Origin of the sequence: Sinobacterium norvegicum (genome assembly GCF_923077115.1) — a bacterium.
GTDB lineage: Bacteria > Pseudomonadota > Gammaproteobacteria > Pseudomonadales > Sinobacteriaceae > Sinobacterium > Sinobacterium norvegicum.
Genome location: NZ_CAKLPX010000001.1, coordinates 1,095,139 through 1,152,809 on the forward strand (window position 1 = coordinate 1,095,139; position 57,671 = coordinate 1,152,809).

General features: G+C 50.1%; 56 protein-coding genes (2 of these 56 only partly in view). 24 read left to right on the forward strand and 32 right to left on the reverse strand.

Features of this window, described 5'->3' with window-relative positions; all coding sequences use genetic code 11:
- Positions 1–696, reverse strand: partial view of a hybrid sensor histidine kinase/response regulator gene (locus tag L9P87_RS04810; protein WP_237443535.1) — the 5' portion only. Its footprint begins 1,665 nt before the window's first position; 696 of the gene's 2,361 nt are visible here — the first part of the coding sequence; it begins with the start codon at positions 694–696; its stop codon lies beyond the left edge, outside the window.
- Positions 697–850: 154 nt separating this feature from the next.
- On the opposite strand from L9P87_RS04810, the gene L9P87_RS04815 reads away from it, so the two are divergent.
- The 3 genes from L9P87_RS04815 (at position 851) to L9P87_RS04825 (ending at position 3,763) form a co-directional block, all read left to right on the forward strand.
- A complete protein-coding gene (locus tag L9P87_RS04815) occupies positions 851–2,146 on the forward strand; it encodes an aminotransferase class V-fold PLP-dependent enzyme (protein WP_237443536.1) in 1,296 nt (431 codons plus the stop codon).
- A complete protein-coding gene (locus L9P87_RS04820; protein WP_237443537.1) occupies positions 2,143–2,613 on the forward strand; it encodes a SufE family protein in 471 nt (156 codons plus the stop codon). Before L9P87_RS04815 ends, L9P87_RS04820 begins: the two co-directional genes overlap by 4 nt.
- Before the next feature lie 214 nt (positions 2,614–2,827).
- Positions 2,828–3,763, forward strand: coding sequence for a putative ATP-dependent zinc protease (locus tag L9P87_RS04825; RefSeq protein ID WP_237443538.1), 936 nt, complete (start codon positions 2,828–2,830; stop codon positions 3,761–3,763).
- 56 nt (positions 3,764–3,819) lie between these two features.
- Here L9P87_RS04825 and tcdA read toward each other — a convergent pair whose 3' ends face one another.
- Both tcdA and L9P87_RS04835 read right to left on the reverse strand, forming a co-directional pair.
- Positions 3,820–4,626 (reverse strand): tRNA cyclic N6-threonylcarbamoyladenosine(37) synthase TcdA, encoded by an 807-nt coding sequence (tcdA, locus tag L9P87_RS04830; RefSeq protein WP_237443539.1) that lies wholly within the window; start codon positions 4,624–4,626, stop codon positions 3,820–3,822.
- Positions 4,627–4,715: 89 nt separating this feature from the next.
- Complete coding sequence (locus L9P87_RS04835) at positions 4,716–5,342, reverse strand: TetR/AcrR family transcriptional regulator (RefSeq protein ID WP_237443540.1); 627 nt, start codon at positions 5,340–5,342, stop codon at positions 4,716–4,718.
- A 111-nt stretch (positions 5,343–5,453) separates the two neighbouring features.
- Here L9P87_RS04835 and L9P87_RS04840 point away from each other — a divergent pair, with 111 nt between their 5' ends.
- Positions 5,454–7,490, forward strand: a complete 2,037-nt coding sequence (locus L9P87_RS04840) for an NADPH-dependent 2,4-dienoyl-CoA reductase (RefSeq protein WP_237443541.1) — start codon at positions 5,454–5,456, stop codon at positions 7,488–7,490.
- 72 nt (positions 7,491–7,562) lie between these two features.
- Here the strand turns inward: L9P87_RS04840 and pyrI are convergent, their stop codons facing one another.
- Positions 7,563–8,024 (reverse strand): aspartate carbamoyltransferase regulatory subunit, encoded by a 462-nt coding sequence (pyrI, locus tag L9P87_RS04845; RefSeq protein ID WP_237443542.1) that lies wholly within the window; start codon positions 8,022–8,024, stop codon positions 7,563–7,565.
- On the reverse strand, positions 8,014–8,949 hold the full coding sequence (gene pyrB / locus L9P87_RS04850) for an aspartate carbamoyltransferase (protein ID WP_237443543.1): 936 nt from the start codon (positions 8,947–8,949) through the stop codon (positions 8,014–8,016). The genes pyrI and pyrB overlap by 11 nt, the downstream gene beginning before the upstream one ends.
- Positions 8,950–9,280: 331 nt before the next feature.
- On the opposite strand from pyrB, the gene argF reads away from it, so the two are divergent.
- On the forward strand, positions 9,281–10,285 hold the full coding sequence (argF, locus tag L9P87_RS04855; protein WP_237443544.1) for an ornithine carbamoyltransferase: 1,005 nt from the start codon (positions 9,281–9,283) through the stop codon (positions 10,283–10,285).
- 82 nt (positions 10,286–10,367) lie between these two features.
- On the opposite strand, the gene msrA is transcribed toward argF, so the two are convergent.
- On the reverse strand, positions 10,368–10,904 hold the full coding sequence (msrA, locus tag L9P87_RS04860; protein WP_237443545.1) for a peptide-methionine (S)-S-oxide reductase MsrA: 537 nt from the start codon (positions 10,902–10,904) through the stop codon (positions 10,368–10,370).
- A 119-nt stretch (positions 10,905–11,023) separates the two neighbouring features.
- Between msrA and L9P87_RS04865 the strand changes: the two genes are divergently transcribed.
- On the forward strand, positions 11,024–11,938 hold the full coding sequence (locus tag L9P87_RS04865; protein WP_237443546.1) for a LysR family transcriptional regulator: 915 nt from the start codon (positions 11,024–11,026) through the stop codon (positions 11,936–11,938).
- 303 nt (positions 11,939–12,241) lie between these two features.
- Here the strand turns inward: L9P87_RS04865 and L9P87_RS04870 are convergent, their stop codons facing one another.
- Positions 12,242–12,964 carry a hypothetical protein gene (locus tag L9P87_RS04870; protein ID WP_237443547.1) on the reverse strand — a complete coding sequence of 241 codons (723 nt, stop codon included), beginning with the start codon at positions 12,962–12,964 and terminating at the stop codon, positions 12,242–12,244.
- A 192-nt stretch (positions 12,965–13,156) separates the two neighbouring features.
- Here L9P87_RS04870 and arsB point away from each other — a divergent pair, with 192 nt between their 5' ends.
- Positions 13,157–14,185: an ACR3 family arsenite efflux transporter gene (arsB, locus tag L9P87_RS04875; protein WP_237443548.1), complete on the forward strand. Its 1,029-nt coding sequence runs from the start codon at positions 13,157–13,159 to the stop codon at positions 14,183–14,185.
- On the opposite strand, the gene L9P87_RS17930 is transcribed toward arsB, so the two are convergent.
- Together L9P87_RS17930 and L9P87_RS04885 are read right to left on the reverse strand one after the other, a co-directional pair.
- Positions 14,182–14,478, reverse strand: coding sequence for a CPXCG motif-containing cysteine-rich protein (locus tag L9P87_RS17930; protein ID WP_435531786.1), 297 nt, complete (start codon positions 14,476–14,478; stop codon positions 14,182–14,184). The genes arsB and L9P87_RS17930 overlap by 4 nt on opposite strands.
- A gap of 52 nt (positions 14,479–14,530) precedes the next feature.
- Positions 14,531–15,817 carry a dicarboxylate/amino acid:cation symporter gene (locus L9P87_RS04885; protein WP_237443549.1) on the reverse strand — a complete coding sequence of 429 codons (1,287 nt, stop codon included), beginning with the start codon at positions 15,815–15,817 and terminating at the stop codon, positions 14,531–14,533.
- 411 nt (positions 15,818–16,228) lie between these two features.
- Here L9P87_RS04885 and L9P87_RS04890 point away from each other — a divergent pair, with 411 nt between their 5' ends.
- Complete coding sequence (locus L9P87_RS04890; protein ID WP_237443550.1) at positions 16,229–17,425, forward strand: glycine C-acetyltransferase; 1,197 nt, start codon at positions 16,229–16,231, stop codon at positions 17,423–17,425.
- A gap of 21 nt (positions 17,426–17,446) precedes the next feature.
- Positions 17,447–18,472, forward strand: a complete 1,026-nt coding sequence (gene tdh / locus L9P87_RS04895) for an L-threonine 3-dehydrogenase (protein WP_237444376.1) — start codon at positions 17,447–17,449, stop codon at positions 18,470–18,472.
- Between the two features lie 65 nt (positions 18,473–18,537).
- Here the strand turns inward: tdh and L9P87_RS04900 are convergent, their stop codons facing one another.
- Complete coding sequence (locus tag L9P87_RS04900) at positions 18,538–18,699, reverse strand: hypothetical protein (RefSeq protein ID WP_237443551.1); 162 nt, start codon at positions 18,697–18,699, stop codon at positions 18,538–18,540.
- Positions 18,700–18,857: 158 nt separating this feature from the next.
- Between L9P87_RS04900 and L9P87_RS04905 the strand changes: the two genes are divergently transcribed.
- Positions 18,858–19,451, forward strand: coding sequence for a hypothetical protein (locus L9P87_RS04905; protein ID WP_237443552.1), 594 nt, complete (start codon positions 18,858–18,860; stop codon positions 19,449–19,451).
- A 51-nt stretch (positions 19,452–19,502) separates the two neighbouring features.
- Here the strand turns inward: L9P87_RS04905 and L9P87_RS04910 are convergent, their stop codons facing one another.
- Entirely contained in the window at positions 19,503–20,630 is a 1,128-nt protein-coding gene (locus tag L9P87_RS04910; RefSeq protein WP_237443553.1) for an acyl-CoA dehydrogenase family protein, read from the reverse strand.
- Positions 20,631–20,639: 9 nt separating this feature from the next.
- Positions 20,640–21,827, reverse strand: a complete 1,188-nt coding sequence (locus L9P87_RS04915; RefSeq protein WP_237443554.1) for an acyl-CoA dehydrogenase family protein — start codon at positions 21,825–21,827, stop codon at positions 20,640–20,642.
- Positions 21,828–22,197: 370 nt separating this feature from the next.
- Between L9P87_RS04915 and L9P87_RS04920 the strand changes: the two genes are divergently transcribed.
- Complete coding sequence (locus L9P87_RS04920) at positions 22,198–22,641, forward strand: Zn-ribbon domain-containing OB-fold protein (protein WP_237443555.1); 444 nt, start codon at positions 22,198–22,200, stop codon at positions 22,639–22,641.
- Positions 22,642–22,663: 22 nt separating this feature from the next.
- On the forward strand, positions 22,664–23,851 hold the full coding sequence (locus tag L9P87_RS04925) for a lipid-transfer protein (RefSeq protein WP_237443556.1): 1,188 nt from the start codon (positions 22,664–22,666) through the stop codon (positions 23,849–23,851).
- Positions 23,852–23,927: 76 nt separating this feature from the next.
- On the opposite strand, the gene L9P87_RS04930 is transcribed toward L9P87_RS04925, so the two are convergent.
- Together L9P87_RS04930 and L9P87_RS04935 are read right to left on the reverse strand one after the other, a co-directional pair.
- Positions 23,928–24,506: a VPLPA-CTERM sorting domain-containing protein gene (locus L9P87_RS04930; RefSeq protein WP_237443557.1), complete on the reverse strand. Its 579-nt coding sequence runs from the start codon at positions 24,504–24,506 to the stop codon at positions 23,928–23,930.
- Between the two features lie 332 nt (positions 24,507–24,838).
- The gene (locus L9P87_RS04935) at positions 24,839–25,411 is read right to left on the reverse strand and encodes a VPLPA-CTERM sorting domain-containing protein (protein ID WP_237443558.1); all 573 of its coding nucleotides are present in this window, start codon (positions 25,409–25,411) and stop codon (positions 24,839–24,841) included.
- A gap of 408 nt (positions 25,412–25,819) precedes the next feature.
- On the opposite strand from L9P87_RS04935, the gene L9P87_RS04940 reads away from it, so the two are divergent.
- Positions 25,820–26,332, forward strand: a complete 513-nt coding sequence (locus L9P87_RS04940) for a DUF2489 domain-containing protein (RefSeq protein WP_237443559.1) — start codon at positions 25,820–25,822, stop codon at positions 26,330–26,332.
- Positions 26,333–26,407: 75 nt separating this feature from the next.
- Here the strand turns inward: L9P87_RS04940 and L9P87_RS04945 are convergent, their stop codons facing one another.
- The 5 genes from L9P87_RS04945 to L9P87_RS04960 all read right to left on the reverse strand — a co-directional run bounded on the left by L9P87_RS04945 (position 26,408) and on the right by L9P87_RS04960 (position 32,220).
- Positions 26,408–27,034, reverse strand: coding sequence for a phosphoadenosine phosphosulfate reductase domain-containing protein (locus tag L9P87_RS04945; protein WP_237443560.1), 627 nt, complete (start codon positions 27,032–27,034; stop codon positions 26,408–26,410).
- A gap of 140 nt (positions 27,035–27,174) precedes the next feature.
- Entirely contained in the window at positions 27,175–27,384 is a 210-nt protein-coding gene (locus tag L9P87_RS17890; protein ID WP_354001882.1) for a GDCCVxC domain-containing (seleno)protein, read from the reverse strand.
- A 22-nt stretch (positions 27,385–27,406) separates the two neighbouring features.
- Positions 27,407–30,532 carry an efflux RND transporter permease subunit gene (locus L9P87_RS04950; protein WP_237443561.1) on the reverse strand — a complete coding sequence of 1,042 codons (3,126 nt, stop codon included), beginning with the start codon at positions 30,530–30,532 and terminating at the stop codon, positions 27,407–27,409.
- Positions 30,525–31,814: an efflux RND transporter periplasmic adaptor subunit gene (locus L9P87_RS04955; RefSeq protein ID WP_237443562.1), complete on the reverse strand. Its 1,290-nt coding sequence runs from the start codon at positions 31,812–31,814 to the stop codon at positions 30,525–30,527. Before L9P87_RS04955 ends, L9P87_RS04950 begins: the two co-directional genes overlap by 8 nt.
- 166 nt (positions 31,815–31,980) lie before the next feature.
- Positions 31,981–32,220 (reverse strand): VF530 family protein, encoded by a 240-nt coding sequence (locus L9P87_RS04960; RefSeq protein WP_237443563.1) that lies wholly within the window; start codon positions 32,218–32,220, stop codon positions 31,981–31,983.
- Positions 32,221–32,345: 125 nt separating this feature from the next.
- On the opposite strand from L9P87_RS04960, the gene L9P87_RS04965 reads away from it, so the two are divergent.
- Complete coding sequence (locus tag L9P87_RS04965) at positions 32,346–32,975, forward strand: 2OG-Fe(II) oxygenase (RefSeq protein WP_237443564.1); 630 nt, start codon at positions 32,346–32,348, stop codon at positions 32,973–32,975.
- A 57-nt stretch (positions 32,976–33,032) separates the two neighbouring features.
- Here L9P87_RS04965 and L9P87_RS04970 read toward each other — a convergent pair whose 3' ends face one another.
- The 5 genes from L9P87_RS04970 to hexR form a co-directional block, all read right to left on the reverse strand.
- Positions 33,033–33,503 (reverse strand): FKBP-type peptidyl-prolyl cis-trans isomerase, encoded by a 471-nt coding sequence (locus L9P87_RS04970; protein ID WP_237443565.1) that lies wholly within the window; start codon positions 33,501–33,503, stop codon positions 33,033–33,035.
- A 78-nt stretch (positions 33,504–33,581) separates the two neighbouring features.
- Positions 33,582–34,274 (reverse strand): pseudouridine synthase, encoded by a 693-nt coding sequence (locus L9P87_RS04975; protein WP_237444377.1) that lies wholly within the window; start codon positions 34,272–34,274, stop codon positions 33,582–33,584.
- Between the two features lie 62 nt (positions 34,275–34,336).
- Positions 34,337–35,587 carry a dicarboxylate/amino acid:cation symporter gene (locus L9P87_RS04980; RefSeq protein ID WP_237443566.1) on the reverse strand — a complete coding sequence of 417 codons (1,251 nt, stop codon included), beginning with the start codon at positions 35,585–35,587 and terminating at the stop codon, positions 34,337–34,339.
- A gap of 270 nt (positions 35,588–35,857) precedes the next feature.
- Positions 35,858–36,064 (reverse strand): cold-shock protein, encoded by a 207-nt coding sequence (locus L9P87_RS04985; protein ID WP_237443567.1) that lies wholly within the window; start codon positions 36,062–36,064, stop codon positions 35,858–35,860.
- Between the two features lie 310 nt (positions 36,065–36,374).
- Positions 36,375–37,214, reverse strand: a complete 840-nt coding sequence (gene hexR, locus L9P87_RS04990) for a transcriptional regulator HexR (protein WP_237443568.1) — start codon at positions 37,212–37,214, stop codon at positions 36,375–36,377.
- Between the two features lie 242 nt (positions 37,215–37,456).
- On the opposite strand from hexR, the gene gap reads away from it, so the two are divergent.
- The 6 genes from gap (at position 37,457) to L9P87_RS05020 (ending at position 44,369) form a co-directional block, all read left to right on the forward strand.
- A complete protein-coding gene (gene gap / locus L9P87_RS04995) occupies positions 37,457–38,488 on the forward strand; it encodes a type I glyceraldehyde-3-phosphate dehydrogenase (protein WP_237443569.1) in 1,032 nt (343 codons plus the stop codon).
- Between the two features lie 68 nt (positions 38,489–38,556).
- Positions 38,557–40,002 (forward strand): pyruvate kinase, encoded by a 1,446-nt coding sequence (pyk, locus tag L9P87_RS05000; protein ID WP_237443570.1) that lies wholly within the window; start codon positions 38,557–38,559, stop codon positions 40,000–40,002.
- Between the two features lie 142 nt (positions 40,003–40,144).
- Positions 40,145–40,393 carry a DUF3297 family protein gene (locus L9P87_RS05005; RefSeq protein WP_237443571.1) on the forward strand — a complete coding sequence of 83 codons (249 nt, stop codon included), beginning with the start codon at positions 40,145–40,147 and terminating at the stop codon, positions 40,391–40,393.
- A 247-nt stretch (positions 40,394–40,640) separates the two neighbouring features.
- Entirely contained in the window at positions 40,641–41,960 is a 1,320-nt protein-coding gene (locus tag L9P87_RS05010) for an anaerobic C4-dicarboxylate transporter (protein WP_237443572.1), read from the forward strand.
- 304 nt (positions 41,961–42,264) lie between these two features.
- Positions 42,265–43,512: a sulfotransferase family protein gene (locus L9P87_RS05015; protein ID WP_237443573.1), complete on the forward strand. Its 1,248-nt coding sequence runs from the start codon at positions 42,265–42,267 to the stop codon at positions 43,510–43,512.
- A gap of 17 nt (positions 43,513–43,529) precedes the next feature.
- Positions 43,530–44,369: a hypothetical protein gene (locus L9P87_RS05020; RefSeq protein ID WP_237443574.1), complete on the forward strand. Its 840-nt coding sequence runs from the start codon at positions 43,530–43,532 to the stop codon at positions 44,367–44,369.
- A gap of 79 nt (positions 44,370–44,448) precedes the next feature.
- Here L9P87_RS05020 and L9P87_RS05025 read toward each other — a convergent pair whose 3' ends face one another.
- The 8 genes from L9P87_RS05025 to pgi form a co-directional block, all read right to left on the reverse strand.
- Positions 44,449–45,216 (reverse strand): 2OG-Fe(II) oxygenase, encoded by a 768-nt coding sequence (locus L9P87_RS05025; protein WP_237443575.1) that lies wholly within the window; start codon positions 45,214–45,216, stop codon positions 44,449–44,451.
- Between the two features lie 18 nt (positions 45,217–45,234).
- Positions 45,235–46,572, reverse strand: a complete 1,338-nt coding sequence (locus tag L9P87_RS05030; protein WP_237443576.1) for an aldehyde dehydrogenase family protein — start codon at positions 46,570–46,572, stop codon at positions 45,235–45,237.
- Positions 46,573–46,642: 70 nt separating this feature from the next.
- Positions 46,643–46,951, reverse strand: a complete 309-nt coding sequence (locus L9P87_RS05035) for an ArsR/SmtB family transcription factor (RefSeq protein WP_237443577.1) — start codon at positions 46,949–46,951, stop codon at positions 46,643–46,645.
- 144 nt (positions 46,952–47,095) lie between these two features.
- Positions 47,096–47,725, reverse strand: coding sequence for a bifunctional 4-hydroxy-2-oxoglutarate aldolase/2-dehydro-3-deoxy-phosphogluconate aldolase (eda, locus tag L9P87_RS05040; RefSeq protein WP_237443578.1), 630 nt, complete (start codon positions 47,723–47,725; stop codon positions 47,096–47,098).
- Positions 47,726–47,838: 113 nt separating this feature from the next.
- Complete coding sequence (locus L9P87_RS05045) at positions 47,839–48,543, reverse strand: 6-phosphogluconolactonase (protein WP_237443579.1); 705 nt, start codon at positions 48,541–48,543, stop codon at positions 47,839–47,841.
- Positions 48,540–50,015, reverse strand: a complete 1,476-nt coding sequence (zwf, locus tag L9P87_RS05050) for a glucose-6-phosphate dehydrogenase (protein WP_237443580.1) — start codon at positions 50,013–50,015, stop codon at positions 48,540–48,542. The genes L9P87_RS05045 and zwf overlap by 4 nt, the downstream gene beginning before the upstream one ends.
- Positions 50,016–50,111: 96 nt before the next feature.
- Entirely contained in the window at positions 50,112–51,920 is a 1,809-nt protein-coding gene (edd, locus tag L9P87_RS05055) for a phosphogluconate dehydratase (RefSeq protein WP_237443581.1), read from the reverse strand.
- Between the two features lie 127 nt (positions 51,921–52,047).
- Positions 52,048–53,706 carry a glucose-6-phosphate isomerase gene (gene pgi, locus L9P87_RS05060; protein ID WP_237443582.1) on the reverse strand — a complete coding sequence of 553 codons (1,659 nt, stop codon included), beginning with the start codon at positions 53,704–53,706 and terminating at the stop codon, positions 52,048–52,050.
- A 318-nt stretch (positions 53,707–54,024) separates the two neighbouring features.
- Here pgi and L9P87_RS05065 point away from each other — a divergent pair, with 318 nt between their 5' ends.
- The 4 genes from L9P87_RS05065 to L9P87_RS05080 form a co-directional block, all read left to right on the forward strand.
- Positions 54,025–55,059 (forward strand): LacI family DNA-binding transcriptional regulator, encoded by a 1,035-nt coding sequence (locus L9P87_RS05065; RefSeq protein WP_237443583.1) that lies wholly within the window; start codon positions 54,025–54,027, stop codon positions 55,057–55,059.
- Positions 55,060–55,304: 245 nt separating this feature from the next.
- Positions 55,305–56,375, forward strand: coding sequence for an SIS domain-containing protein (locus L9P87_RS05070; protein WP_237443584.1), 1,071 nt, complete (start codon positions 55,305–55,307; stop codon positions 56,373–56,375).
- Positions 56,375–57,517: an N-acetylglucosamine-6-phosphate deacetylase gene (gene nagA, locus L9P87_RS05075; protein ID WP_237443585.1), complete on the forward strand. Its 1,143-nt coding sequence runs from the start codon at positions 56,375–56,377 to the stop codon at positions 57,515–57,517. Before L9P87_RS05070 ends, nagA begins: the two co-directional genes overlap by 1 nt.
- Before the next feature lie 139 nt (positions 57,518–57,656).
- Positions 57,657–57,671: the beginning of a hypothetical protein gene (locus L9P87_RS05080; RefSeq protein ID WP_237443586.1), read on the forward strand. The gene runs 267 nt beyond the window's last position; only the first 15 of its 282 coding nucleotides appear in the window; it begins with the start codon at positions 57,657–57,659; the stop codon falls past the right edge of the window.

Consider the following 57,671-nt stretch of genomic DNA (forward strand, 5'->3'; position numbering starts at 1 on the left):
TATAGAAGCGGTAAACAAGATGTAAAACAAATAGGCGGTCTGACGGGTCGACAACCACAAACAGAAATTAAATATCACAATCATCAATACTGCACCGTAATAGATGCCACGCTCAAATCGTTTTTTGCTGACGTGATTGAGCATCTCATCCCGACTAATCAAGACCACTGGGCTGTCGACAAAGCCACTGTGCTCGACCCGCAGGTAAATCTGATATTGCTGATTGGCCGCTAATTGAACCGGCATATAGAGCTCGGGGTTTTTAATCGCCCTGTCAGCAAAGGGCTTGCTGGCATCGATGCCGGCCTCCGCTTCAACGCGGTCACCTGTGACTAAGTAGGCGGTGACTTTATCGATGCTGCCGTTGTTTACGCCGACAAACCATTCACGGGTAGACAACGCTGTGGTTTGTATATCCATTCTCACCCAGTAAACCGAATCGCCATTTCCCAGGGTGGCACTTTCATCCCGTACCTGCTGCTGCGGTATCGACGGCCACAGCCGGCGTACCTGCTCGATGCTGTAAACCTGATCGTGTTCGATGAAAAAACGGGCATTAGCGCTGACCATAACACCCGATACCCCCTGTTCTGTCACTGTTATTTCATCAGGCAGCCCTGTATCACCTGAAGCCATCAAAGGCTTAAAGCATAAAAAGACTAATGAAATAAGAGCAATATACTTTGCAGCAGTCACTGATTGGGTACTCCTCACCCGCTGTTACATCCACAACTAACGTATTATTTTATATCTGCCTCACGATTCTAACACCAACTCTTATGCAAACCTATGCACATTGATAACTATCTCTGTTAGCCAGTTCACACACAAAGGGATAAATGGCTATTGTATGATTCGACTAACAGTTGTTAGCGGCCGTGTTAATGTTTGTTATAATCAGGACTTAATATTTCTCAAGTTGTTTTCGTTCATGGCCGCCACCCCTATTTCGTCACTATTTCCGCTGATCGAGCACTGCCAGCAACAGCGTCACGTCTATCTCGACAGCGCTGCCACCAGCCAAAAGCCGCAACAGGTGATCGAGGCGGTCGGCAATTTTTACCGCCGCGATAACGCCAATGTTCATCGCGCCGCCTATACATTGGCCGTTAAGGCCACCGGCGAGTACGAGCACAGCAGAGCCCTGTGCGCAGCCTTCCTCTCCGCACCTCGAACTGAAGAAGTTATTTTCACCAGCGGTACCACCGAGGCCTTCAATCTGCTGGCCAATACCCTGCCCTATGCCGGCGATGGCTGGCAGGCAGGCGATGAGGTTATCCTGTCGCAACTCGAGCATCACGCCAATATCGTGCCCTGGCAAATAGTCGCCGATAAACTTGGCCTGGTCATTCGCGTTATCGATGTTGACCCACACGGTGATCTCGACCTCGATCACTTCCAGCAATTACTCAATGCCAACACACGACTGGTCAGTGTCAGCCATGTATCCAACACCCTCGGGACTGTTAACCCGATCGAGACTATTTGTCGCCTGGCCCACGCCAATGGCAGTTTGGTGGCGGTCGATGGGGCGCAGGCGGTGGCGCACTGCGCTGTTGACGTGACCAAACTGGACTGTGATTTCTACTGTTTTTCGGGCCATAAAATGTATGGTCCCACCGGTGTGGGCGTGCTGTGGGGGCGCTATCAGCTACTCGACCAACTCCCCCCTTGGCAGGGTGGCGGTGAAATGATTGAGCGGGTCAGTTTTGATCACACCAGCTACAATCAACTCCCTTTTCGTCTTGAGGCGGGCACCCCCAACATCAGCGGTGTCATCGGCCTGGCCAGCGCCATCGCCTTTATCAACCAGCAAGACCGTGGCCAGATAGCCGAACACGAACAACGGCTGATGCAATCCGCCAAATCACAAGCCGCGGCAATACCCGGCGTCCGTATTATCGGTCAACCACAGCAACAGAGTTCACTGTTTTCATTTGTCGTTGACGATTGTCACCCCAGTGATATTGCCACTCTGCTCGATGAACAGGGCGTGTTTGTCAGAAGTGGCCATCACTGCTGTCAGCCACTGATGCAACACCTCGGTCTTGAAGGCACGGTCAGAGTATCCTTTGCCACCTACAATAACGACGACGATGTCGAGCGCTTCATCGTCGCACTGACCAAGGCCTGTGATTTATTATGACCTATCTACAACAAAGTCTGCCGGCAGAGCGGCGACAAACCATCGAACAAAATGCTCTGGGGCACAGTATTACAGAGAGCAGTCTCATAGATCAGTGCCAACAGTGTGGCGACTGGGAATCTCGCTATCGCGTGATCATGCAATTGGCCAAACAGCTTCCGCCTATGCCCTCAGAGCTCTGTTGTGAGAGTAACCAGATCCATGGTTGTGAGAGCCAAGTCTGGCTGACCATTTACTCACAGGATCAGCGCTATTATTTTATTGCTACCAGTAATGCCCGCATCGTCAAGGGGCTTTTGGCCGCGCTGATTGCCGCCTGGCAGGGCCAGAATGGCGACTTTATTCAGCAATTCGATGCCAATCATTATTTTCATCAGCTTGGGCTGTCTAAACATTTGTCCCCATCACGCAGCAATGGCTTGGCCGCCATCGTTGCCACAGCCAAGCAACACTGCCTAAAATCCTAGCCGCAGCAGTCTTCAACCCTCGCCACCACGCCTTAATTATTTGAATTTTATTATTTTTCTTGATTTCAACCAGAATATAACAGACCAATAGACTACCCGCGAGCAATGGGACAGGCGGCAATAGATGGCGAGCTATTAGTTTATATACGCGTTAAATAGCTAAAATTACCTATAGCATTCATTGACATAAAACATAAACTTAGCTTCCATAAGTATGATCAATGCCAATCAACGCATCCCCATCAATGGAGTGAATATGTCCTTTCGCGTACTACCCCTTTTACTTGCCGCTTTTTTCAGTCTCAACACCCAGGCAGGTGACCCGACCGAAGACAAAAGCAAGCCGGTCATCGGCGAGGCAGCCAACTTCTTAGTCAACGGCTCCTCAGAGTTCCGCGCCCGAATCGATAGCGGCGCCACTGGTACCTCGATTAATGCCGCCAATATCGCCATTGTCGATGAAGCCAAATCAATGCATGACAATAAGGGCAAACAAATCGAGTTTGATATTGTTGATAGCAACGGCAACCCTACCCGCGTCCAATCGAAGATAGAAGGTATTAACAAGGTCACCACGCCACAGGGCGTAGAATACCGCTATGTCGTACCTATGACGCTGACATGGAATGGTAAAACCTCGATTGTTAAGATCAACCTCCGCGACCGCTCCCGCATGGAATACAAGCTGCTGATTGGCCGTGATTGGCTCGACAACAACGCGGTTATCGATGTCGCCCCCAAGCAGACCATCGGTGAGATCTCCGATTATATCGTCGACGGCGACATGAAGTTCAGCGCCCGGGTCGATACCGGCGCCGCCTCAACCTCGATCAACACCAGCAATATCGTGGTCAAAGACGCCGCCGAGGACATGTCCGACAACGTTGGCAAAACAATCAGTTTCGATATCACCAATAACAATGGCGACAGTAAGCGTATCACCTCAACGATTAACAAGGTCATCAAGGTCAGCAACTCGATAAGCTCTGAGTACCGCTATGAGGTAAAGATGAAAATCGAATGGCAGGGCGAGACCCAACTGCTGGCCTTTAACCTGAAAGATCGCAGCAAGCTAAGCTTTAAGTTGCTGATTGGCCGCGATTGGATTGGCGAGAATGCCATTGTCGATACGGCTGAAGGCGAAAAGTAAGAGCACTCGGGGAGCAATGTCCTGCTCCCTTTTTTATCCCTCTGTTCAGCCAGAGTTTACTCTCCCCGCTCTGCCGCTTTCTTTAATTCCGCCTTGAGCACCAGCTTCTCCAGCACCTTTGCCACCGCGGCAAAGGCAAAACTGGCGGTTACCACCGTGGCCGAGCCAAAGCCACCGGAGCAATCCAAACGAACGCCATCTGTCATCACCGACTTGGTTTCACAACTGCTGCCATCGGGCTGGGGATAACGTAGCTTCTCTGTCGAGTAGACACAGGGCACGGAAAAATTACGCGTCTTACTGAAATTATAATGACGACGTAATAACTGTTTAACTTTTTTTGCCAGCGGATCATTTACCGTCTTGGTCAGATCGGTGACGGTAATCTGAGTGGGGTCTATCTGACCGCCGGCGGCACCGGTGGTAACAATACCAATCTTATTGCGCTTACAATGATGAATTAAGCGGGCCTTGTTATTGGCGCTATCAATGGCGTCGATGACATAATCGAAACGCTTATCGATCAGCTCAAACAGCGTCTCCTCGGTGATGAAATCTTCTATTTCCGACACCACACACTCGGGGTTAATCAGCCGTATACGCGCCGCCATCACCTCGACCTTGGATTGACCGACGGTATCCGCCATGGCATGGATTTGACGGTTGCTATTGGTTACACAGATATCATCCATGTCGATCAGCGTGATTTGACCGATACCACTTCTGGCCAACGCCTCAGCCGCCCACGAGCCGACGCCGCCGATACCGACAACGCAGACATGGGAACGGCTAAAGAGCTGGCTGTTATCACGACCATAGAGGCGGCTGATGCCACCAAAACGCTGATCATACGAAGAAGACATAGAGACACCTGGAAAGAAATTAGCGCGCCATTATAGCCCCATCAATCGCAATCGACTACCACCGCCACAGACAGCGCAGACCATGACCTTTATTCGGGGCGAGCCAAACACTGGCTAATCATCAAGGCCATGGTCTCAATCATCGAAGCCCTTGCCGCCTGTTCAATATAAATGCCGTCAATTAACAGTCGGCTCAGGCCGTGCAGGCTGGCCCAGGCGACTTGGGCATAGCGAAGTGCATCGACATCATCGACCAATAGACCATCCTGCTGCCAGTCGACCACGGTATCGACAAAGGTCTTGAAAGAGGCGTAGGCCACCTCTTTCAACGACTCTGTTGCCTGCGCCGTTTTCCATATTTCACGGCCAAACATCAGGTCATAATAGGCGGCGTTCTCCACCGCAAAATCGACATAACAGGCGACATAGTTATGCAGCGCACTGACAGAGCTGTCGCCCTTCTCCCGGCGGGCCAGCCTGGCATTGTCTTGCAGCTCAGCGGTAAAACGCACAAAGCCATCCTCCGCTAACGCTGAGAGCAGCGCTGGTTTACCATCAAAATGATGGTACAAAGCCGTTCGCGACACCCCGACCTTATCGGCCAATTTACGCATGCTGATGGCATCGAAGCCTGTTTCGTCGATCATTACCACAGCCTCATCGAGCAAGCTGCGGCGTAAATCTCCATGGTGATAGGTTTTCTTCACATTAGTCATGGGGGCAATTTAGCAGGGGATCTTGACAGTGTCAAAATAGCAGTCTAAAGTAGCCACATCTTGACACTGTCTAGTTACAGTTTTTTTATTGAGCCAACCAGCGGGAAACCTATGACAACCACTACAACAGCCTACCCCAACCTGTTAAAACCGCTTGATTTAGGTTTTACCACGTTAAAAAACCGCGCCTTAATGGGCTCTATGCACACCGGCCTGGAAGAGGCCCCTAACGGCCATATTCGAATGGCTGCCTATTTCGCCGAACGCGCACGCGGCGGTGTTGGCCTGATTGTCACCGGTGGCTTTGGCCCCAATGTCGAAGGCTCAACCCATGAGCACACCAAGCTGATCGACAACGACGACGAAGTTGCCAACCACAAAGTTATCACCGACGCCGTACACCAAGAGGGCGGTAAGATTTGTATGCAAATTCTGCATACCGGTCGCTACGCCATGGGAGAACGTTTAGTCGCCCCCTCCGCCATTCAAGCGCCAATTAACTTCTTCAAGCCGCACGCAGTCACCGCCGACGAGATCGAAAAACAAATCAACGATTTCATCTTCACCGCCAAGCAAGCCCAGAGAGCCGGCTACGACGGTGTCGAAATCATGGGGTCCGAGGGCTATTTCCTCAACCAGTTTATCGCCCAGTGCACCAACCACCGTGATGACGAATGGGGGGGCAGCTATGAAAACCGAATCAAACTACCGATCGATGTTGTACGTCGTGTCCGCCAAGCCGTCGGCGAAAACTTCATTATCATCTACCGCTTATCAATGCTCGACCTGGTAGAAGGCGGCAGTAACTTCGAGGAAGTCGTACAGCTGGGTAAAGAGATCGAAAAGGCCGGCGCTACTATTATCAACACCGGTATCGGCTGGCACGAAGCCCGTATCCCAACGATAGCCACCAAGGTACCACGCGCTGCCTTTACCTGGGTGACCGCCCGCTTCAAGCAAGAGCTGTCAATTCCACTGATTACCTCAAACCGCATCAACACCCCTGAGGTTGCCGAGGATGTATTAGCGCGCGGCGATGCCGACATGATCTCAATGGCCCGTCCGTTCCTGGCCGACCCGGAGTTCATCAACAAGGCCGCCGCCAACAAAAGCCAGATGATCAATACCTGTATTGGTTGTAACCAAGCCTGTCTCGATCATGTCTTCAGCTTGAAAATGACCAGTTGCTTGGTCAACCCTCGCGCCTGTCACGAGACTGAACTCAATCTTATCGCTACCACTGCAGTTAAAAACATCGCCGTTGTAGGCGCTGGGCCAGCGGGCTTGGCCTTTGCCACCTCGGCCGCCGAGCGTGGCCATCGGGTTACCCTGTTCGACGCAGCTGAAGAGATCGGTGGACAATTCAACATTGCCAAACAGGTGCCGGGCAAGGAAGAGTTTTACGAAACTATTCGATACTTCAACAACCGCATCCAGGCAACCGGTGTCACCCTCGAACTCAATGCCCACGTCGATGTTGAACAGCTCAACAATAGCCAGTTTGACGAAGTCGTTATCGCCACCGGTATCAGTCCACGCCTGCCGGCTATCGAGGGTATCGACCACACCAAGGTTCTCAATTACATCGATGTGCTCCGTGATAAAAAGTCTGTCGGTAAGAAAGTTGCTGTTATTGGTGCCGGTGGTATTGGCTTCGACGTCTCCGAATATTTGGTGCACGACGACACGCATGAGGCCAGCAGCCAAAACATTGAAACCTTTATGGCCCAGTGGGGCGTCGATATGACGTTACAAGCCCGCGGCGGTGTTGAGCAAATGATCAAGCAGCAGCCAACGTCTGCCCGCGAGGTTTTCCTGCTACAGCGTAAGGCATCCAAGGTCGGTGCCAACCTCGGTAAGACCACCGGCTGGATTCACCGTACCGGTCTGAAAATGGCTGGCGTGAATATGATTAACGGCTGTGAATACAGCAAAATTGATGACCAGGGTCTACATATCAACATCGGTGATCAAAGCCAGATACTCGACGTTGATAACGTCATTATCTGCGCCGGCCAAGACCCGCTGCGAGCATTGACCGAGGGCTTGACCAAACCCTTCCACCTGATTGGCGGTGCCGATGTTGCGTCTGAACTCGATGCCAAGCGCGCCATCGATCAGGGCACCCGTTTGGCCGCCGAGATCTGACGGCAACAGGCATAAAAAAACCGGCCTTGGCCGGTTTTTTTATGCCTGAATATAACAACTAAAAAATAAACGCTAACTCAATTCTTTAAAAATACGCGGTTGAAAGGCCTTTTCACAGTAATGACAGCTTAGCTTGATACTGTCCTGTCGCGTTTTAACATAGAAACGGCTATCAACAGGTTCATCATGGCTGATGCAGTTACTGTTAGGGCAGCTTAAAACCGCCGCCACCGCATCGGGCAAATTGACCGTGTACTTTTCGACCACCTGAAAATTGTTAATAATATTAATCGTCGCAGACTCGGCAAACAGCGATAACTGATTGGCCTGTTCGCGGCTAAAAATTGTATTTTCAATTTTAATAATATCTTTTTGATAACCATCGGCTGTTGGCAAATTCAAACCGACGGTTATGCAATCTGGCTTATCGGTTAAATCGAAAAACTTAAGAATGCGAATCCCCATGCCGGGAGCGATATGATCGATGACCGTGCCCTTTTCGATGGCCTGAACCTGCATTTTATTATTCGACATCAAAGGTCTCCTGTTTCAATACCAAACTTAATAATGCTTGGCGGGCATAAACACCGTTTTCAGCCTGCTGAAAATAATACGCATAGGGTGTTTCATCCACATCCGTGGCAATCTCATCCACTCTTGGCAGCGGATGCAGTACTTTTAAGTTATCTTTCACATCCTCAAGCATGCCTGCATTCAAGACGTATTTAGATTTCATATGCTGATATTCGGTCGGGTCAAAACGCTCTTTTTGTACCCGGGTGACATAGAGGATATCGAGCTCGGGCAACATTTTATCGAACTCCTCCAGCTTGCTGTACTTGACGCCTGCATCATCTAACTGTTCGCAGATATAATCAGGCATCTGCAACACATCTGGGGCAACAAAAAAGAACTCACAATCAAACCGTGACAACGCTTGCGCTAACGAATGTACCGTGCGGCCATATTTTAAATCCCCGACGAAGGCGACTTTCAGACCATCTAAACGGCCCTGAGTCTCGTAAATACTGAAGAGGTCGAGCAGGGTTTGGGTCGGGTGCTGGTTGGCACCATCGCCGCCGTTGATTACCGGGATAGCTGAGAACTCTGACGCTAATCTCGCCGAACCCTCCTTGGGGTGGCGCATAAAAAAGGCATCGGCATAGGTTGAAATCACCTGCACAGAATCGGCCAGTGTCTCGCCTTTTTTAGCCAGCGATGTGTTGCCACCGGAGTCGAAACCAATACAACTGGCGCCAAGACGCTGTACTGCAGTCTCGAAAGATAGACGTGTTCGAGTCGAGGCCTCAAAGAAACAACTCGCAATCACCTTGCCTTTGAGCAAATCAGGTTGCGGGTTTTGCTTAATATATTTTGCCGTCGATACAATTAATTCGAGATCCTCACGACTGAGCTCTGCAATAGATAAGATGTCTTTTTTATACAGAGTATTGTCCATTCAATGCCTCACAGTGGTTGTCACGACAGAGGGCTGCACCGAGAAATACGTATCATATTTTCCCTACCAGCACCTCACAATGTTTATTGGTTGACGACTACCACCGCCTCACCGCCAGCTATTATAGCGATGTCGACAAGCATTAGTCAGTAGCCGAGGATCAACAAATCTTTATTATTTAGCGTAAATGACTATTATTATGCGCCTAATGATTGAATCGACTACTCCGCATCGCCTAAATATGATAAAGATAGCTGGCTTGATCCAATAATCGAATTAAAAACTGGGCATTTATCTGCCTAACAATAAGCTTTTGCTGTTGGAGTAACTCGTGTCCCTTAATCTGCGCAACCGTAACTTTCTGAAACTACTAGACTTTACCTCGGAAGAACTGCAATTCTTGCTCGATCTATCCCTACAGCTGAAACAGGCAAAACAGGGTGGCTACGAGCAGCAGCAACTCAAAGGTAAAAACATTGCGCTTATTTTTGAAAAATCGTCGACCCGCACCCGCTGCGCGTTTGAAGTCGCCGCCTTCGATCAAGGCGCTCTGGTGACCTATCTCGGCCCCTCGGGCTCCCAGATTGGCCATAAAGAATCGATGAAAGACACCGCCAGAGTACTCGGCCGGATGTATGACGGCATCGAGTATCGCGGCTTTGGACAAGATATTGTCGAAGAGTTAGGAGAATATGCCGGCGTACCGGTATGGAACGGCCTCACCGACGAGTTCCACCCAACTCAAATTCTCGCCGACTTTCTTACCATGCATGAACACGGCGAAGGTCGCCCACTAAACGAGCTGAGCTTTGCCTACCTTGGTGATGCCCGCAATAACATGGGTAACTCGCTGATGGTCGGTGCCGCCAAAATGGGCATGGATATCCGCTTAGTCGCACCTAAGGCCTATTGGCCAGAGCAAGACTTGGTGGATCAGTGTCTGGTAATTGCGAACGCCACCGGTGCCAAAATCACCCTGACAGAGAACGTCGATGAGGGCGTTAAAGACTGTGACTTCCTCTACACCGATGTTTGGGTGTCGATGGGCGAACCCGCAGAGGCATGGGACGAACGCATTGCATTAATGAAGCCCTACCAAATTAATTCTGAGACAATGGCCAAGACCGGCAAGGCAACCACCAAGTTTATGCACTGCCTGCCCGCCTTCCATAATGATCAAACCACACTGGGTGCCGAGATTGCAGCTAAATACGGCATGAATGGCTTGGAGGTGACTGATGAAGTTTTTGAGTCGACCCAATCCATTGTTTTCGATGAGGCCGAAAACCGTATGCATACTATCAAGGCGGTGATGGTGGCCACCCTCGGGCAATAAACACTGCCATAACAATCTGGTAGGCAATAAAAAAGCCGCGACGGATGCATCATCAGTCGCGGCTTTTTTGTCTCAATGATGACTAGCCTTTCAGTAAGTCACGACGCTGCTTAAAAAACTTGGCTATTTTAGGTGCCACCACCAACTGGCAATATCGATTGCCGGGGTTCTGTTCGAAGTAGTCCTGATGGTAGTCCTCGGCACTGTAAAAATCCTTATCCTGCTGTAACTCCGTCACGATGGAGTCGGGCCAACGCCCTTGCTGCTCTAAGTCAGCCATCATCTGTTCTGCCAACTGCTGTTGCTGGGGTGTTTGATAAAAAATAATAGAGCGATATTGACTGCCTACATCGGCCCCCTGTCGATTCAGCGTCGTCGGATCATGGACGGTAAAGAAGACCTCGAGTATCGTTGTCAGCGAAATGACCGCATCATCAAATTCAACGCGTACGACCTCGGCATGCCCTGTCGCACCACTACAAATCTGTTCATAGCTCGGATTGCTACGCTCGCCACCTTGATAGCCGCTGGTGACAGAACTCACCCCGTTCAATTGGCGGAATATACTGTCTAAACACCAAAAACAGCCTCCCCCTAATGTAATCCTTTGGTTCGACATATCCCGCCCTCTCACGTTGTTTTATCGTCATAATCATACACCATGACGTCTGGATAAGAACTAATGCAATATGCGCTAATATCAGGCTAGAATAACAATACATGTATTTAGGGAATATCATGATTAATCTCAACCGCCTAACCCGAGCCGACCTTAACCTACTGATTTCACTTCAGCTATTAATGGAGGAACGCAGTGTCAGCCGGGCCGCTGAACGCAGCTTTATTACCCAATCGGCAATGAGTCGAACCCTACAGCGCCTTCGCGACATGTTCGAAGACCCATTGTTTGCACGCAGTTCACACGGTTTAGAGCCTACGCCTCGAGCCGTTGAACTGTATCAACAAATGCAGCCAGTACTATCCGACCTGTCCTCATTATTACAGCCCGCTGAATTCGACCCCGCTGAGCTCGACAGCCGCATTATTATCTCCTGCCCCTCACTGCTGAGTTATCACTGGATACCACAACTGATCCAAAAGCTGACACCGCTGGCTCCCAAGCTTCGCCTGAGAATCATCGATGCGATAGAAAACCCCGATGATGCCCTGGCCAACGGCGAGGCGGATCTTGTGCTTCACGCCAAAGAGGCGGCCAATAAAGAGTTGATATCCGTGCCCTTTAAAAATGCTGCCGGTGTTTGCCTGGTGCGCCAAGACCACCCAATGGTTAACACTGGCCTGAGCTTCGAAGATTTTTTATCCACCCCCCATGTACGTTATTTTATCCCCGGTATTACCAGGGACAATAAAGGCTTGATCGACAAAGTACTGAGTGACCTCGGCAAACAACGGCACATTGCTTTTGAGGGCAATGATATTGAAACGTTATTAGATATCACTCGCAGCACAGACTATCTGTTTGTGATCCCCACGTTTCAGGGTAATGTAAAGAGTAAATGGTCCGGCATCACTTCGCTTGCCCTGCCAGAAGAACTGGGCAGTAATCAAATTCCTCTGTCCATCTTTTACCATCGCAGTCGAGTATCCGACCCCGCTATTCAGTGGCTATTGCAACAAATGAGCGATATCTAAAAACACGCTGCTATCGGCCACCAACTCCTCCTTATCAACGCTATTACACGGCGGCCTGCGCTACTTCGAATGAGGCGCGACATTGAAACGCCATCGCTTTTATCTTTTGAAAAGCTGATACGTGATCAACTCCGCCGATCCATGGAACCATCAGGAACGCAGTTATCTGCTTTGCGTTTATCAGCAATATTTTCAACAACTACTGCAATCCGACAAGATTGCCGATGATAAAAGGACAACCGCACCGGCCTTGGCCGAGAAAATCAGCGACACTGTAAACAGTAACTCTGAAGCCCGCCGCCATTATATGCCGACGGGTAAAAAGGCCTTGGCAACCCCGTGGACGACGGTATTAATACCCCGATCAGTTTTTGATGCCACAATATCGGCCATCATGTCCTGTACCATGGCCATGCGGGCGAACAGGCGGTCGAAGCTGTGATCGCTGTAATCCTCGCCATGATAGTCAGTGAGCAATAGTTGCCGTCCCTGCAGATCAAAGCGGTGCGTTATTTTCCAACTTAACACCTCAACATTGCGGGCACTATTGTACAGTGATTGCTGGTCCAGGCTGTCCAATATATAGAACTCCGCCTTGTTGTGATAAGACTCCTTTAGCATACCTGTTAAGCCGACGACCACAGCAAACACCCTGTCGCCCTGCCAGTGCTTATCGAGCCCCAGATTCATTGCATCCACCCCCTGTTTATAACGCAGTTCTTTAAAACGTAACACGGGTAATCCAGTGCCATCACGGGGGCCGGTAATCATGCGTATTCGCTGCTCAACAGTCATTGCCTGTGGCGCCTTGTTGAGCTCCTTTGGGTTGCGGGTGTATAGTTTACGCGTAAGTTGCTCAATCATATTGAGCTGTTCCTGAGCGTGAACATCAATCACAAAATCGATATCGCTCTTAGCCAGGTTACGCACCTGTTTTGGAAGCGAGCTACAGCCTGACACCGTCATTATCACAAACGCTATCAAGCCAATTTTAATCACAGCCAGGGTTATTTTTCTTATGGCCATCGATACAATCAAGACGCCGCCTTATTCATTAGTCCTCGGTAAAATAATTTACTGCAGAGCAGACAAAATTACCAATGCTGAACCAAAATAACTGCCAAGGTGGCAAGTGATGACAGCCGCCCGCAAAGACCCCTTGAATATACGATTAGTCATATATATGATTATCCGTATGTTTAATGATTAGGTGGCCTCATGGGAATTTTCGAACGACTTTTATCGCTCTGGGTGGCGCTCTCGATTGCCCTGGGCATCATACTGGGCCTGCTTTTTCCTGGTGCCTTCCAATCCATTGCCAGCTTAGAGTACGCCCACGTCAATCTTGTTATCGCCGTCTTAATCTGGCTGATGATTTACCCCATGATGATCCAGGTTGATTTCTCAGCATTGAAGGATGTCACTAGAAACCCCCGCGGTATTATCCTCACTGTCGTCATTAACTGGTTGCTAAAACCCTTTACCATGGCACTGCTGGGCTGGTTGTTCTTCAAACTCATCTTCGCGCCCTGGCTCGATCCGCAAACCGCCAGTGAATACATCGCAGGTATGATATTACTCGGTGTCGCGCCCTGCACGGCCATGGTCTTTGTGTGGAGCCAATTAACCAAGGGCGACGCCAACTACACACTGGTACAGGTGTCGGTAAACGATATTATTATGATTTTTGCCTTCGCCCCGATTGCAGGCCTGCTATTAGGCGTCAGTAATATTACCGTACCCTGGCAAACCCTGCTGTTATCAGTGTTACTGTATGTCTTGCTGCCGCTGATAGCCGGCCTGCTGACCCGGGTCTTACTGAAGGGGCATATCGAGGCGCTGGTACACCGTTTAAAACCCTTATCGATGGTTGGCCTGCTGGCAACGGTATGCCTGTTGTTTGGCTTTCAGGCCGAGACTATTTTAGCCCAGCCATTAAATATTGTGCTGATTGCTATTCCCCTACTGATTCAATCTTATTTGATTTTCTTCATCACCTATTACGCGGCGAAGCGTCTTAAACTCAAACATAATATCGCCACACCGGCAGCCTTGATCGGCACCAGTAATTTTTTTGAATTAGCGGTGGCGGTGGCTATCTCGCTGTTCGGATTGCATTCCGGTGCGGCGCTGGCCACCGTTGTTGGCGTGCTGGTCGAGGTGCCGGTTATGTTATCATTGGTCGCCTTTGCCAATCGGCATCGCCAGCAATATACGCTGGCCATTGGCCAACAAGACAACGCCTAATTACCCTCATCACTGAGCTCAACCTTGAGCTCTTGCTGCAGGTCAAACTGCACGCTTATCACAATCGGCTTACAGCACACCTGGCAGTCTTCGATATAACTCTGCGGCACCTGTGAACAGTCGATCAGTAACGATATTTTCTCACCGCAATAGGGGCAAGAACCGTGGTGGTTTTCTAGCGGCTGCATGGTAATACCTCGGCGTATAAAATCCCTCTCATCTACTGACAGTTTAGCAGCCCAACGTCCCTGACGCGTTACCAGTGGAGTAGTGAATAACAAATAATCGGGCATAAAAAAGCCGCTCATAAGAGCGGCTTTTTAGTCGAGATCAATAACAGCAAGATTACGCCGTTTCTTGTACCGGCTTAGACGTCGCATTGATGTCTTTGGCGTGGTCGTGATCTAGCTCACCCTCACTGCCGGCGACAATCGTTACAACAGCGGCATCACCAACCACGTTGGCTGAGGTACAGACCATGTCGTTGATACGGTCAACAGCGGCAACAATGGCCAATGCTTCGATGGGCAGACCAAATTGCTGAATCAATACAGCAATCATCACCACAGCACCGCCGGGTACACCACCAACACCGACAGACATGAAGCAGACCGTCGCACCGATGGTAATCAGTTCAGCCGGAGACAGCGTCACACCGTAGGCATTGGTGGCAAAGACCGCGGCAACCGCGATGTAGATGGCTGCACCCGACATATTGATGGTGGCACCCAGTGGCACGCCAAAACCGGCCAAGGCTTTAGAAACCCCAAATTTTTCAACCAGCGTACGTGTGGTCACAGGGATGGTGGCGTTGGAAGAGGCGGTCGACAATGAAAACAATACCTGTTCCCGAGTCTTGGCACGGAACACCGATGGCTTAATACCAGTAAACATCCAGACGGCCAGTGGGTACACGATCAAAATCCAGGCAAACAGGATGGAGACAACAATGGCAACATAACCGGCCACCGAGATAATAGAGTCCATCTCAAGAGTGGCACCAAGATTAATCATCAAGGCAAACACACCGTATGGCGCAAGATTCATTACCATGGTAATCAGACGCATCATAATGTCGTTGGCCATGGCAAAACCGCTCTGTGCAGGCTTGGCGTAATCACCCAATGACTTAATGGCAATCGCAACAACAATGGCCATAAAGATAATCTGCAGCATATCACCGCTGGCAAAGGCAGCAATCGGATTGTCAGGAATAATATTCACAATCATCTGCCCCACATTGGGCAAACCCTGCTCGGTTAATGCAGAGGCACCGGCACCGGCTTCACCGAGGTTGGCGCCAGAGCCTGGTTGCAAGATGTAGGCAATAACCATGGCCACAACAACCGCTAACACGGTGTTAGCAAAATAGAGACCCGATATCTTACCGCCGAGGCGGCCTAGCTGCGAGGTGCTATCCAATTCACAAATACCGGCAACAATAGAGACAAAGACTAACGGCACAACCATTAATTTAATCAAAGAAACAAACATGGTTCCGACGGCTGAGGCTGTTCCAACAAGGTACTCATCAAAGATGGGAATACCGGCGAGCATATATTGGATGATAGAACCTAGGATAAGGCCGCTGACCAAACCAATAAAAATCTTATGCGAGAGTGATTTTTTCATATATGTATCCTGACACGCTGTTATCGTTTAGAGACAATTTAAAACACAGACGGCATTCATGTTTGGAATGTCGTCTGTATTTTTGCAGCCGGTGTTATAGCAGCCTCAAAACTACAGCGAATGATTCACATCAATTTTTTACGAGTCAATCCCCATATGTTGCTAAAATTTTAGGTAGTAACACTTATTCGTTACTCAACGAAACTAGTGTTTCTCAAATAAAGTTTTTATTCGGTAACACTCTTGTTTTTGTATACATTCACCCTTTATTTTCTCTTTACGCTAAAAAAATGATTTAGCGCAACACTGCTAGCAAGTAATCATATTGGCCTTTCTGCTAAGCTTAATTACACTACTTCTCGGCATGCCCAACTGCTCCCAGTACTTTCTAAAAATTTATGAGAGGCCGCTATGGCTAAGCAATTATTGCAACAATTATCCGACCAACTTGTTGAACTAAAAGAGCTCGGCCTCTATAAAAGTGAGCGTGTTATCACCACCCAGCAGCAGGCCGAAATTAAGACTATTGAAGGAAAGTCGGTATTAAATTTCTGCGCTAACAACTATTTAGGTTTGGCCAATTCAGCAGAGCTGATTGCTGCTGGCAAGGCTGGACTGGAAAAAGACGGCTACGGTTTAGCCTCTGTCCGTTTTATCTGCGGCACGCAAGAAGTTCACAAACAACTCGAGAACAGAATCAGTGACTTCCTGCAGATGGACGACACTATTCTTTACTCCAGCTGTTTTGATGCCAATGCCGGTTTATTCGAAACCATTCTCGGCGCCGAAGATGCCATCATCTCAGACTCACTCAATCACGCCTCAATCATCGACGGTGTTCGTCTTTGTAAAGCAAAACGCTTCCGCTATGCCAACAACAACATGGCGGAACTCGAACAACAACTTATTGCCGCCGATGAGGCCGGTGCCCGTCACAAGCTGATCGCCACCGATGGCGTTTTTTCTATGGACGGCATCATCGCCGACCTCTCGGCTATTTGTGATCTCGCCGATCAATACAACGCCCTGGTCATGGTCGATGATTCCCACGCCGTCGGTTTTGTCGGTACCAATGGTAAGGGGTCGCCCGAGCACTGTGGCGTGCTCGATCGGGTCGACATCATCACCGGCACCCTCGGTAAGGCGCTCGGCGGTGCCTCCGGTGGCTACACCTCTGCCCGCGGCCCTATTGTCGAATGGCTACGCCAGCGCTCGCGACCCTATTTATTTTCTAATACGTTGGCGCCAGTGATTGCTAATGCCTCTCTTACCGTGCTCGACATCATCGATAACGGTAACGCGCTAAGAGACAAACTCAATAACAATGCCGAGTACTTCCGCAGCGAAATGACCAAGGTCGGCTTCACCCTTGCTGGCTGTGGCCACCCCATTGTGCCGGTCATGCTCGGCGAGGCCACCGTCGCCTCTGAGTTTGCCGAGCGCATGCTGGCCGAGGGTATCTATGTCATCGCCTTCAGTTTCCCGGTAGTCCCCCAAGGTCAGGCTCGTATCCGTACCCAGATGTCTGCTGCGCATTCACTGGCCGATATCGACAAGGCCGTCGCCGCCTTTATCAAGGTTGGTCGTGCGATGAACATTATTCAATAGGAGGCTGTAATGACGGCAACAATGAAAACCCTGGCCAAGAGCCGAGGTGAAAAAGGCATTTGGCTTGAACAGCGCCCCATCCCCGACTGTGGTCACAATGATATTAAGATCAAAATTACTAAGACAGCTATCTGCGGTACAGATATGCATATCTATCACTGGGACGAATGGTCACAAAAAACCATTCCACTGGGCATGCATGTCGGCCACGAGTTCGTTGGCACCATTGTCGAAATAGGCCAAGAAGTAAAAGGATTAAGTATAGGTCAGCGAGTATCCGGCGAGGGCCACATTACCTGCGGTCACTGCCGCAACTGTCGCGCCGGTCGTCGTCATTTGTGCAATAACACCGTCGGCGTCGGTGTTAACCGCGAGGGGGCCTTTGCCGAATATCTAGTCATTCCAGCCGCTAACGCCTTCCCCATACCCGATGATATCAGCGACGACTTGGCTGCTATTTTCGACCCCTATGGCAACGCCGTGCACACTGCTCTTTCCTTCGACATGACCGGCGAGGATGTATTGATTACCGGTGCCGGACCAATTGGCATCATGGCTGTCGCCATCTGTAAGCACATCGGTGCCCGCCATGTAATCATCACCGACGTCAACGAATATCGCCTTGATTTGGCCCGTCAAATGGGTGCCACCCGTGCGATCAATGTGGCTGAGGAAAACCTCAGCGACGCGATGCAAGACATTGGTATGGTCGAGGGCTTCGACGTGGGTTTAGAAATGTCCGGCAACGACCAAGCCTTCGAGCAGATGCTGGCGACCATGAATTACGGCGGCAAGATTTCGCTGCTGGGTATCCCGTCGGCAAACACGGTCATCGACTGGAATATGGTAATATTCAAGGGTTTGATTATTAAGGGGATTTATGGGAGAGAGATGTACGAAACCTGGTACAAAATGGCTGCAATGATTCAATCTGGGCTGGACCTTACCCCCATCATCACCCACCATTTTAAGGTTGATGACTTTCAGCAGGGCTTCGATATCATGGCATCGGGGCAGAGCGGCAAGGTAATCTTAGACTGGCGCTAGGGCTGGCCACAACGCGCTCATTAACAACAGCGCCTGAGCGCTGTTGTTATCATTTTTCAACCGTATTACACCATGCCCGAAACAAGACAAAAAGTACCCAGCATCATACAGCCGGCGACAAGAATCGGATCTGAATTTAAACGCTTATGCATACAGGTATAAATAACCGCACTGCCTATTAACGCCAGGCCGGCAACAACAACAAAAATATGCGCCAACAACATCATAGCTACTTCCATTTATTTGTTATTATGTCAGGGATTAATTGCCACCGTAGGTGAGTTGTTAGGCAATAGCAAGCCTGTCATTCATTCGCTACATTATCGTGGTTTAATACGTTACACTAGGCTCATTGTTTTCACTTTTCGCTACCAACTGTAACATTATGTCGACTGTCTTTATTCTCGAAAATCAATACGGCCAATACCTGAACAAACAGGGTGAGTGGCTGTTGCCTGTGGCAATTAAAACTCTTTATTCTACGGTACACAAAGATGAAGCGCTCAATACCCTGGTAGAAAACAACAGTCAGAATGTCACTTTGCGCGTTAAAATTATCGCCGTCGAGTGCGACGAAAAAGGCCGCCCTATACTGCCCGAGCGCAGAGATGATTTCGAGTTATTACCGGGCAGTCAAGCGGCTGAAGAGAACACTGAAGCCGAGGCTGGCGAGCAAGCCGTCAACGACAGCCAGGCTGTTATTTTTGCCAACGAAGAGGCAACGAACAAGCCCTATAGTATCGATAGCGGCCTGCCGACAGCCGCCGAAATACTGCAGCGACAGCAGGCAGAGCAAGCTAGCAACATCAATACCCTTGCTGATATTAACCACCGTTTCAACCAGCGTGACGAAAGCCCGCCGCTGCCAACAGATAACCTATCCGAGCCGGCATTGAGTGACGAGCAACAGGCTATGTTAGATAGAATGCTGGCGCAGCAAAATCAATTGCTGGCCGACAAAGACACTGATCAAGATTAATCATCGAGGGGATGTGAACCACCCCCTGCAAAGGCTTGAAACCGGCGTAACCTAGCCAACCATCGCCTCACCGGCGGCAATTCTTTTGCCTAATCGAGCCAGTGTCGAGGCACTGGAACCCAGTGTTAACTCGATATGTCGAGCCCACAGACAGTAGCGCCACAGCGGGTAATCTTTATCAATACCAATACCGCCGTGCAGGTGCTGCGATGCATAGCTAACACGGTGACCTACATCGCCAGCCCAAACCTTAGCAATATCGACCTCAACACCGGCATCGTCTTCGGTTTCCAGCAACGATGCCGCCTGATAAGTCGTCAGCTTCAAGCATTCAACATCGATAAAGCTGTTAGCGGCACGGTGTCCCACCGCCTGAAAAGTGGCGACAGGAACCCCGAACTGTTTACGCTCTGCGGTGTATGAGGCGGTCATCCGCATCGATTTATCGCTGATACCAACCTGCATCGCCGCATAGGCAGTTATTGTTCGCTGAGACAGCCAGTCCATCACCACCGCACCGCCACTGCGCGCCAGTACATCCGCGCCATCGACCACAACATTTTCCAGCGTCATTTCGAACTGCGGCTCGCCACTGGTTACCTTCAGACGTTCGAGGCTGACACCTTCAGCTTTCGGGTTGACCAACAACACAGCAACCTCATCGCCGACGGCGACAGAAACCAAGATACGATCAGCCTTATCGGCAAAGGGTACGGCTGTTTTAATGCCATTAATGACAAAACCACCGCCGCTTTTCTCCGCCCTAGTGACAGGTGCGGCTGGGTCTTCTCCGCCAATCTCCATCAAGGCCGCCGACAGCAGACTGCTGCCATTGATTAAATTCGGCAACAATCTATTTTTTTGCTCGTCACTCCCAAAGTGCTGAATCGGTAAACCGGCACTGACCAGGGCGGGAATCACCGGCACCGGCGCGACGGTACGCCCTACTTCTTCGATAAAGAAACACAGCTCAGTAAAGTCGAAGCCCATGCCGCCATTATTCTCTGCGATAGCGACACCGAGCAAACCCGCCTCGGCCAACTTGGCCCACAACGGCTCATCGAAACGATATTGCTGCTGATCTACCTCGGCTAAACGCTCAGTACTAACCTCCTCAGTGAGGATTTGGCGTGCTAGGTTTTGCACATCTTTTTGTTGTTCTGAAAATGAAAAATCCATAATAACCTCCTAGCGTGCCGCACGCGGCATCCATAGACCCGCAGCAGAAATGATATCTCGTTGAATCTCGTTAGTGCCACCACCGAAGGTGATGATCGAGGCGGTCCGGTACATCATTTCTAAGCGCCCACGTATTTGTACCGTCTTTGAATCCAGATGTTCATTGGCCACCTGGCCGAGCACTTCGGCCAACAAACGGTAGGCCTCGATAAAGAACTCTGTGCCATAGACTTTTGCGGCAGAGGCATCCGCCATATCGAGGGTGCCGTTGGTCATCGCCCAAGCCTGCTTGTAGCACATCAACTTTAACGCCTCGATGCCTGTTCTCACCTTGGCCAAATTCATTTGCACCCAAGGCTCATCAATAATGCGCTTGCCGCTGTTATAGCAATTGTCGTTAGCCCAGGTAATTATTTCATTAAGCAACTGCGAAACTGGACCACAGTTGACCAGGCTGAGACGCTCCCGGTTAAGCTGGCTGGTAATCAACTTCCAGCCACCATCAACCTCGCCCACCAAGTGGTCGGCTGGCACTCGAACATTATCGTAATAGGTGGTATTGGTCGTCACATCACCCAGCGTGTGAATCGGCGTACGGCTGTAGCCTTCTGCATCTGTCGGCAGCAAAAAGATTGAAATGCCCTTATGCTTTTTCTGCTCTGGGTCGCTATTGGTCCGCGCCGCAATCCACACATAATCGGCGTGCTGAGCCAGTGAGGTGAAAATCTTTTGCCCCTTGATCACCCACTCATCACCGTCTCGGGTTGCCGTGGTAGTCAACGCCGCCAAGTCAGTACCGGCACCGGGCTCAGAGTAAGCAATCGTCATAATCGACTTGCCACTGAGAATTCGCGGCACCATTAAATCGCGCATTCTCGGTGTCGCATTGGCTGCTAAGATCGGACCAACAGACTCGGTGGTGAGAAAGGGAAAGGGGAAACCCGTGCGCATCACCTCCTCAATAAAAATCATCTGTTCGAGCTCGGTCATACCCCGGCCGCCCATCTCCTTCGACCAGCCGACACCAATCCAACCGTCTTTGCCCAGCTTGTCCATGGCCTGCCAAAACAACGGACCCCCACCCTCTCCTGGGGTGGCATCCACCTCTGCACGCAGCTCAGGTGTCATCAACTCTGCAAAATAGGCACGCAGCTCTGCTCTCAGCGCCGCCTGCTCGGGAGTAAACTCGACTTTCATAACAACTCCATTATTATATGAAATAAAATTCTTTTATTTCATCTGGTTATACCATTTTTTATTGTTTCATCGGGCTATAGAAGCCCTGTCGTAATCGATGATTTTCTGATCCTATGATTGAAAATAAGTGCCGTTAGAACAATAGCAAAATAGGTCAACTTGACTGTCAAAATTGCACAGCGGTCAATCGAGTGTCAGGCTCTGCAAAAGCAGTAGCCCATTTGTATTAAAAAGCCGACATAATAGCGGGACTAATGACACTGCTGATTGAAGTCTTTAAGACACTAGGTGTACTCTAGCAGGCAATATAAATAGACCCATTATTCAACCTGCTCTGCTTTCAGGCTAGGCACTCTCAACGGAGATATTCATGAGCACAAAACCGCAAGTTGCCGCCATCGAAGGCTGGTATACGATGGATGCCGACAATCCACATCTGATCGGCACCTGCTGTAAAGAGTGCGGCACCTACTATTTCCCAAAGCTGGCCACCTATTGCAAAAACCCAGCCTGCGAAAGTGAGAGCTTTGATGAGGTTGAACTCAGCCGCACCGGTAAGGTTTGGTCCTATACAAACGCCTGCTACAAGCCACCGGAGCCCTTTGTGGCCGCCGAGCCTTTCGCACCCTATGCCATCGCCGCTGTCGAGCTCGACAAAGAGAAGATGATTATTCTCGGCCAAGCCATCGAAGGGGTCGAAGTCGCCGACTTGAAAGTCGGCATGGAGGTCGAGCTGGTACTCGAAACCTTATACCAAGACGAAGAAGCTGACAGGCTAACCTGGAAGTGGAAACCCGTAGCAAACCCCGCTTAATTGACGTTGATAGGAATTTATAATGAGTGATGAAATTGCCATTCTCGGCGTAGGCATGCACCAATGGGGCAAATGGGGCCGCAACTTTACCGAATACGGTGTTAAGGCTGCTCGCGATGCGATCAAAGATGCCGGTATCGACTGGAAAGAGGTTCAATTTGTTTCTGGTGCCGCCACCATGCGTTGCGGCTATCCTGGCTATGTTGCCGGCGCCACCTTTGCTCAGGCGTTAGGCTGGCAAGGCGCCGAAGTTAACACCTCCTATGCTGCTTGCGCCTCTGGTTCACAGGCCCTCGCCGCAGCCCGTGCCAAGATTCTCTCCGGCCAGGCCGATGTCTGTCTGGTTGTCGGTGCCGACACCACACCCAAGGGGTTCTTGGCTCCCGCCAAGGGCTTCCGACCGGAAGACCCAGATTGGGTGCGCTTCTACCTCGGTATCACCAACCCATCCTATTTCGCGCTGTATGCCCGTCGACGAATGGATTTATACGGCGATACGGAAGAAGACTTCAGTATGATTAAGGTGAAGAATGCTGAGCACGGTTTCACCAACCCCTACGCACGCTACAAAAAGAAGTTCAGTCTCGATGATATTAGAGAGTCACCGATGGTGGCCGACCCGCTGCGCCTGATGAACATCTGCGCCACCAGTGATGGCGGTGCCGCCATGATTGTCTCCAGCGTCGAGTACGCCAAGAAGATTGGCAAGGGTGATGCCCCCCGCGTTGCTGCAATTTCAACCGTCACGCCGACCTTTGCCAACTCTGTCGTTGAGATGCCCGATATCGCCACAGACTCGGCTGCCGCAGCAATGGTTGAAGGCCAGAGCTTCCGCGCCTCGCTGCCGGTGAAAGCCTACGAAGAAGCTGGAATAAGCCCCAGCGACGTCGACCTGGCAGAAGTCTACGATTTATCATCAGCACTGGAGCTGGACTGGATCGAAGATTTACAGCTGTGTGAGCGCGGCACTGCCGCCCAACTCATTCGCAATGGCGACACTAAAATAGGTGGCCGCATCCCGGTCAACACCTCTGGTGGCCTAGCCTGCTTTGGCGAGGCGGTACCGGCCCAAGCACTGGCGCAAATATGCGAACTAACTTGGCAGCTCCGAGGCCAAGCCGGCGACAGACAGGTTGAGGGTGCCAAGGTAGGGATTACGGCCAACCAAGGTCTGTTCGGTCACGGCTCCTCGGTTATTATTAAGAAGTAAGTCAACGAACTGACATACTGAGCAAGCACAAAAAAAGCCGCGACATCGCGGCTTTTTTTATGGTTTTCTATCCTTGCTATTGTCGTCTTTTCGCTCGACCCAAACCGCCCAAACCAATCAACGCCGAACCCAGCAACCAAGCCGAAGCCGGCACTGGAACAGCGTATTGACCATATTCAATCGATGACACAAACGTGCTCGTCCAGTAACCCGCACTGGCAATAGTAAACCATTCTATGCCGTTAGCACCGATATTGAACAAACCATCTGTCGCATCTCCCGACAACAGCAATGATAAGCCATTGCTGTCGGTATAAGAGACTTTATCGGGCCCGGTCCAGTCGTGCCAAGTACGTTTATCGAATGCAATGTTTTTTAAACTCACTGCATCTGTAAAGCTAAACGTCATGGTTTCACGACCAATACTTTGGAAATGCCTAACCCCGCCATTCACTCCTAAACCGCGCCGGTTTTTAGTGATGGAAGCAGAGCGACCATAACGAGTCGCGGTAATATCAACACCAACACCATCAGAGCTGGTACTGTAGGTCGATGTTTTACCATAACCACCGGTTAAATCTAACGAGCCGGCAGAGGCCCCCACACTAACAACAGCGGCGACCAAGGGCATAGCCAACTTGGCTGTTAACTTCATTAGAAACTCCTTGTAAATCATTATTGTTATCTTTGCGTCCGCTTACCATATAACGGCCATTGACGCATGATGGTCATGGCCGTAACACCCCTGCTCATAGCAAACTGCTTTGCACAGGCTCGTCCATTCACAAAACGACCAACACGCTAAACATAAAGATAGACAGAAAAATCAGAAAACAATAATATTTTTTAGAAGCTAACAGCACGAAATTTATAATTCAAAAAAACAATTTAGTCACTTTGCGACGACAAATACAGTGAATTTTTAACAAAAACCAAATATTACAAACAAAAAAGCCAGGGGCAAACCCTGGCTCTAAAAAATATAAATTATTTTTTCTTACGACGTAATCCTACCAAACCTACCAACGCAGAACCAAAAAGCCATGCGGATGCAGGCACAGGGACAGCATACTCACCGTAATTAATGCTATCAACAAATGTGCTAGTCCAATTACCTGCCGCAGAAATAGTAAACCAATCTACATTATTCTGACCGATATCAAATGAACCATCGGTAGAATTACCCGATAAAGTTAGGCTCAGTCCGGTGCTGTCAACGTAGCTAACCTTATCTCTACCCGTCCAATCGTACCAAGTCTTACTGTCAAAAGAGATATTCTTAAGACTGACCGCATCGGTGAAATTAAACGTCATGGTCTCACGACCAATACTCTGGAAGTGATTCACCCCACCCTTCACACCCAAGCCACCTCGGTTCATCGTCACTGACGCCGAACGGCCATATCGAGTGGCAGTAACATCGACACCGATACCATCAGAGCTGGCCGAGTAGGTACTGGTTTTGCCATAACCGCCGGTGAGATCCAACGACCCTGCCGACGCCATGCCACTGGCAGCTACTGCCACTACAGCAACCGCTATTTTTGATTTTATTGTCATGCGTAAATCCTCGCTAATATTTATTGTTATGCTGACGAGTAAATAAACAGCGGCCGTTGCCGCCACGTGATCAAACAATCCGCTGAAATTTGGTCCGGCTAAACCTCTAACAAGACCACAACAATTTCAGCTGCCTCTCCCATGGTTCTTATAAAGCAATTCCTAGGCCAACAAAGAAATACTTTTTTAACCATTAAAAACAACAGCTTAATAAAATTAAATTTATTGAAAAATGTCGCCATGTTAAATACTTCGACATACGGCTGTCGAAAACGTGAACGATTCGACGTTTTTCATTTACAGCAGAATCAAGCCTTTATGTCGCCACCGTTCAATCACTGATATATCGAGCGCCGGCTATGGTATTATCTGCACTTTGCCACTTATCACGCTCGGGTATACACCGTTATGGAATCATCAACCGCCATACTGTTATTGATTGCAGCCTTGGTTATCGTCTCTGCGCTGGCCTTCATTGCCCTGCGCAGCACTACTGCTGTGAAGCAGAAACAACTGAAGAACGATAAAAATCTTGAACTACTAATGCAGGACCAGCAGCAACGGCGTGACTATGCCCAGCAAAGTATCCGTCTGCTAACCCTGGGGGCAATGGATGAACAAGTACCGTTGGTCGAAGCCTGCATCCGCATCAACGGCCTATTCGATTTCATGGGCCACGATGAAAACCTTCGCCTGCCCTATACAATTTTTGCTGACATAGCGACTCAGACCAGCCACATACCCACCAAGGAGGACTGGAAAGACCTCAAGCGTAAAGAGCGCCGCGGTTATGAGCAGTTGATGTTAAGGCTGGAGCAGCAGCACAAGAAAGCCATTCTGACAGCGCTGAGCGAGCTTAAAAACAACGGTTTTCTCGACCCCAAGGCGGCCTCATCGGAGCCACAGTTTTACCAGGCCTAGACGATGGATGTCACTGCATAGTACTCAGACACAAAAAAGCCGCTTAATAGCGGCTTTTTTGTGTCTGAACAATGACTAAATACTGGTATGCAAACCACACTCACGCTTATCTTCAACCTTGGTCGGATCAAAATAACGCTGACAACTCGGTAGTTTATTGTCATCCATATATTGATCAACCTGCTGATCAGACCAATAAAAAATTGGCGCCACCTTGAGAATGCCACGACTATCCCAGGAGACAATATCGAGCGTCTCTCTGAAGGCTGTCTCGTCCTTACGAATACCCGTCAACCATATCTCTGGCTGATGCTCGGCGAGAGCGCGTGAGAACGGCTCGAGCTTGACCTGCCGGGTAAACTCCTTATGCAACGCCTCATCTTCGAGGGTCGGTATACCCATTAACGCATCGCGGCGAGCCGTTGTCATTAACGGCGCATAGCTTGATAAGTTCAGCTGTAACTCTTCAGTTAACTGCGTGGCGACATTATAGGTATCGCGAGTATTATACCCCGAGTCAATCCAAACCACGGGGATACGGCGATCAACCTTGACCAACTGATGTAGCATAACCGCTGCATTAGGGCTAAAGCTCGTCGTTAGAATCGTTTTCTTCTGTAATTCAATCGCCCAACGAATCACCTCTTCCGGCGACTTATCACGAAGCTCTGCATTGATTTCAGTTAGATTAAAATTGTTCATTTCTGTTCCTCTACTACCAACATCGGCAAATATCGATGCAGTGATATTTGCTTAAGGGGCGAACTATATGCAAACAAAATAATATAATCAACGCGGATTGGTATAACTTTTTCTTCTATACATATGACTTGGCGAAAAACTTACCCCCTTCTTGACACCTTGCCCCCCTTATTCTTTGATTGAACGCAGGGCACCGTGCCGAAACTGCAGAAAATACAACACGGGTCAGCGCCTGCCGCCTGCAATAGCTTAGCGCAGGCCAAACAACGATAGTCAGCCAACAATTCTGTCGCCAGCGTGTCCTCCACGGCCTTAAAACCACAGTGTGGACACTGGATAATTGAGCGCACCCTCCCCTCCTATTACTCTTTCTTAGGCGTTTACCGGCTTGGTTTTGCTTATCGGGGCATTAAAATCAGACAGTATCATATAGAGGCAGGGCACTAAGAGCAGCGTAATCACTGTCGCAAAGACAATACCAAAACCCAATGATATGGCCATCGGAATAACAAACTGCGCCTGTACGCTGGTCTCCAGTAGCATCGGCAAAACACCGAAAAAGGTGGTCAACGAAGTCAACACAATAGCCCTAAAGCGCAGCTTACCAGCACCCACTACCGCAACATCGATAGCCTCTCCCCCTTTTACTCGCCGGTTAATGTGGTCCACCATAATCAAGCTATCGTTCACTACCACTCCGGCAAGGGCAATAATGCCAAAGATCGACATCATACTAACGGTCACCCCCATTAGGGCATGGCCCACAACGGCGCCAATCAAACCAAAGGGAATGACACTCATGATGATGATTGGCTGAGTATAGGAGCGAAGGGGAATCGCCAGTAGCGCATAGATACCCAGCAACGCCAAACCAAAACCAACAAACAGTTCACGCTCCATCACCTCACTTTCCTGCGTACTGCCATCGAGCTGATAATCGACAGCGGGGTAACGCTGAAAAAGCTCAGGAAAGAACACATTGATAATGGCATTATTAACCACTGAGGGTTCGAGCACGGTTTTGTCGGCCTTGGCAGTCACCTGCGCCGCTTGCAAGCCGTTAATTCGGGTAATCGTCGCCTCGCTCATTGTACTGTCTAATTCCGCCACTGAAAGCAGCGGGAATTCGTCACCGCCATCACCGCGAATGGTCATATTTTCTAAGTTGGACAATGATTGTCGTTGTTGCTCTGGGTAGCGCACCATGACCTTGATTTCATCAAAGCCCCGCTGCACCCTTTGCGCCTCGCGACCATAAAAAGCCTCTCGCACCTGACTGCCTATATCAAATAACGATAACCCCACAGCCTGTGCCGCCGGCTTGATGGCCAAATCAATTTCACTGATTTGATCGCCAATACCATTTTGCACATTCGACAAACCGCTATAGCCCTTGAGCTGAGCGGTTAATTCCGCCGCCGCCGCCCGCAACTGTACAGGATCATCACTGACCAGGTTGTAGGCAATATCCTCTCCAATCTGATCGTCAACGGCAGAAAAAGTCAGTACCTTGGCGCCGATGATCTCACCCACCTGTTGCTGCCACTGCTCAACAATTTCTAGGCTGCCGACACTCCGCTCCTCCTGCTTGGTCAATTCCAACATGAAGAAGCCGATGCGACCATCGGCGCTATAATTAAAAAAGTGCTTAATAAAGCTTTTATCACTACCCGTTTCCGTAAGGTAGCGCTGCTCAACCTGCCGAATCGCCTGTTTAATGTGATTAACTGCCTCTACGGTCTTTAACTCATTCGTACCCTGCATCATCTCTAATTGAGCACTTACATAATCGTTAGGAGAGTCAGGGTGCATGACATAGCGTACCCAGCCGCCCCCCATCATACCTATCGTTAGAATAAAAATGCCGATAAAGGCCGCCAACGTGGTGTATCGTTCAGCGATGCAGCGATGCAGGAATGGCTGGTATTTTTCCACCACAAAACGCTGCAGATGAGCGTTACACTTGGTTTGTAAACGCTGGTGACGCTCGCTGCGTACCCAGCGGAACAAACTCTGTTTGCGGTGCGCTATATGCGCAGGCAGAATCCATTTCGATTCAATTAATGAGAACATCAAACAAAAAATAACCACAAAACCACAGGCCGCAGGGAAGTTGGCCAGCGTGCCGCTCATAAACAGCGTCGGCAAGAAGGCACAGATAGTGGTTAACACGCCAAAGGTCGCCGGCGTTGCCACCTTGTGCGCTCCCATGATGACACTGCTATGACTATCACCATCGGTTAACATCGTACTGTGAATGCTCTCGCCAATGATAATGGCATCATCAACCACAATACCCAGCACTAGAATAAAGCCAAATAAGCTGATCATATTAATGCTGACACCCACCAGCGGCAGCATAATAAAAGTACCGAGGAAACATACCGGTATACCAATCATCACCCAGAAAGCGATACTCAGTTCCATGAATAAGCCAAGCGTGATAAACACCAAAAGAGCACCGATGGCCAGATTCTTAACCATCATCGATAACCGACCATCCAGGTAATAGGTGCTATCGGCCCAATAATCAATTGTTACGCCTGGCGGTAGAGTTTGCTTCTTTGCTGTCACATAGGCCTTGGCCTGATCGGCAATGACGACCAAGTCTTGATCGCCGACGGCATACACCGCCAAGGCAACACTGTAGGTCTCATCGAACAACGCCGAGCCAGTGGCCTCGACAAAGCCATCCTTAATAGTGGCTATATCACCCAATAGCAATCGGGTGCCGTCAGCAAAAACCAATAATTCAATCTGCTCGAAATCCTGCTGTCGATAGGCCTGACCACTAACCCGCAGACGGACATCGCCATTGGCGGTATTTATCGCTCCTGCTGGCAAATCAACTGAGGCACGCTGAATGGCCAAGGCAATCTTACCCAAGGTTAAGCCATAGCGTCGCAGCACTGATTCCGACACCTCGACAGCAACCTCGTAGTCACGGGTGCCATAGACCTTAACACGGGCAATATCGGTGGTGGCCAACAACTCACGCTTCATTTCATCGGCCAGGGTCTTAGCCGCCGATTCGGTCAGGGCCGGACCATAAATTTGCAACTGAATCGCCTGCCAACTGGGGTCAATTTTACTGACCACTGCCCGCTCGGCCTGTTTGGGGAAGCTGCTGATAGCATCAACAGCTATCTTGACCTCATTGAGCACCTGATTAATATCGTAGCCCTCAACAATTTCAATGTTGACCCGCGCCATCGAGTCATTGGCAACAGACGCGACCCGTTTAATCGAACTAATATCCTTGATCGCTTCTTCAATCTTAAATATGACGCCCCGTTCGACTTCGGCAGGGCTGGCTCCTGGGTAAGGCACCACGATATTCATCGCATTGATTTCAAACTCAGGCGTCAGTGATTTTTTTATACTGACAGCACCATACAAGCCGACGACAATAATAAAAAACATCAATAGGTTAGCGGCCACGGGGTTGCCAACAAACCAAGCTATAATGCCTCGATGTTGTGCCAATGGCTTATTCATCGCCAGCCACCTCCTCAGCCATTGACTCAGTCACAGCGCTGGCGTCAGACGCCTGCTCACTCTCAGGCACTGTCACCGGCTGTGCAAGCTCAGTGTCGCTGGGGACGGATAACGTCTGCTGGTTTATCGTCACCAACCGGCCCTCTAACACCTGACCTAAGCTGGTCAGAGACAGTTTATCGCCGTCATTCAAACCCGCTTGAATATAGGTCTTATTGGCACTGATCTTCAGCGGCTCAACAACCCTATCTTGCAGCTGATTATTATCGTCAACCAACCACACACGATTACCGGGGCGCAGTAAATAACTGGGGATCTCAATCAGCCCCTGCAACAGGCGGCCGCTCAGCGAGGCCTCGACAAAGCTGCCAATGCGCAACGGTTGTCGAGCAGTATCTGTCGCTCTTAAACCATAGGGGTCTTCAATACGGGCTACAACATGCAACACCCGGGAACGGTCATCCAATACTCCTTCAGTACGAGTTAGCATCGCCTGCCACTGCTGCTGCTCCATGCCTTCGCTATTGGTCAACAGGATTGGCGAGGGTTCATGACGTCGCTGCCCAAAGGCGTCGGGTAACTGCAAGTACGCCAGCTGGAATTCTGGAATGGGCAGCCTTACCTCTGCATAATCGATGGCAAAACTAACCGCCAAGGGCGAGCCAACGGTAACATAGCGACCGATATCAGCCTGTTTCTGTCGCACCAAACCATCGAATGGCGCCCGAATAGAGGTGCGTTTTAAATCATCTTTTGCCTGCTGATAATTGGCCTCCGCCGACTCTAAATTGGCCGAGGCCTCCAATAGCTGCGGTTTTCTCAGCGCCAAATCCTTCGCTGCTTGATCAACATTTTTATTGTTTCGTGTTTTCCACTGCTGATCTGCAACATAAGCCCTGCCTTGTTCCTGAGCGAGAGCACTCTGCGCCCGGGCAACGTCGGCCTCCGCCTTTTTTAACGCCGTTTTGTAGCGACTGTCATCAATCTTTAACAGCTGTTCGTTCTTTTTAAAAAAGCCTCCAACGACAAAATTTTCAGAGACTGCAACTATTCGCCCCGCGACCTCCGAGGTCAGTGTCGACTGGGTTCGCGGCAACACCTGGCCGTAACTCTGTAACTCGAGCTGTACGTCTGCCTTTTGAACCACTAAAACGTCCACGACCAAGGCTTTTTGTACGACCACAGACTGCTCCGCCTCAGGTCGTGTTAGCACCATCACAAGGGCGACTAACATGGCAATCACAAGTATCAACAGAGGTTTTTGTGCTTTTTTAAGCTGCATTACAGTACCAACAGTTCCGTCTTAAATTTTCAACAGCAAACCCTCAGGCTGGCTGCGACATGGTTTTGTTATTATTAAATTAATCCTAGCAATGCCTTGACGCTTATAGGCATTACTATACTGTCATTTACAGCGTCAACATTAACGCGGACAAACACTTATCCCCCTAAGGTTTGGCCCATGGCGACTGCTTAGTCTGCAGGTAGAGCGCCTCCACCTTCTCTCTCGCCCAAGGCGTTTTACGCAAAAACTTCAACGAGGAGCTGATACTGGGGTCACTTTCAAAGCAGCGAATGGCAATACGCTGTGCCAAGCCATCCCAGCCATAGTGTTGATGTAGCTCGGTCACGATGGCCTTCAATGTAATGCCGTGAAGCGGATTGTTTTTCTGTGTCGGTTGCGACATAAAATTCTCAAAGCGAAAAAGATAATAAGCCAAATATAGCCGTCAACATCAAATATTGGCGGGGTTTTGTCGCCATCGGCAAAAATCACTGGCACGGCGCCATACAACAGGATTAAATAGCCGCCATGACAGAGATGAATTTTGAACAGCTAGCCGATGATATTGCCGATGCCTTGGTTAATCAAGGACGTATCACTATTGACGATTTTCTACCGCCCCATATTACCCACTCACTGCTGACCAAGGCTCGCAGCCTGGCGGCTAATCAGTGGCAAAATGCCGGCATTGGCCGTGGTAATCAACACCAACAAGCCCGCGACATCCGCAGTGACGCCATCCACTGGCTGGACTACGATGACAGTGCAGAACAACACTACCTTGCCTCACTTGAGCAGCTGCGGGTAGCGATCAATCGTCGACTTTATTTGGGGCTGTTTGACTCCGAGAGTCACTTTGCCAGCTATCGACCTGGCGATTTCTATAAAAAACATATCGATGCTTTTAAGGGCAACAGTAATCGGGTACTGACTATTGTGTACTACCTCAATGAGCAGTGGCAGTCAGAGGATGGCGGTGCGTTAAAAATTTATTCTGATATCGACAGCGGCGACAAAGGCCGGCAAGTTATCGATACGGTATTACCTCAGTTCGGGCGGATGGTTATCTTCCTGAGCGAGAAATTCCCCCACGAAGTGGAGATCAGCCACAGAGATCGCTTTAGCATTGCGACGTGGTTTCGCATCAATAGCGGGTGATGTAACAGAGGAGGGAGAGATGACAGCAGCGGAGAGACCACTGCTGCACAGGCGTTCTTAGTGAACGTGACCGTGATCCAATTCTTCGGCGCTGGCCGCACGAACCGCATCAATAGTGCCCTTAAAACACAGTACCATGCCCGCCAATGGGTGGTTGCCGTTCACCGTGACAAACTCGTCATTGACATCAACCACGGTGACATTCATGGTTTGACCGTCGCCGCCAGTGGCTGTTAACGCGGTACCCGGTACCAACTCGCCATCAAAACCTTCAAACGAAGCAACAGGCACCTGTTGAATCATTTCAGGATTGACTTCACCGTAGCCATCGACAGGTTGAACAACCACTTCAAAGCTGTCACCCACACTGAGGTTTTCAAGAGCTGTTTCAAGACCTGGAATAATATTTTGAGCGCCGTGCAAATAATTCAACGGCTCCTGACCATTCGATGAATCGAGCACATCACCGGCTTCGTTGCTAAGGGTATAATGGATTGAAACAACGTTGTTGGCGCTAACTTTAGACATTCTAAGCTTCCGTTAATGAATATTAAGGCAGTGATTATAGGGGCATTGGCAATACACCACAACTGTTGTCGAGCGGCCTCAATCGGTGAACAGCGCCACTTCCTGTTCCGTGAGAGCACGATACTCTCCCGCAGCCAGATCCGCATCTAAATGTAAGCCACCGATTGACTCACGATGCAAGCCCACCACCCGATTACCCTCACTGGCAAACATCCGCTTAACCTGGTGGTATTTACCCTCGTGTATCGTCAGACGGGCTTGATGGCTGGCAATAATTTCCAGCACTGCAGGCTTCGTCGTGACATCCTCGTAACGCAAATAGACACCGGCCGCAAAACGTTCGACGGCGGCGGCGAGAATAGGCTCGACGGTGGTTACTAAATAAGTCTTACCGACCACTTTATTGGGTGATGTGACCCGATGGTTCCACTGACCATCGCTGGTAATCAATAATAAACCGGTGGTATCGGCATCGAGTCTTCCGGCGATTTGTAGGCCGCTATTATCCTCTTGCAATAGATCCAGTACTACCGGCTGCTGACTATCGGCATTGGCGCTGAGATAGCCTGCCGGCTTGTGCAGCATAAAGTAGCGTTCACCAACCACGACCAGCGGTTCGTTATCGATCGCCACTGCCGCATTATCGGCGACACTGGCATTCCCCCCGGCCACGACAGCGCCGTCGACAGTCACCCGCTGCTGTTTGATGAGTTTTTTGGCATCGCTACGGCTGTAGCCTGAATTATTACTGATATATCGGTCGATTCGCATCACCGAATTATGCCACAGCGGCCAACCTCAGGACAGGGCTGACCATGAATCTGGCTGGCGGTTTAAGACTTCAACGACTGGTCGACACCGTGGGTGATAACATTATCGCCAAAGACATTCAAACAGGTTTCAAAGCTGTCCTGTATTGCCGTCAGGGTAAACGCCAGCCCGACCACCAAACCACTTTGATCGGCACTTAAACCGAGGGCATTGAGCGAGACAAAAAGCAGCATTAACGAACCACTGGGGACGCCACCGGCACCGACTGACACAATGGCGGCGCTGAAGATAACAATCATCAACTCCATCAAACCAAGATGCACCTCGAAAACATTGGCGGCAAAAATAGTGAACACGGCAACGGTTATCGCCGCGCCGGTCATATTCATCGTGGCACCAATGGGAAGAGCGAAGCGGCTGACCGACTGATCGACGCCCATATCATCCATGGTGGCAATCGACACCGGCAGCGTCGCCGCCGAACTACGGGTAAAGAACGCGGTAACACCAGCGGTTTTAAAAATCCGCCACATCACAGCATAGGGGTTTTGCCGGGCCAGTAAGTAATGGGTCAACGGGTAAACAATGAGAGCAACAAACACCATCGCAGCGACTAGTGCCCCCAGAATACTGGCAAAGGTGCCGGCCAATGTCGCGCCATAGACACCGATTGACGATACCACTATGCCGAAAATGCCAATCGGCGCAAAGTGCATCACCCAACCGACAATGGTCAGCATGGTGTCATTAACATGGCCGATAATTTTAACCAACGGCGAGCCAGGATGACTCTCTTCATTCACCTTCAATGCAATACCGATAACCAGTGCCGCGACAATAACACCGAGGAAATTACTGCTCGACAAGGCTGAGAATGGGTTGGCCAATGCACCAATAAAGGTATTATAAAGTGTGCCGCTAATCGAATCAGCGCCGAGATTCTGCGCACCGGTGACGCTGCTGCTAATCCCCTCCAAGGCAAAACCACTACCCACATTAAACGATAGCGCCATGATTGTACCGACTAATGCGGCGACCAAAATAGTCAAGCCATAACTCATGACCACCCGCTTGCCAACACTACCAAATTTATCGGTCTCGATCGTCGTGGCACCGGACAGCAGTGAGAAGAAAATAACAGGAATGACAACAGCCTTTAAGCCGGCAACAAAAATATCACCGAGTACCGCCAGTTTTTCTGGAAACCCCCAACCGGCAGCATGAGCGATGCCACCAATAATACAACCCAGCACAAAGGCCCACATGATCCGCTTGACTAAACTCGCCTGAAAATATCGCGCCAACATATCCATCTCCACCCACGAAAACTAAACTGATTCCGCTGTTTATAACGTTTTCCACCGTCGGATAACAGCGACCCATGCAATAGCTGCTGACGAGTTGATTCATCACAATAATTATGCCCCGCAACAGCAGTGCATCCAACAGCTCCGCCGAGCATCAATAACAGGGCGCTATCAATCGGTAAAGTATAAATCACAGGCGAAAAAAAAGGGCAGACTTTACGTCTTGCCCCTTTTTTGATTTGACCACTAAACCGTGGTCAATCACAGTGCTCTACATTATAGAACAGTGATGTTCTCTGCCTGAGGACCTTTCTGGCCCTGAGTAACAGTGAAAGAAACCTTTTGGCCTTCAACAAGAGTTTTGAAGCCTGAACCGTTGATTGCACGGAAGTGAGCGAAAACGTCAGGGCCGTTTTCCTGCTCGATGAAACCAAAACCTTTAGATTCGTTGAACCACTTAACAGTACCGGTAGTATCAGACATAGTAATATCCATTTTTTCAAGAGTAATTTACGCCCTAATGGGCTGTTTTGCTGGAAGCTTGCTATTACTTATGAAAAACAGGACTAGCCGATGCGCATAAATATAAGTCGTACTTTCAAGCTACGAGGAATTATATACTCCTTTATGCCGTTGTCAACGTCGTAAATAGACCTATAAGAAAGTATCCGTGTTCGACATCAAAAAAATAGCAAATTGATGCAATACGGGTACAAAACACTATTAAATCGGTTGTATAGCAGAAATCAAAGCTGGCTAATTGACGGTAAAATCACCGGCCATTTTAGTTTTATTAAAAACGCGTATCGTCGAGGCTATGTTTGATTTTTTGCAACCTTTCCCCCCCCTCTTGTCCCTGTGCCAACGCCAAGCCTGTGGCGATAATATCAATAATGGTTAAGATGACAATCCGCGTAGTCATCGGCACATAAACCGTTGTATCCTCCAGCTCGTCGCCGGAAGTTATTGTAATATCTGCCAATTTTGCAAGCGGCGAGCCAGGACTGGTAATGGTGATCAGCGTCGCACCGCTTTTTTTGGCAATCTTGGCAACCTCGATCATCGACTTGGTGCGGCCAGTAATAGAAAACATCAAAATCACCGTCTGCTCACCGGCCGCCGCCGCCGCCATGCGCTGCATCAGATGATCCTGATAGGCGATGGTCGGCACGCCGAGGCGAAACAGCTTGTGCTGAGCGTCCTGTGCCACCGCCGCCGAGCCGCCAACACCGAAGATATCAATCTGTCGCGCCTGCTTTAAGGCCTCGACCGCCTGCTCTATCGCCTCGGTCTCGAGGTGGCTGCGGATATATTCGAGTGCCGCCTGATTGGCGCTGATGCGCTTTTCAATATAACTGCCAGCACTATCACCCGGCGACACCGCCTCGGTGATAAACGATTCCTTGCTGGCCAGGCTCTTGGCCAGTTGGACCTTAAACGCAGGGAAACTCTGACAGCCTAAGGTTTTACAGAGCCGCGACACCATCGGGTCGCTGACTTCGGCACGCTTGGCCAACTCCGCCGTGGTAATGGTAACGATGGCTTCGGGGTTCGACAATATCACCTCGCCGATACGGTGCTCAGCCTTGCTGAGGTTCGCCATCGACTGCTGTAACCGGATCAGTACACTCATCGCGCGCGCTCGTCGGACATCATCTGGGGGGGCTGCCTAAAGAATGAAAAGGAATGGCGCTAGATTAGTGAGAAACGTCACCAAGGTAAACAAAAACAACACTTTTACCATCACACAATGTAATTGAATTAAACAATATCTAATTAAATTAACATTTTTAGATGAATTTACAGCTAAAATAGGGCATTATTTAACTAAGCTAAATTAATTAGTGTAATTCAATAACAAGAAAGGGTTAGGTTATGGCTATTCGTGTCGCTATTAATGGTTACGGTCGCATCGGTCGCAATATTCTTCGTGCGCTGTATGAATCAGATTTTCGTCAGCAGATAGAATTGGTGGCTATTAACGACTTAGGTAGCACCGAATTCAACGCCCACCTCACCGCCTTCGACTCAGTTCACGGACGCTTTCCCGGTACGGTTGAACACAGTGACGGAGAACTGATCATTAACGGTGACAGCATCCAAACCTTTTCCCAGCGCGATCCAGCGCTGCTGCCCTGGGGGCATTTGGATATCGATGTGGTCTATGAGTGCACAGGCTTTTTTACCAGCCGCGACAAGGCCCAAGCCCATATAAAGGCTGGCGCCAAGAAAGTTATCATTTCTGCTCCGGCAGCCGATGTTGATGCCACCGTGGTCTTTGGCGTCAACCAACAAGTGCTGAATGCCGACAGCCAAATCATTTCCAACGCCTCCTGTACCACCAACTGCCTGGCGCCAATGGCAAAAACACTGCACGACGCGGTCGGTATTGTTCAAGGGAGTATGACGACAATCCATGCCTTTACCAACGACCAAAATCTGCACGACGTTTATCACGCCGATAAATTCCGCGCCCGCGCCGCCGGCCAATCGATGATTCCCACCAAGACCGGTGCCGCTCAAGCCGTCGGTCTGGTGCTACCGGAACTGGCTGGCAGACTCGATGGCATGGCTGTTCGCGTTCCCACCGCCAACGTCTCGCTGGTCGACCTGGTGTTTATCGCCGGCCGCGATACCTCCGCCGAGGAGATTAATCAGCTGATGAAATCCGCGGCTAATAACGGCCTCAAAGGTGTGCTGGATTATAACGACCAGCCGCTGGTCTCGATTGACTTCAACCACCAGCCCGCCTCCTCCACCTTCGACGCCAACCACACCAAAGTCGACGGCAGGATGGTCAAGGTAATGGCCTGGTATGACAACGAGTGGGGTTTCTCTAACCGTATGCTAGACAACACCCTGGCGCTGATGGCCGCCGATGCAATAAAAACCGAACACGCCGCCTGAAAGACACCGTAGTGATGGGCACAGCGACGAGGATCACTTGGCGCTGTGCCTCAGCAAGAGATATCAACATGCTTAGAAGAACTAAAATTGTCGCCACCCTGGGCCCAGCCACCGATGATCCGGCCACACTGGAGCGACTCATTCTCGCTGGCGTTAACGTCGTCCGCTTGAATTTTTCCCACGGCCAGCCGCAGGATCACGATCAGCGCGCCCAGCAAGTCCGTCGCATTGCCAAGCAACATGGCCGCACCGTTGCCATCCTCGGTGATTTGCAGGGGCCGAAGATTCGTATCGCCCGCTTCCAACAGAGCTCTATCATCCTCTGCGCCGGTGACGGTTTCATCCTCGACGCCAGTCTCGGCAGCGACGAGGGCAACCAGTACCAGGTCGGCCTCGACTACGACAATCTACCTAACGAGGTTGCCGCCGGCGATAAACTATTGCTCGACGATGGTCGTATTGTTTTAGCCGTCACCGCCATTGAAAACAGCCGCATCAGTACCACGGTGGTCGTTGGCGGTAAGCTGTCGAACAACAAGGGCATTAACCTGGAAGGCGGTGGCCTGAGTGCCGCCGCACTGACCGAGAAAGATTACCGCGACATTCGCCACGCCGCCGAAATCGACGTCGATTATTTGGCCGTGTCGTTTGTCCGCTCCGCCGCCGATATCGAACTGGCTCGCTCCGCCTTCGAACAGGCCGGAGGCAACGGCGGCATCGTCGCCAAGATCGAGCGCGCCGAGGCCGTCGCCTGTAACGACTTACTCGACGAGATCATTAAATCCACCGACGTCATCATGGTGGCCCGGGGTGACTTGGGTGTCGAGATCGGCGACGCGCAGCTGGTCGCCGTACAGAAGCATTTAATCGAGCGCTCGCGCCAGCTCAATAAGATTGTCATCACCGCCACCCAGATGATGGAGTCGATGATCGACAGCCCGCTACCCACCCGCGCCGAGGTGTTTGATGTTGCCAACGCCGTACTCGACGGCACCGATGCGGTGATGCTCTCCGGTGAAACCGCCGCCGGTCACTTTCCGGTCGAGGCCGTTGAGGCGATGGACCGGGTGATTCTTGGGGCCGAAAAACACCCCTCCGCACATGTCTCCGCCCACCGCCTGCATCAGAACTTCAGCGTCGCCGATGAGTCCATTGCCATGGCTACGATGTACACTGCCAACCACCTCATTGGTGTCGGCGCTATCATCAGCATGACCGAAACCGGCAGCACCCCGAAGCTGATGTCACGCATCAGCTCCAACACGCCGATCTTCGCCTTCACCCCCAATGTGAAGACCGAAAACCGCGTCGCGCTCTATCGTGGTGTCGTCCCCGTCACCTTCGATATCAGCAGCGTCCCCCCCGCCGAAATCAACGATTGCGTGGTGCAAAACCTGATCGACCGCAAGCAGGTTACAACAGGTGATTGGGTAATCCTGTCCAAGGGCGATTTCGATAACGTCCACGGCGGCACCAATACCATGAAGATTATTGCCGTGGGTGGTGCCACCTAACAGATATCATCAGTGATTATTTATGGCGCCTTTTAGGCGCCTTTTTATAGGCTTGTTACCGTCTTACAACATGTAGCCTTGTTGAGCACTAGGACTATATTGACTACAATGTCACCCATACTACTTATCTGAGGCTCCCCGTATGAACGACACCACATCACAACCCGAGTTACCCGATCGCCTGTCGGTAAACCCCAAAAGCAAACACCATGTGGCCGCCATCTTCGAACACAATATCGGTATCCGCTTGAATGACAAAGAGCGTAACGATGTTGAGGAGTACTGCATCAGCGAAGGCTGGGTGAAAATCCCCTCACCTAAAGCGCTGGATCGTCGCGGACAACCGCTGTTGGTGAAGCTCAAAGGTACGGTTGAAGCCTTTTATAAATAAACCGTTCGCTGCACCGCTTTGAAGAATGACGCAGGCCTTGCCTTGTCATTCCTCGACCAACCGCCTAATTCTTCCTCACAAGCCCCCTCCTGTTAACAAGCCCAATACCCAGCTCAACAATAATTGACCGGCGTCAAACTGTTTGACGGTTGCCACATTAGCGATGAATATCACTATCCATAGCAAGGTCTAGCCCTTTTCAGCCGATTATAATTGGCCACTTGATAAAGTGATGATGAGGTGTGCCATGTTTTATCTACACATGCTGTTACTGTTAAGTGTTATTTTTGTCGGCATACGCCACGGTGGCATTGCCTTTGGCTTACTCGGCGGTTTAGGCGTCTCTATTTTAGCCTTTGTCTTCGGCATCGCTCCGGGTACGCCACCGATCAGTGTCATGCTGATAATTCTGGCTGTCGTTGCCGCCTCGGCGACACTGGAGGCCACCGGCGGTCTCAAGCTACTGGTTAGATATGCCGAGAAGCTGCTGCGCAAACACCCCAATCAAATTGTTTTTCTTGGACCACTGTGTACCTATTCCCTCACCGTTTTAGTCGGTACCGGCCATTCGGTCTACCCGCTGTTGCCGGTGATTTACGATGTTGCCTACAAGAAAGGCATTCGCCCCGAGCGGCCGATGGCAATGGCAACCATCGCCTCACAAATGGGTATCACAGCCAGCCCAATTGCGGCGGCAGCGGCAGTGGTCATGGCAACGGCGGCCGACAACAATCTGGATATCGGCCTTATCAATGTGTTATTGGTCACCATCCCTGCAACGCTTATCGGTGTGCTTGCCGGTTGTTTTTGGAGTTTGCGACGCGGCTGTGACTTAGACAAAGACCCGGCATTTCTTGCCCGCTGTGAAGACCCAGAATTCAAGTCACAATTAATCGATGAGCAGGATCAGGCTGGTGATAACAGCATCCAACCCATGGCCAAAAAAGGCCTGGGCATTTTCCTCGCCGGTATTGCCACGGTTATCATGGTTGCACTGTTTGGTAACAGTCTCGGGCTGCTGCCCGAGGGAGTTAACATGTCGGTGGCGATACAATTTTTAATGCTATCGGTCGGTGCCGTCATTATACTAACCACCAAGGTTGACCCCAAAAAAATCGTCAACAGCAACGTCTTTATCGCCGGTATGACGGCGGTCATTATTATCTTTGGTATTGCCTGGATGAGCGATACTATTATCGGCCATCACAAGGTCTATTTAATCAGCCTGGTCAGCGATCTGGTCGCCGAGCTGCCATGGACTTTTGCCATCGCCATGTTTTTGGTGTCGATTTTTCTTAAAAGCCAGGCCGCGGTATTGGTGATTATGCTGCCGCTGGGGTTTTCGATGGGGATTCCAGCCGAGGTGTTGATCGGCGTGCTGCCAGCCTGTTATGCCTACTTCTTCTTCCCCTTCTACCCCAGCGACTTAGCCGCCATTACCTTCGATCGCTCAGGCACTACTCAGATTGGTAAATACGTGCTCAACCACAGCTTTTTATTACCCGGCTTCATCGGTGTAACCACCGCGACAATCACAGGCTATCTGATCTCGATTACCATTAATTAAACCGACACAGAGACGCAACAGCAAGGACGCTGACAAGCCCTCTACAGCGGCGCTTTTATAGACAAAGCAATTTTCAACCACTGCGCCGCCCTCCCCATCGCCCAATTTTGATCTTCCATTTATCATCCTGCGTGCTATTATTAAACACCGTTAGTTAATTAGCTAAAACTAACGAGAAGTTCATCAAAAGGCTTTTGCTGCACATGCTGAAAGGTTTGGCGAGTGAGCAATTATAACAATAATCTTCATAGCCTCGACAACGCCGTCTGTGTTGTTATCGCCATAACAATAGGACCCTGCCTGTATGTCTTTTTCTAAAGTTGCCACCGATATCAAACGTCCCTTTGCAGTGACGTTGATTAATACCGTCGGCCGATTATTAAACACGGTGGGCATTACTGCTGTCCGTTTAGACGAGCAAAAATTGCTGAACAAAGCACAGAAAAACACTGGTCTGAGTGACTTCGGCGACGATGATTTTAGAGAGGGGCTGACCGTTTTACTCCACTCTTTAGAGCATGAGGCCGAGCTCAACCTGCTGGGCCGAATCATGGCTTACAAGCAGGTACTGAATTTATTAAAAAATAGATTATTGATTACCGACACACTGAAGAAAAACCCTGAGATTGAACAAATAGACATTGCCAAGCCGATGATTATCGCCGGCCTACCACGCACCGGAACGACTATTCTTCAGGGCTTATTAGCCGCCGACCCGGACAGCCGCGTATTAAAATTTTGGGAGGGGGCGCAGCCCTGCCCGCCGGCCTCGGGGCCAGACAACCGTATTGCCGACAGCAAGAAAGACATGGATATTTTATGCCAGTTCATTCCGGGATTTCAGGCGATCCACTCTGTCGGCGCCGAACTGCCGCAGGAATGCCTGACCCTGATGGCCATCAACTTTACCAGCGCCCAGTTTGAATTGAATTTTAATGTGCCCAGTTACCAGGAGTGGTATTTCAACCGCGACTTAAGCAAAACATTTATCTTTCATAAAAAATGCCTACAGCTACTACAGTTTTATCAGCCCGGTCAACATTGGGTATTAAAAACACCACCCCATGTCAGCGCGGTAGAACCATTACTGGCGATTTATCCCGACGCTCGCATATTACAAACCCACCGCGACCCGGCAAAGGTGATGATCTCTGTCTCCAGTCTCTACTATGCCCTGCACGCCTTGGGCTCAGATACCGTGACGCCGACAATGATAGGGGCGTTAGAGGTCAAAAACTGGGCCAGACACCTAGAGATAAGCATGCAAGCGCGGGACCGACTGGGCGATAAAGCCGAGCAGATTTATGACGTCTATTTTGATGACTTGCTCGATACCCCAGTCGCCGAAATCAAAAAAATCTACAACCACTTTAACATGACCTGGTCTGACACCTTAGAGCAGACGCTAAATACATTTATGGCGCAAAATACACGAGAAAAACACGGTAAACACGCCTATAGCGCAGAGATGTTCGGCTTGAATGAAGACGAACTCGACGAGGCTTTTAGTGCCTATCGACAACGTTTTAATATTTCGAAAAATAATCGCTAATCACACAAGGAAATTCTATGAATACTGTTGCGACAAATCGCGCCACTCTCAGGCGCTGGTACGATAAGATGTGGGCGGAATGTGATAGTGGCTTGGTGCCTAAGATTGCCGGCCAAACGTACTTGCGCCACGATATTACCGGCGCCAATAATGCCATGACCTCTGAGCAATACGGTGAGATGGTCGGTATCGGCACCACTGACAGCACGGTAATCGATTTTAGCTACTGCTTAATCGCCCAGGATAACTATGTCGGCTCTATCGGCCGCATGATGTTTGAGGGTGATCGTCAGTGGGACTGGGTGCAACTATTCCGTTTAGAAGACGGAAAAATGGTCGAAACCTGGTTGCCCGGCATGGGCGGCACAGACCCCTTTGGCTTCCCCCAGGCCTGGTCAGTATGGCAGGGCGGCGAAATCCCACCAGCCTTACCCGAGAGCTCTCGTCAAACCTGTGTGCGCGAATTTTTGCAACAGCGCTGGGTCGACAATAAGCCAGAGACTCTTGACCAATTCGTTGGCGACTACATCGTGGTCCATGATACCGACAAGGCCGGTCAACAACTGACTCGCCAGGGCTATAACGATGTCATCGCCGCTCAACTGGCGACACGCGATGTGGCGGATTTGCAGCTGTTTATGCTGGAAGAGGATAATCTGATCATTGCGGTGGCTAGCTGGCAGGTGAATGGCGACAAGCAGTGGGACTTCACCCAGGCCTTCCGCTTTGACGGCAACCTGATAGTTGAAACATGGCTACCCTCGATCGGCGGCACCGACGATACCTTATCGCTGGGGCCACACTCAAGATGGCCAGACGGGGTTATCCCCGAGACGGTCTATCGCCCGAAGCCATAACGGGCCAACAGACGCTGGCGCGACTGACGCACCTCAGTCGCGCCAGAGTTTTCCCTAGCAACTCTACTGACAACTCTATTTACAACTCAAACAACACATCACTGCGCACGATATATTTAGTCCCCTGGCTAATGTCTTCCGAGCCATGCAAACAGTGCAGCGGATGAGTGCCATGGGGGAAGCATAAAACACTGCCCGCCGGGGTTCTCACATTGACAGTGGTAGCACTTGCTCTGCCGCGTGCTGGCAGTTCAGGGTTTTCACTGTTAACCAAAAACTGAGTATGTCCGCCCTGATAATCGTCACTTAAAAAAATCAAAAACGTGTACATACTCCAGCGATCATCGTAGGCATTACTGACTAATTCGCCATCAATAATTCGACTACCCGGCCAGGAACCATCGGTATGGGTGGAGAAGAAATCACCTTGCTGGTAACGATAGAAACGACAACGACCATTAATACCAAGTGGCTTTTTACCGGCGAAATGATTCTTTGTATCGGTAAATAAATTTTTACAACGCTGCCAAATTAAATCGGTGGTCGTGTCGTCGGCCACCCAGGTGAGATTATTGTTATGACGAATTGAGCGTGGCAGTGATACCGCCGCATCATCGGTATAACCCAGGGTCTCAGTCGTGGTAATAAACTGCTCACACTCCGCTTTAGTCAGCACATTGTGAAGCTGAAAGGCGCCGGGGACCGATGTAATATCCTGCCGTGTCACCTTCGCTGGCGCCGCTTCAGCAAGTGCCATCGGGTTTTCGATCGCCGAGGCCCACAGCGGCAAATCATCACGCATGCTGCCGGTTTCTCTGCTGGCAATATAAAATCGTTGTTCATTCATTTGACTACTCCTATTCGCTTAACGCGACACGACTCTGACTTGACTAAACTGGCGATGACCTTCGGCTGATCCGTGATAACCATAACCACTTTGCTTGGCTCCAACCCACGGAGCATTTCCGCCACCACCCTGACCTTGATTAATGCCAATCATGCCTGCTTCTAAGCGCTCGGCCACGGCCTCAACACCGGCGCCACCAAATACCACTGCTCCCAATCCATAATCGGAATCGTTGGCGCGGGCAACAGCCTCATCGACGGTGTCAAAACGACTAATCGCGACGACGGGACCAAAGGTTTCCTGCTGTTCAATCAGCATATCGCGGCTCATTCCGGTCAACACTGTTGGCTTAATATACGGCGCTGTTTGCTCGCTGCCGCCCAATAAGACGGTCGCCCCCTTAGCCTCGGCATCCGCGATATGACTCACCACCGTCTGATGTTGTTTGGCGTTGATAATAGGGCCTATATTGACCCCGGCCTGATGCCACGGACCAGTTTTATATTGCCTGGCTATTTGCACCACACGTTGCTCAAATGCCTCTGCAACAGCACGGTCAACATAGATTCGTTCAATCGAAGTGCACATTTGGCCGGCATTTTCAAAACTGCCTGCAACGGCGAAATAAGCCGCGTTATCAATATTGGCATTGGCCATCACAATCATCGGATCGTTGCCCCCCAACTCCATCACCAAGCGCTTTAGCGTCGGTGCAGAGCGCGCCATAATATCATGGCCGACCGCCTTGGATCCGGTAAAGGCAACCATTTGCACATCGCTGCTTACCAACGCTCGGCCGACATCACCATCACCCTGTAGAACCTGCAAAACCCCGTCCGGTAATGCCTCAGCTAACTGACCAAAGAATACCTCGGCAATCAACGGTGTGTGCTCCGACGGTTTCAAAATAACGCTGTTGCCGGCAATCAACGCTGGGACAATCAAATTGTTCGCCATCATCACCGGGTAATTCCAAGGGGCAATCACCGCCACAACACCGAGAGGGCGGTATTGTAATTCAGTGCCACGAGCCACCGGCTGGCTTTTGAAAGCCGCCACTGCCTCACTGGCGAGATACTCGCCCATTGAAACCGCCCCCCCCACTTCACCGTTGGCGCGACGACGATCCTTGCCCTGCTCCTTGGCCAGCAAATCACTCAGTGCCGCTACCTGCTCAATTAAGCCATCATAGGCCTTGGTCACGGCGGCAGCTCGCGCTTCAAGCGTCAAAGCGCCCCAAGCCTTCTGTGCTTTCGATGCCTGTGTTACTGCCTCATTCACTGCCTGAGCCGTTGCGATATCGACCTCACCAATTGCCTCTCCGGTACTGGGGTCGTAGGATACTAGCGTCGTCATTGTGATCACCTTCAAGTATTGGGATATCTAAATTTATCGATATATGTGAGTAATAAAAAAACAGCGTCGCTTACAGCTGCTGATTTAACTGGGCTAAAAACGCCGAGATTTGTACTTCGTTACGCTGATAATATGTCCACGGTCCAATCCGTTTTGACGTGACCAATTGAGCACGCTGCAACGTGGTCAGGTATGACGATATCGTCGACTGGGACAGCTGTGCTTTCTCTTGGATAATACTGACACAAACACCCTCAATATCGGCGTCAACCAACTGCTCCGCCACCTCAAAATTTACCGACGGGTGTTTTAGCCAGTGGAGTATATCCAACCGAATGGGGTTGTTAATGGCCTTCAGTACTTCTGTCACATCAATCATGGAATCATCTACCCCGTCTATTTGAGGCTTACTCTACACCCATATCGATAAATGTCAATATCTAAATATTCAGTTTTCTGTACGAAAATTATTGGTGCCGCCGCCGTTGGCTGTGGCGTTACACCATTAAAACGCGATCAGTCATTACGCCAAAAGCGCAGCGGCCTCTTCACTCTGCTGACTGATCGTCGACCAATCTTTTGCACTGATAGATTTGGCCGATGCCATCCACGATCCGCCAATACAAGCGACGTTGGGCAACGACAAATAATCGCCGGCATTAGCCGTACTAATGCCACCTGTGGGACAGAATGTCAGCTGTGGCATCACCGCCGAAACGGTTTTCAAAAACGGGGCACCGCCGTTTAATTCGGCAGGAAAAAATTTCAACACCTGATAGCCTACGTTATAGAGCGCCATCATTTCAGATAATGTGCTGGCACCGGGTAAAAACGGTACGTCATACTGCGCCGCTGCCGCCAGCAATTGTTCACAACATCCGGGGCTGACGATAAACTGACTGCCGGCTTCCACCGCTAAACGATAGTGCTCTGCAGTTAATATAGTCCCCGCACCGATGATTAAATCGGGGCACGCATCACGCATTGCCTTAATCGACGCCAGTGCCGCCTCGGTACGCAATGTTACTTCTAAGACCTTTAAACCACCGTCACTGAGTGCCTGTGCCAGTGGTACGGCATCCTCTACACTCTCGATGACCAACACGGGAATAACAGGGCTAATCTTCAATACATCTGCCAGGCCTGTCTGCATATCACTCTCCAAATACAATTATTCAATTTAAATGCCCCTGTGTTATTTATTCACAAAAGCCAATAATAAAAAAGCCACACTGTACAACAGCGTGGCAAAGCTAGCCTTATAAGCTAGGGTGACCAATAGACGTGAATATCTTTTTGATGTTGCTTCAGCACCGCGGTAACTGGCGTCGAGTAGATATCATTCGATGACAGCGCCTGCTGGAAGACGTTGAATTTTTCCTCGCCGGTAATCAATAAAATAATATTATCGCTGGCCAAGATATTACTCAACGTCAGCGTCGCTCGCTCGACATAACGGCCGGTAACCGCTGACTCCACTGCGGTAATTGCCGCCACCCGATGATGATTGTCCGCCAGCAATGCCGCTGCCAAACCCTCTGCATGGGGAAAAAACGAAGCGGTATGACCGTCCCCGCCCATACCCAGAATACACAGCGTCGATTGCTTAGGCAGCTGACTGTAGCGACGCTCCAGCATATTTAAACCCAGCGCAGGGGTTGTCGCCTCATTCGTCATCGGCAGCAGGGAAAAACCATCTGCGGAAGAGAAACAACTGTCGATAAAGCGGTGATTACTGCCACTGCTGTCGTAATCTACCCAGCGTTCGTCGACCATCGCCCAGTTAACATCGGCGAAATTAAGCGGCGAGTTAGCCAGAATCTCGTAAAGCGGCGCCGGTGTACTGCCCCCTGACAAATACACCGTTGCCGATTTAGTCGAATCCACGCTCTGACTAATCGCCTTAAGACAATGCTGACCGAGTTGCGCGAATAATTGCTCTCGATCAGTAAAAAAATGTTCAATAATCATTGGTCAGATTCTCCATTAAACCAGTAACGGTCATCTTGCTCGATTAACGTTTTAGCAGCACTCGGCCCCCAAGAACCAGCACGGTATAAATCCGGTGTGTGAGCCGATTGCTGCCACTGCTCAATAATCGGATCTATCCAGCGCCAGGCACAATCCACCTCGTCACGGTGGATAAACAACGCGGGATTATTCGCCGCCACATCCAAAATTAAGCGCTTATAGGCATCGGATTTAAAATTATCGTAGGTATCAGAAAAATTCAAATTCAGGCTAACCGGCTTAAGCTTGGTCTCTAAGCAGGTTAAATCCTTGGTCATCAGGCTGAGCTGAATACTCTCACCGGGCTGCAACTTTATAATCAGCTGGTTGGGCGTCATCTGGCCAACACTGCCGTCATAAACCCGGTGTGAAACCTCTTTAAACTGGATAACGATTTTTGCACTGCGCGCCTTCATTCGTTTGCCTGTTGAGAGGTAAAACGGCACCTTCGACCAACGCCAGTTATCAATGTGCGCTTTGATGGCGACAAAGGTTTCAGTGTTACTACTCGGCTTGCCCAATTCCTCTAGATAGCCGGGCACAAGATCGCCATTGAATTCACCGGCGACGTATTGACCACGAACCGTGTAGTCGTCAACATCGGCGCCGGTGAGCGGCCGCAAGGCTTCTAACACCTTCAGTTTTTCTGCCCGGATACTATTCGCATCGAGCTTGTTTGGTGACTCCATGGCAACCAAACACAGCAGTTGCAGCAAATGGTTTTGCACCATGTCACGGAGCGCACCGGCATTATCATAAAATCCGGCACGCCCCTCTAAGCCTACAGTTTCTGAAATACTAATCTGTACATGGTCAATCGATTTGGCATCCCATAATTGCTCGAAAATAACATTGGTAAAGCGCAGAGCCATTAAATTTTGCACCGTCTCCTTACCCAGGTAGTGATCGATACGAAAAATACTTTTCTCATCAAAGTAGCGGGCAATTTCATCATTGATTGCCGATGCGGTGACACCATCATAGCCGATTGGTTTTTCAACCACGATTCTGCTCTGGCCGTTAATCATTTTTTGCTGGCTGAGATTTTCGCAGGTAATACCAAAAATAGCAGGCGGTACAGCCATGTAAAAAATACGTGACTGCTCGGCATCTTTACTGAACAACTTGTGTAATGATTTCCAACGTTCATCAACAGTGGTGATATCCAGAGCACAGGGCATGACCAATTGCATAAAGCTATCAGCAACAGCGCTGTCATACTCATCCGAAGACAAGAATTGCTGTAGAGACTTTGCCAATATCTCGGCATACCCCGCCGCAGTCTCGGCATCGCGGCAGGTCGGTATGATTCGGCTATTGCTATCAAAGCTGCCTTCGGCGTAGCCGCGATAGAGCGCAGGCATCAGTTTGCGCAGCGATAAATCGCCACAGCCGCCGAAAAGTACGATATCAAAAACTGTTGTTGTCGCCATAAGTCACATCACTATTAGTAGAGTCTTCGCCAATCTATGATTTATTTTTCGATTGGCGTTTTACACATGCGGTTTATATTATTTGCCTACAAGGGGCTACCAGCGAAACAGAGTTGCACCCTCTTCGGCGCTGTTCATTAACTCTCTCATCGGCGCAAACAGTTCTCGGCCCATACCATTATTATTCGCTGATATATCGGGCACAATGACTGTTCTGGCCGCCAATACCTGCTCGCTGACATCGACGGTCAGGCTGCCGTTTTCGCCGTCGAGGGTAATCATATCGCCCTCTGCAATTTTGCTGATGATACCGCCGGCCAGTGCCTCCGGCACCATATGCATGGCCGCAGGCACCTTGCCCGAGGCTCCCGACATGCGCCCGTCGGTAATCAACGCGACTTTGTGACCCGCATCTTGCAAGGCACCGAGAACGGTCATTAATTGGTGCAATTCCGGCATACCATTGGCCTTCGGTCCCTGATAACGGACGACGGCAATAAAATCTGTATTTAACAAACCTTGATCAAAGGCATTCTTTAACGCTTTTTGAGATTCAAAGATCTTGGCCGGTGCTCGCACAAAACGGTGTTGTTCGACAACCGCCGACAGCTTTATCACACTGCGACCAATATTACCCTGCAACAGTTTCAAGCCGCCGGTGGTGGCGAACGGTTCGGCAACAGTGGTAAGCACTTGCTTATCGCCACTGTCAGTTGGACAATCCTGCCATACCAACACCTTGTCCAAGGCTGGTATTTGACGATATCGGTCCATACCCTGTTCGCCGCAGACAGTATAAACATCGTCGTGCAGCAAACCGGCATCGATTAACTCACGAATCAAAAAGGCCATACCACCAGCTTGATGAAAGTGATTAATATCGGCTTGGCCATTAGGATAGATACGGCATAGTAGCGGCACCACTGCGGACAACTCAGCAATATCTTGCCAGTCGATAATAAAGCCTGCGGCTGCAGCCATCGCGACCATATGAATAAGATGATTGGTTGAGCCGCCGGTGGCTAACAGGCCAATTAAGCCGTTGACGATATTCTTACAATCGACAATCTGTGCCAGCGGTACCGCCTTGTTATCGATATTACGCAGTAGTTGTTGGGTGGCGTAATCAGTCAATTCCGGACGCAGCTCAGACATTGGCGAGACGAAAGAACTGCCTGGCAATTGCAGCCCCATGATCTCCATTAGCATTTGATTACTGTTGGCTGTGCCATAGAAAGTACAGGTACCGGCAGAATGGTAAGACGCGCTTTCGACCTCTAACATTCTCTCTTTGCTGACCTCGCCCTTGGCAAACTGCTGCCTAACCTTCGCCTTTTCAGCATTTGGAATACCCGAGCCCATCGGCCCGGCCGGCACAAAGATAGCCGGTAGATGACCAAAGGAAAGTGCACCGATTAACAAACCCGGAACAATTTTGTCGCAAATACCCAGCATCATGGCGCCATCAAACATATCATGCGACAAGGCGATCGCTGTCGACATTGCCACCACCTCCCGGCTAAGCAGAGATAACTCCATACCATCGCGCCCCTGAGTAACGCCATCACACATTGCCGGCACACCGCCGGCGAATTGGCAACTGGCACCGGCTTCGGCGGCGACGCGCTTAATTTGCGCGGGGTAATCAAAATATGGCTGATGCGCTGATAACATATCATTGTACGCGGAGATGATACCGATATTGGCCGCGCCATTGGCAGCCAGCAATTGTTTTTGATCATCACCACAGGCAGCAAAACCATGTGCTAAGTTTCCACAGGAAAGTCGATTACGCGTGACACCGCTGTGCCTGGCCGTCTTAACTTTATCCTCATAGCGGCCACGGCTATCTTCGCTGCGCTGGGCAATACGGGCTGTTACTTTTGCTACTGTGGTGTTAATCATCTGCAACCTACTCTGTCTGAATAGCCCCGACCATCGGCCAGTGAACACCATCAGACTTAACGTTTAAAATGTCTATACTATTTATTCTATAGCACGTAATGGGCAGCATTTCTGCCGCCGGCACAAGCTATTTCTTGCGGCTTCTACTCTTGACTGTTTTATAGCGATCGATCAAGTTCTTAGTCGAGCTATCATGCTGTTTATTTTCAGTATTATTATGCAGCTCCTGTTCGATGCCCTTGGCCAACATTTTGCCAAGCTCGACACCCCACTGATCAAATGAGCAAACCTGCCAAATAATACCCTGCACAAAAATCTTGTGTTCATACATAGCGATTAAGGCGCCAACAGACTGCGGTGTAATCTTATCCAGCAAAATGGTGTTCGATGGACGGTTACCCTGATGAACTTTATGGGTTACCAGTTCAGATATTCTGCTCTCGTCGGTGCCGCCGGCACGCAGTTGGGCAGCCACCTGCTCTTCATCAACGCCCTGCATCAACGCTTGGGTCTGGGCAAAGAAGTTAGCCATTAACAAGTCGTGATGACCATCAACCGGATCGACACTTTCAACAGAACCAATAAAGTCAGCCGGCACCACTTGTGTACCTTGATGCAGTAATTGGTAAAAAGCATGTTGACCATTAATACCTAGCTGCCCCCATAAGATCGGACAGGTCGAGTAATCTACCTTGGCACCGCTCCAGCGAACAGACTTGCCGTTACTTTCCATCTCTGCCTGTTGTAAGTAGGCAGGCAGCATATGCAGTGATTGGTCGTAGGGCAAAATAGCATGACTGCCGCGACCTAAAAAAGTGCTATTCCAAATACCAACCAGCGCCAACATCACCGGTGCATTCTTTTCGAAGGGCTGAGAGATAAAATGCTTGTCCATCATATTAGCCCCCTCTAGCAACTGCGCAAAAACTTCAAAGCCAAGCTCTAACGCAATAGGTAAGCCGATAGATGACCACAGCGAGAAACGTCCGCCAACCCAATCCCACATGCTAAAGATATTATCGGCGCCAATACCGAATTCAGTCGCCTTTTGTAAATTAGCTGTCACCGCCACAAAGTGATTCTTGATGTCTCCTTGACTGGCGCCGCTCTGCTCTAACCAGCGCTTAGCAGTATTGGCGTTACGCATGGTTTCTGCGGTGGTAAAGGTCTTGGAAGAGACAATAAAAAGTGTCGTGTGCGGGTTGAGCGTCGTTAATACATTGTTAATTTGCACGCCGTCGGCATTGGATACATAGTGCACGTTGAGCCGGTTATCGCTGTAGCCTCTTAACGCCTCACTGACCATTTGTGGGCCAAGGTTGGAGCCGCCGACACCGAGGGTGACAACATCTGTTATCCACTTACCGGTATAGCCTCGCCACTCACCGGAGCGTACCTGACGAACGAAATTTTTCACCGCCGCCAACTCTGTATTCACCAGTTCGCTAACATTCTCATCATCGATGTTTAGCGATTCGTCGACACTGCCACGCAGCGCCATGTGTAGCACTGGACGCTGCTCGGTTTTATTAATAGGTTCGGCATTAAAAAACCGACTACGCCACTTAACCAAGTCAGATTCTTCAGCCAACTTTATTAACAGCGCCTTCACATCTTCGTCAATTCTATTTTTTGAGTAATCGACCATCATATAAGGCAGTTCGATTGCGTATTTTTCAAAACGCTGCTTATCGTCTTCAAACAGGGATGAAATTGAAACATCGCTGGCCTTTTGGGCCTGTTTCTCAAGCGCCTTCCAGCTGGGTAATTGGGTGGGACTAGTCATCTTCGCCTCGGTGTTGTTTTTATATCGATCGCAGCGTCCAAACAGCCAATCGACTCGACGAATAAAAACGCCAAAGCCAATTGAATAACCGCTTTTGATGCGATTAACCCTAACAATAATCAAAAATGACAACGCTGTCAATTGAGTAATTCGGGGTTTTAAATCATTTGTCGCTATTTTTATAACCAAAGCTTAGGTTAAGCTCCGGCTGTATGTTAATTTGATCGGTTTATAGAGACCCTGCTATTATGGCAGGAGATTGCCGGCGTGCTAGACGGCAAGATGACAACGGCAAATGACAGTAGATAAAGGAATCTTATGAAGGCTACCATCAATGATGTAGCGGCCCTGGCTGGGGTATCGATCAAAACCGTCTCTCGCGTAATTAATCGCGAACCTACTGTCCGAAAAACAACCGCCGACAAGGTGTGGTCTGCCGCCAAAGAGCTGCATTACCAGCCTAACTTAGCCGCCAGAAATCTCGCCGGCACCAAGTCATACTCTATTGGCTTTATTTACGACAACCCCAACGCCTATTATGTTATCGACATGCAAAACGGCATTTTGGATGAGTGCAAGAGCAATGGCTACGACTTAATCATCCACCCCTGTAATGCACATTCAGCCACCATTATTGATGAACTGACCGAAATGGTTAGAGCGTCAAGAGTTGCCGGCTTAGTATTAACACCGCCGTTTTCCGAGTCCGCCGATGTCATCACCGCCTTGGAAAAACTCGATATCCAGTTAGTCCGTATTATTTCTGGCAAGGCCAAGACTCATGGCCATATCCCCCACATCTCAATCAACGATGCCGAGGCTGCAAACTCGATCACCGAGCATATGATCAAGCTGGGGCATAAAGACATTGCTTTTATTTCCGGTGACAAGGATCACAAATCGACAAACGAGCGCTTTAAAGGCTATAAATCCGCCCTCAAAAATGCCGCCATCCACTATCAAAAAGATTTTGTTATCACCGGCAATTACTCGTTTGAATCCGGTGTCGATGGCGCCAAAAAATTACTCGCAGGCAGCCACAAACCGACGGCCATTTTTGCCTGTAATGATGAAATTGCAGCCGGCGCATTATTTGCCGCCCGCCTGATGGGGGTAGAAGTCCCCGAGCAGTTATCAATTGCCGGCTTCGAAGACAGCCCGTTCTCTCGTCAAACCTGGCCCAAGCTGACCACGGCACAACAGCCCAATAATGAAATTGCTCAACATGCCACTGCCATGCTAATTAAACAGCTTCGCAGCAAGCGGGCTGCCGATGATGATAATATCGAGGCCAGCCAATCCTTCGAACCAAAAATAGTGGTTCGAGACTCAACCTGCCAGCAGATGGCATAGCCTTGCATTCTCCGCTGCAACTACAGCCACTGTCTTTTAGCAAGCTTTAATGCAGCGTTAAAACGCTGCTGCCCTTACAATTCCAGCACCCTAGCGCACAATAATTTCCCCCTTACGCTTTACAAGCCTGACAAAATACACCAAAATGACAGCGCTATCATTTTTAATGGTATGGCTTCAGAAAACGTAATGACAGTGAAGCTATACTTTCTTTGCAATATTTTGGCTCTATGGAAGTTATTGTTATGTCAGCAAGCAATGTCAACGCAAACGGTAATACTGCACTACAGGCAGAAGACACCCTCATGTTTAAAGAGGCCGCTTCTGCAGCCGATGTTGTTCGCGGTCAATTAGCCAACAACCAAGCCGTTATTGAAGCCGCAGTAGAAAAACTAAATCAACTGCAACCCCGCGCCATTGTCACCTGCGCCCGCGGCAGCTCCGATCACGCCGCTACTTATGGTAAGTATGTCTTTGAGTCGCAGCTGGGTATTCTCACCTCATCTGCCTCACCATCGATCAGCTCGGTCTATGGCTCCAAGCAAAAGCTTGAGGGCGTGCTCTATCTTGCTATTTCACAATCCGGTGCCAGCCCTGATCTGCTCCACAATGTCGACCAGGCACGCGCCAATGGCGCCACTATTATGGCCATGGTCAACGTTGCAGACTCACCACTGGCTCAGAAGGCCGATATTCTCATTCCACTGCACGCCGGCCCCGAATTAAGTGTTGCCGCGACTAAAACCTATATCGCCACCCTCAGCGCCATTATGCATTTGGCCTCTGTCTGGTCGGGTAATCAGGCACTGCAAGATCACCTTTTAGAGCTGCCAACTCAGCTCGAAAAAGCCTGGGCTCTCGATTGGACACCCGCTCTACCCAGCCTGCAAGATGCTAACAACCTGTTCGTCATCAGCCGCGGTTTTGGTTACGGCATCGCACAGGAAGCCGCGCTCAAGTTCAAAGAGACCTGTGGCCTACACGCCGAGTCTTTCAGCTCCGCAGAAGTTAAGCACGGACCCATGGCTATCGTAAAAGAAGGGTTTCCAGTACTCATGATGTCACAGGAAGATGAAACCCAATCGGGCATGCACGACCTGGTTGAAGACTTTCTCAGCCGTGGCAGCAAGCTGCACATTGCCGCCAAGGGCGAGGCTGCTCCTTGGCGCCTGCCGGTCGTCGGTGATTACCACCCCGCTATCGAGCCTATTTTACTGGTACAAAGTTTCTACAAGCTGGTTAATAAACTGTCTGTACTGCGTGGTTACAACCCCGATCAACCTCCTCACCTTAACAAGGTTACGGAGACCATGTAATGAGCAAAGCCTTTATCAACGGTGATATTTTCACCGGCGAAGAAGTTCTTTCTGGCTATACCCTGTATACCGATGGCGATACGATTACCGATGTTTCACCGGAATCGCCCTGCCACTCTTACGATGGCGAGATTATCGACTGCGCCGGCAAGACTTTGGCGCCGGGGTTTATCGATATCCAGGTAAACGGGGGCGGCGGCGTGCTGTTTAATGACCAGACCAACGCCGACGGCATTGAGGCCATTGTTAAGGCCCATCAACGCTTCGGCACCGTCGCCATGCTACCGACTCTGATCAGCGATAGTCATGAGAAAATACAGGCGGCGATTACCGCCACCGACGAGGCCATTGCAGAGAAAATCCCTGGTGTTTTAGGCGTGCATTTAGAAGGGCCGTTTTTAAACCCAGAGCGTAAAGGTGTGCACAACCCTGAGTATTTTTCTGCCCTGGAAAATGATTTCGTACCGATGCTAAGCGCACTGAAGACGGGCGCAACTCTGGTCACCATGGCACCAGAACAATCGCAGCCTGAGATAGTCAAACAGCTCAGCAATAACGGTGTTCTCGTCTTTGCTGGCCACACGGGCGCGAGTTATCAACAGACTAAAGTCGCTTTAAATAATGGCTTAAAAGGCTTTACGCATTTATTTAATGCCATGACACCGATGCTAAGCCGCGAGCCCGGCGTAGTCGGGGCGGCTCTCGAAGATACTCATAGCTGGTGCGGTATTATTGTCGACGGCTATCATGTTGATAACGCCAGCTTAAAGGTGGCCATTGCCGCCAAAGCAACGGGTAAAATGGTGCTGGTGACTGATGCCATGCCAACAGTGGGCGCCGAGGACAAACGCTTTGTGCTCAACGGTGAAGAGATTGTCGCCAAAAACGGCCGCTGTGCCACTGCGGCGGACACCTTGGCCGGCTCTGATCTCGATATGATTTCGGCGGTCAACAACACCGTTAAATGGCTCGATGTCGATTGGCAGGAAGCCATTCGCATGGCCAGTACTTACCCGGCTCAATGTCTCGGCGTCGACCACCACTATGGTTTTCTGGCGCAGGGCTATAAGGCATCATTTGTCGTGCTCGACCAACAGCTCAACCTCGACAGCGTATGGGTAGAAGCCAGCCGCATCGATTAATCAGTGAAAAATTCCATCCCACGACAGTGTTTCTCGTTTAGGGTGGCTGGGTAACTACCAGCCACCCCTTTTTTTATCCGCTTTGCTTCTACAGTCCAGTCGCGTCATAATCTGCACTTAATGATTACAGGGGTATTTTATGCAGGTGATACAA

What these genes read in the sequence shown, in the direction of transcription:
- L9P87_RS04900 (WP_237443551.1), bottom strand. Translation starts at nt 18,699, where the DNA reads ATGATGTTGTTGGCGCATATTTTTGTTGTTGTTGCCGGCCTGGCGTTA.
- zwf (WP_237443580.1), bottom strand. Translation starts at nt 50,015, where the DNA reads ATGGCGACAACAACAGTTTTTGATATCGTACTTTTCGGCGGCTGTGGC.
- eda (WP_237443578.1), bottom strand. Translation starts at nt 47,725, where the DNA reads ATGCAGACAGGCCTGGCAGATGTATTGAAGATTAGCCCTGTTATTCCC.
- L9P87_RS04910 (WP_237443553.1), bottom strand. Translation starts at nt 20,630, where the DNA reads ATGGATTTTTCATTTTCAGAACAACAAAAAGATGTGCAAAACCTAGCA.
- pyk (WP_237443570.1), top strand. Translation starts at nt 38,557, where the DNA reads ATGCTTAGAAGAACTAAAATTGTCGCCACCCTGGGCCCAGCCACCGAT.
- L9P87_RS05065 (WP_237443583.1), top strand. Translation starts at nt 54,025, where the DNA reads ATGAAGGCTACCATCAATGATGTAGCGGCCCTGGCTGGGGTATCGATC.
- L9P87_RS04890 (WP_237443550.1), top strand. Translation starts at nt 16,229, where the DNA reads ATGGCTAAGCAATTATTGCAACAATTATCCGACCAACTTGTTGAACTA.
- L9P87_RS05010 (WP_237443572.1), top strand. Translation starts at nt 40,641, where the DNA reads ATGTTTTATCTACACATGCTGTTACTGTTAAGTGTTATTTTTGTCGGC.
- L9P87_RS05030 (WP_237443576.1), bottom strand. Translation starts at nt 46,572, where the DNA reads ATGACGACGCTAGTATCCTACGACCCCAGTACCGGAGAGGCAATTGGT.
- L9P87_RS04835 (WP_237443540.1), bottom strand. Translation starts at nt 5,342, where the DNA reads ATGACTAATGTGAAGAAAACCTATCACCATGGAGATTTACGCCGCAGC.
- L9P87_RS05025 (WP_237443575.1), bottom strand. Translation starts at nt 45,216, where the DNA reads ATGAATGAACAACGATTTTATATTGCCAGCAGAGAAACCGGCAGCATG.
- pyrI (WP_237443542.1), bottom strand. Translation starts at nt 8,024, where the DNA reads ATGTCGAATAATAAAATGCAGGTTCAGGCCATCGAAAAGGGCACGGTC.
- L9P87_RS04975 (WP_237444377.1), bottom strand. Translation starts at nt 34,274, where the DNA reads ATGCGAATCGACCGATATATCAGTAATAATTCAGGCTACAGCCGTAGC.
- L9P87_RS04945 (WP_237443560.1), bottom strand. Translation starts at nt 27,034, where the DNA reads ATGAACAATTTTAATCTAACTGAAATCAATGCAGAGCTTCGTGATAAG.
- L9P87_RS04955 (WP_237443562.1), bottom strand. Translation starts at nt 31,814, where the DNA reads ATGCAGCTTAAAAAAGCACAAAAACCTCTGTTGATACTTGTGATTGCC.
- L9P87_RS04865 (WP_237443546.1), top strand. Translation starts at nt 11,024, where the DNA reads ATGATTAATCTCAACCGCCTAACCCGAGCCGACCTTAACCTACTGATT.
- L9P87_RS04980 (WP_237443566.1), bottom strand. Translation starts at nt 35,587, where the DNA reads ATGGATATGTTGGCGCGATATTTTCAGGCGAGTTTAGTCAAGCGGATC.
- L9P87_RS04870 (WP_237443547.1), bottom strand. Translation starts at nt 12,964, where the DNA reads ATGGCCATAAGAAAAATAACCCTGGCTGTGATTAAAATTGGCTTGATA.
- pgi (WP_237443582.1), bottom strand. Translation starts at nt 53,706, where the DNA reads ATGACTAGTCCCACCCAATTACCCAGCTGGAAGGCGCTTGAGAAACAG.
- L9P87_RS05005 (WP_237443571.1), top strand. Translation starts at nt 40,145, where the DNA reads ATGAACGACACCACATCACAACCCGAGTTACCCGATCGCCTGTCGGTA.
- L9P87_RS17930 (WP_435531786.1), bottom strand. Translation starts at nt 14,478, where the DNA reads ATGCCCGATTATTTGTTATTCACTACTCCACTGGTAACGCGTCAGGGA.
- L9P87_RS04885 (WP_237443549.1), bottom strand. Translation starts at nt 15,817, where the DNA reads ATGAAAAAATCACTCTCGCATAAGATTTTTATTGGTTTGGTCAGCGGC.
- L9P87_RS04935 (WP_237443558.1), bottom strand. Translation starts at nt 25,411, where the DNA reads ATGACAATAAAATCAAAAATAGCGGTTGCTGTAGTGGCAGTAGCTGCC.
- L9P87_RS04815 (WP_237443536.1), top strand. Translation starts at nt 851, where the DNA reads ATGATTCGACTAACAGTTGTTAGCGGCCGTGTTAATGTTTGTTATAAT.
- L9P87_RS04905 (WP_237443552.1), top strand. Translation starts at nt 18,858, where the DNA reads ATGTCGACTGTCTTTATTCTCGAAAATCAATACGGCCAATACCTGAAC.
- L9P87_RS04915 (WP_237443554.1), bottom strand. Translation starts at nt 21,827, where the DNA reads ATGAAAGTCGAGTTTACTCCCGAGCAGGCGGCGCTGAGAGCAGAGCTG.
- pyrB (WP_237443543.1), bottom strand. Translation starts at nt 8,949, where the DNA reads ATGGACAATACTCTGTATAAAAAAGACATCTTATCTATTGCAGAGCTC.
- L9P87_RS04825 (WP_237443538.1), top strand. Translation starts at nt 2,828, where the DNA reads ATGATCAATGCCAATCAACGCATCCCCATCAATGGAGTGAATATGTCC.
- L9P87_RS05045 (WP_237443579.1), bottom strand. Translation starts at nt 48,543, where the DNA reads ATGATTATTGAACATTTTTTTACTGATCGAGAGCAATTATTCGCGCAA.
- hexR (WP_237443568.1), bottom strand. Translation starts at nt 37,214, where the DNA reads ATGAGTGTACTGATCCGGTTACAGCAGTCGATGGCGAACCTCAGCAAG.
- arsB (WP_237443548.1), top strand. Translation starts at nt 13,157, where the DNA reads ATGGGAATTTTCGAACGACTTTTATCGCTCTGGGTGGCGCTCTCGATT.
- L9P87_RS04970 (WP_237443565.1), bottom strand. Translation starts at nt 33,503, where the DNA reads ATGTCTAAAGTTAGCGCCAACAACGTTGTTTCAATCCATTATACCCTT.
- tcdA (WP_237443539.1), bottom strand. Translation starts at nt 4,626, where the DNA reads ATGTCTTCTTCGTATGATCAGCGTTTTGGTGGCATCAGCCGCCTCTAT.
- msrA (WP_237443545.1), bottom strand. Translation starts at nt 10,904, where the DNA reads ATGTCGAACCAAAGGATTACATTAGGGGGAGGCTGTTTTTGGTGTTTA.
- tdh (WP_237444376.1), top strand. Translation starts at nt 17,447, where the DNA reads ATGAAAACCCTGGCCAAGAGCCGAGGTGAAAAAGGCATTTGGCTTGAA.
- L9P87_RS04930 (WP_237443557.1), bottom strand. Translation starts at nt 24,506, where the DNA reads ATGAAGTTAACAGCCAAGTTGGCTATGCCCTTGGTCGCCGCTGTTGTT.
- L9P87_RS04840 (WP_237443541.1), top strand. Translation starts at nt 5,454, where the DNA reads ATGACAACCACTACAACAGCCTACCCCAACCTGTTAAAACCGCTTGAT.
- L9P87_RS05070 (WP_237443584.1), top strand. Translation starts at nt 55,305, where the DNA reads ATGTCAGCAAGCAATGTCAACGCAAACGGTAATACTGCACTACAGGCA.
- edd (WP_237443581.1), bottom strand. Translation starts at nt 51,920, where the DNA reads ATGATTAACACCACAGTAGCAAAAGTAACAGCCCGTATTGCCCAGCGC.
- L9P87_RS05015 (WP_237443573.1), top strand. Translation starts at nt 42,265, where the DNA reads ATGTCTTTTTCTAAAGTTGCCACCGATATCAAACGTCCCTTTGCAGTG.
- L9P87_RS04985 (WP_237443567.1), bottom strand. Translation starts at nt 36,064, where the DNA reads ATGTCTGATACTACCGGTACTGTTAAGTGGTTCAACGAATCTAAAGGT.
- gap (WP_237443569.1), top strand. Translation starts at nt 37,457, where the DNA reads ATGGCTATTCGTGTCGCTATTAATGGTTACGGTCGCATCGGTCGCAAT.
- L9P87_RS05035 (WP_237443577.1), bottom strand. Translation starts at nt 46,951, where the DNA reads ATGATTGATGTGACAGAAGTACTGAAGGCCATTAACAACCCCATTCGG.
- L9P87_RS05020 (WP_237443574.1), top strand. Translation starts at nt 43,530, where the DNA reads ATGAATACTGTTGCGACAAATCGCGCCACTCTCAGGCGCTGGTACGAT.
- L9P87_RS04925 (WP_237443556.1), top strand. Translation starts at nt 22,664, where the DNA reads ATGAGTGATGAAATTGCCATTCTCGGCGTAGGCATGCACCAATGGGGC.
- L9P87_RS04950 (WP_237443561.1), bottom strand. Translation starts at nt 30,532, where the DNA reads ATGAATAAGCCATTGGCACAACATCGAGGCATTATAGCTTGGTTTGTT.
- L9P87_RS04965 (WP_237443564.1), top strand. Translation starts at nt 32,346, where the DNA reads ATGACAGAGATGAATTTTGAACAGCTAGCCGATGATATTGCCGATGCC.
- nagA (WP_237443585.1), top strand. Translation starts at nt 56,375, where the DNA reads ATGAGCAAAGCCTTTATCAACGGTGATATTTTCACCGGCGAAGAAGTT.
- L9P87_RS04940 (WP_237443559.1), top strand. Translation starts at nt 25,820, where the DNA reads ATGGAATCATCAACCGCCATACTGTTATTGATTGCAGCCTTGGTTATC.
- L9P87_RS04920 (WP_237443555.1), top strand. Translation starts at nt 22,198, where the DNA reads ATGAGCACAAAACCGCAAGTTGCCGCCATCGAAGGCTGGTATACGATG.
- L9P87_RS04960 (WP_237443563.1), bottom strand. Translation starts at nt 32,220, where the DNA reads ATGTCGCAACCGACACAGAAAAACAATCCGCTTCACGGCATTACATTG.
- L9P87_RS04820 (WP_237443537.1), top strand. Translation starts at nt 2,143, where the DNA reads ATGACCTATCTACAACAAAGTCTGCCGGCAGAGCGGCGACAAACCATC.